Here is a 55171-nt window from a genome sequence, read left to right on the forward strand (position 1 = left end):
TACGAGCGCACCTTCTTCCGCCCGGTATTCGATGCCTGACTGAACCTTAATTGCCGAGTTACGCGCCATGTCCCAGCTAGCCCACTTGCAGTTAATGGCCCGCTATAACGCGTGGATGAATGACAAGCTCTACGAGGCTGCCGGCCAGCTGTCGCCGCAGGCGCTGAGTGAGGATCGCGGGGCGTTTTTCCCGTCGATCCTCGCCACGCTGAACCATATTGCGGTGGCCGATATCATCTGGCTTAAGCGCTTTGCCGAGCACCCGGCCTGCGCTGACTTGCGCGAAGCGATCAGCGATCTGCAACGGCCAGTCGCACTGGATCAGCTGTTATTTGACACCTTCGCGCCGCTGCATGCTTTGCGCGGCCGACTGGATGGGCAAATCAGCGATTGGGCGGCGACGTTGACCGAGGCGGACCTGGAATATGTGCTGGCCTACGGCAATATGAAGGGCGTGCCGGCGCAGCGCCCGTACGCCAGCCTGATGCTGCATTTCTTCAATCATCAGACTCATCATCGCGGCCAGGCCAGCACCTTGCTGCACCAGGCCGGGCAGGATATCGGCGTGACCGATTTACTGTCGCTAATCGCCGACGTTGAGCCGCGCTGACACCCGCAACCAGCGGACAGGACGTCACACCATGGCTTTTAACCAAACAGAACGCCTCAGCCTGCTCGCCATCAAGGGCGTTGGCCCTACCGTGATCAAACGCTTCGAGGAGCTTGGTATCGACTCCCTGGCGCAGCTGGCAACCTACCGGGCCGAGGATATCGCCGAGATGGTTGCCGCCATGCTCGGCAGTACCTGCTGGAAAAACAGCCCACAGGCCAAGGCGGCGCTGAATGCGGCCATCGCCCGGGCCAAAGACAGCCAATGAAGCCGCTGGCCCTGCTGCTGGTTTATCTCCCGCGCATCGCCTTTCGCCGGGCGGCGCAGGCGCAGCTGGGTGCTTGTTTGCCAGCGGCCACGACGGCAGCGGTATGGGCCAGAACCCTGAACGTGCACAGCGAATTACAACGCACGCGTGTGCACCATTCGCCGGGGGTAAATCTGCTGCTGCGTTATATGCAGTGGGATTACGCGCTGTACCGCGCCCTGCAGGAGCACGGCAAAACACCACAACAGGCCGGCAAATGGATTGAGCAGATCAACTGGCATATCTTCGCCCCGGCCAGCGCCCTGGCGTTCAAGCTGTCGCGCCTGCGCAGCAACCGCTTGCAGACGCGCGTCCAGTGGCTGCTCGATGCGCTGTTCAGCCTGGTGTTTACCCATCCTTTCCGCCGCACAAAACTGCCCGCCACCGCTGGCGTGGCCTTTGATGTGCAGGTGTGTCCGCTGGCCAGTTACCTGCGCGAGCAGGGGGCGCCGGAGCTGACCCACTTTGCCGCGTGCAGCCTTGATTACCGCATGGCCAGCGATTGGGGCGTGACGCTGCAGCGCACGCAAACCCTCGCAGGTGGTGCGGCGTACTGCGATTTCCGCTTTAGCGTGCCGCCCGTTCGGCTGATTGCTCGCGAAGGCGCACGCGTCGATAAAACCACCGCCGGTCAGCCTGAAAACTAGCGCCGTCGGCACTCGCGCAGCGGCATGCCCCTGACCGACAGGTCATCTCTGGAACGTCATGTTTGATTGATCGTTCAACAATAACCGGCCTAGACTGCGCGCATTCCGGGGACGCCCCCATCGATGGAGAAGCAGATGCCCAAGGTCGGAATGCAACCGATCCGCCGCTCGCAATTGATCGCGGCCACTCTCGAAGCGGTTGATCAGGTCGGCATGGGTGATGCCAGCATCGCCTATATCGCGCGGATCGCCGGGGTCTCCAACGGCATCATCAGCCACTATTTCCGCGACAAGAACGGCTTACTCGACGCCACCATGCGCCACCTGATGCAGGCGCTCAGCGATGCCGTGCGCGAACGTCGCGCCAGCTTGCCGCCAGACCAGCCGCGCGAACACCTGCGGGCAATGATTGAAGGCAACTTCGACGACAGCCAGGTCAACGGTCCGGCGATGAAAACCTGGCTGGCGTTCTGGGCCACCAGCATGCACCAGCCGGCGCTGCGGCGTTTGCAGCGGGTCAACGATCTCCGTCTGTACTCCAACCTGTGCGGGCAGTTCAGCCGCGTGTTGCCGCAGGAGCAGGCGCGCAGCGCAGCCCGTGGCCTGGCGGCCTTGATCGATGGTTTGTGGCTACGCGGGGCGCTGTCCGGCGAAGGCTTCGACACCCGCCAGGCGATTGCAATCGCCTACGAATACCTCGATCTGCAATTGGCCAAGGCGCAGTAAACCTCGCACACCTTCCACCGAGGCGATGGCTGAGTGGAGTGCCGTAGGAATGCTCAGCTTTTGTAGGAGCGGGCTTGCCCGCGATCTCTTGCTGACTCAAAAGCATCGCGGGCAAGCCCGCTCCTACAGATCTCGTAGAGCCCCAATACCGCCACCGACACGCTCCGCGTGTCGTGTTTGGCTGCGCCCTGTCGTTTTTATTAATTGATCGTTCAATTAAGATAATTTAGCCTTGCGTCTATATTGTCTACACCGACGACCTGCACCAGGCGGCTCGCGTCGCCCACCGCACACGAGGAACGCGCCATGCCCCGCTTCGACGAACAGCAGCTCTATATTGGTGGTCGCCCTGTAACGGCCAGCAGCGGCGAGACCTTCGACAGCATCAACCCGGCCACCGGGGAAGTGCTCGCCCGCGTGCAGCGCGCCAGCAAGGCTGATGTGGAACTGGCAGTGGCTAGCGCCACCGAGGGCCAGAAGGTGTGGGCGGCGATGACCGCCATGCAACGTTCGCGCATCCTGCGCAAGGCCGTGGACATCCTGCGTGAGCGCAACGATGAGCTGGCCGAGCTGGAAACCCTCGACACCGGCAAGCCTTTGAGCGAAACCCGTTACGTCGATATCGTCACCGGCGCCGACGTGCTGGAGTACTACGCCGGCTTGATTCCGGCCATCGAAGGCGAGCAGATCCCGCTGCGCGAAACCAGTTTCGTCTACACCCGCCGCGAGCCGCTGGGTGTGGTCGCAGGCATTGGCGCATGGAACTACCCGATTCAGATCGCCCTGTGGAAGTCGGCCCCGGCCCTGGCTGCCGGCAACGCGATGATCTTCAAACCGAGTGAAGTGACGTCCTTGAGCACGCTGAAGCTCGCCGAAATCTTCACTGCTGCGGGCTTGCCGGATGGCGTATTCAACGTACTGACCGGCAGCGGCCGTGAAGTCGGCCAGTGGCTGACCGAGCATCCGGGCATCGAGAAGATTTCCTTCACCGGCGGCACCGTGACCGGCAAGAAGGTGATGGCCAGCGCCTCCAGCTCGTCGCTCAAGGAAGTGACCATGGAGCTGGGCGGCAAGTCGCCGCTGATCATCTTCGAAGACGCCGACCTCGACCGCGCGGCCGACATTGCCGTGATGGCCAACTTCTACAGTTCCGGTCAGGTCTGCACCAACGGCACGCGGGTGTTTGTACCGCGCATGCTGCAAGCGCGCTTCGAGGCCAAGGTGGCTGAGCGAGTCAAACGCATCCGCCTCGGCGATCCGCTGAATGACAGCACCAACTTCGGCCCGCTGGTCAGCGCGGCGCATATGGACAGCGTGCTCGGCTATATCGAAACCGGCCGCAAGGAAGGCGCGCGCCTGCTGATCGGCGGCAACCGCGTAACCGAAGGCGACTACGCCAAGGGCGCCTATGTTGCGCCGACGGTATTCACCGACTGTAACGACGGCATGACCATCGTGCGTGAGGAAATCTTCGGCCCGGTGATGAGCATTCTGGTGTACGACACGGAAGAAGAAGTGATCCGCCGCGCCAACGCCACCGAGTACGGCCTGGCCGCCGGCGTGGTGACCCGCGACCTGAACCGCGCGCACCGGGTGATCCATAAGCTGGAAGCCGGCATCTGCTGGATCAACACCTGGGGCGAGTCGCCGGCGGAAATGCCAGTCGGCGGCTACAAGCAATCCGGCGTCGGCCGCGAAAACGGTTTGACCACCCTGGCGCACTACACGCGAATCAAATCGGTACAGCTGGAAATGGGCGACTACGCCTCGGTTTTCTGATCATCAAAACCTTCGTAGGAGCGGGCCATGCCCGCGAAACGCTACCGCGGGCATAGCCCGCTCCTACAGGTTCTTGCCGCCCCGTAGCCCGGATGCAATCCGGGAACAGTCACCGCATTTTCCCCGGAGTGCATCCGGGCTACAGGAGCTTTTATGCCCCAAGAATTCGACTACATCATCATCGGCGCGGGCTCGGCCGGTAACGTACTGGCCACCCGCCTGACCGAGGACGCAGACGTCAGCGTACTGCTGCTCGAAGCTGGCGGCCCGGATTACCGCCTGGATTTCCGTACCCAGATGCCCGCCGCCCTGGCCTTCCCACTGCAAGGCCGGCGCTACAACTGGGCCTACCTGACCGAACCCGAGCCGCATATGAACAACCGCCGCATGGAATGCGGGCGCGGCAAAGGCCTGGGCGGTTCGTCCCTGATCAACGGCATGTGCTACATCCGTGGTAACGCCATGGATTACGACGGCTGGGCCGAGGAAAAAGGCCTGGAAGACTGGAGCTATCTGGATTGCCTGCCGTATTTCCGCAAAGCGGAAACCCGTGACATCGGCGCCAATGCCTACCACGGCGGCGATGGTCCCGTGTCAGTAACCACCCCTAAAAACGGCAATAACCCACTGTTCCACGCCATGGTCGAAGCCGGCGTGCAAGCTGGTTACCCGCGCACCGACGACCTCAACGGCTACCAGCAGGAAGGCTTCGGCCCGATGGACCGCACCGTCACGCCCAAGGGCCGCCGTTCCAGCACCGCGCGCGGTTATCTCGACCAGGCCCGCGAACGGCCAAACCTGACCATCGTTACCCACGCCCTGACTGATCGCATTCTGTTTAGCGGCAAGCGCGCCACTGGTGTGGCCTACTTGCAAGGCGACAACGACACGCCAATCACCGTCAACGCGCGCCGCGAAGTGCTGCTGTGTGGCGGCGCGATTGCCTCGCCGCAAATCCTGCAACGCTCCGGCGTCGGCCCAGCAGCGCTGCTGCGCGAGTTGGACATCCCCGTGGTGCATGACCTGCCCGGTGTTGGCCAGAACCTGCAGGATCACCTCGAGGTATACCTGCAATACGCCTGCAAGCAGCCGGTGTCGCTGTACCCGGCGCTGCAATGGTGGAACCAGCCGATGATCGGCGCCAACTGGCTGTTCCTCGGCAAGGGCATCGGTGCCAGCAATCAGTTCGAAGCCGGCGGTTTTATCCGCTCCAGCGCGGACTTCGCGTGGCCGAATATCCAGTATCACTTCCTGCCGGTGGCGATTAATTACAACGGCAGCAACGCGGTGAAGGAGCACGGCTTCCAGGCGCACATGGGCTCCATGCGCTCACCGAGCCGTGGCCGCATTCAGGTCAAATCCAAGGACCCGCGCCAGCACCCGAGCATCCTCTTCAATTACATGGCCCACGAGCAGGACTGGCGCGAGTTCCGCGACGGCATCCGCATCACCCGTGAAATCATGGCGCAATCGGCGCTGGACCCGTATCGCGGTCGCGAGCTGAGCCCTGGCATCGAATTGCAAAGCGATGCCGAACTGGACGCGTTTATCCGCGAACATGCGGAGACGGCCTACCACCCGTCGTGTTCCTGCAAGATGGGCGAAGACGACATGGCGGTGGTCGACGGCCAGGGCCGGGTGCATGGCGTTAAAGGCCTGCGGGTGGTGGATGCGTCGATCATGCCGCTGATTGTCACCGGCAATCTGAACGCGCCGACCATCATGATGGCCGAGAAGATTGCCGACAAAATCCGTGGCCGCGCCCCGCTGCCACGCAGCAGCGCGCCGTATTTCGTCGCCGGCAACGCGGCGGTGCGCGGCACGGCGCAGCGCTCCGCCTAAGCCTTCGCGCTGTACCCAGACGCCGCAGCGGCTTCGCCTCTGCGGCGTTTCTTTTATAGAGCCTGCGCGGCGTGACGTATCGCCCATACCGCCGGCCTTTAGCCCAGCGAAACCACACGCTGCTTGAAGCTGCAGGCGAAGGGCGTCGATAATGTGCAGTTTTCAACCAGCGCCATTGTGCGCCGCCGCCCCAACGGCCGACCGAGCAGACCATGAAAGACAGCATTCGCCACCTGATCCAGCAAGCCCTGACCCGCCTCACCGCCGACGGCGTGCTGCCTGAAGGCCTGAGCCCGGCCATTCAGGTGGAGAACACCAAAGACAAAACCCACGGTGATTTCGCAAGCAACATCGCCATGATGCTGGCCAAGCCAGCCGGCATGAAGCCGCGCGACCTGGCCGAGAAGCTGATTGCGGCACTGCCTAGCGATGCCGACATCAGTAAGGTCGAGATCGCCGGCCCGGGTTTTCTCAACTTCTACCAAAACACCGAAGCCCTGGCCGGGCGACTGGATGCCCTGCTGGCCGATGCCAAGCTTGGCGTACGCAAAAATGGCCCAGCGCAGCGCGTGGTAGTCGACCTGTCGGCCCCCAACCTGGCCAAAGAGATGCACGTGGGCCACTTGCGCTCAACCATCATCGGTGACGGCGTGGCGCGGGTGCTGGAATTCCTCGGTGACGAAGTAATCCGGCAGAACCACGTCGGCGACTGGGGCACCCAGTTCGGCATGCTGCTGGCTTATATGCAGGAAAACCCAGAGGCTGCCGAAAGCGAGCTGGCCGATCTGGAAGGCTTCTACCGCGCGGCGAAGAAGCGCTTCGACGACTCTGCCGAGTTCGCCGAACGTGCCCGCGAGCTGGTGGTACAGTTGCAAGCCGGCGATGCCGAATGCCTGCGCCTGTGGCACCGCTTCAACGATATCTCCCTGAGCCACTGCCAGGCGTTGTATGACCGCCTCGGCGTGAAGCTGAGCATGGCCGACGTCAAGGGCGAGAGCGCCTACAACGACGACCTGGCCAACGTAGTCGCTGACCTCAAGGCCAAAGGCCTGCTCAGCGAGAGCGATGGCGCCCAGTGCGTGTTCATGGAGCAGTTCAAGAACGCCGAAGATAACCCGCTGCCGCTGATCGTGCAGAAAGCTGGTGGCGGCTACCTGTATGCCACCACCGACCTGGCCGCTACCCGCTACCGCGCCAACGTGCTCAAGGCCGACCGCGCGCTGTACTTCGTCGATCAGCGCCAAGCTCTGCACTTCCAGATGGTCTTCACCGCCGCGCGCTTGGCCGGCTTCGTCCCCGCCAGCATGCAGCTGGAACACATGGGTTTCGGCACCATGAACGGCGCCGATGGCCGCCCGTTCAAGACCCGCGACGGCGGTACGGTAAAGCTGGTCGACCTGCTCGATGAAGCCGAAGAACGTGCCTACACCCTGGTAAAAGGCAAAAACCCCGAGCTGGACGAAGCCGAACTGCGGCAGATCGCCCGCGCGGTGGGCATAGGCGCCGTGAAATATGCCGACCTGTCCAAGCACCGCACCAGTGACTACCGCTTCAACTTCGAGCTGATGCTGAGTTTCGAGGGCAACACCGCGCCTTACCTGCTGTACGCCTACACCCGCGTGGCCAGCGTGTTCCGTAAGCTGGGCAAGGGCTTCGAAGAGATCGGCGGCCAGCTCAACCTGCAGGCCGCTCATGAAATCGAACTGGCCGGCAAGCTCGCGCAGTTCAACGAAGTGCTCGCCAGCGTCGCGGACAAGGGCGAACCGCACCTGCTCTGCGCCTATTTGTATGACCTGGCCGGGTTGTTCTCCAGTTTCTACGAAAACTGTCCGATCCTCTCCGCCGAGGAAGAAGCTGTGCGTAACAGCCGCCTGCGCTTAGCCGCACTGACCGCACGCACGCTCAAGCAAGGCCTTGAGCTGCTCGGCCTGGAAACCCTGGAGCGTATGTAAGTGGCGGCGAAGAAGAAGCCCGCCGCCAAACGCGGCGCCAGCCGTTACCAGGCACCCGCGAAAAAGCCGGTGCCGGGTTGGTTCTGGCTGGTCTGCGGCCTGGTGATCGGCGGCTTTATGGTATTTCTGTTCAGCCTCGAACCGGGTCGCGATGAAATCAAACGCACCAAGGTCGAACAGGCGCGAGCCGCTCAGGCCAGCAAGGCTGCGGCCGCCAAGCCCGCGACCAACGAGCCGACCAAGCCCAAGTACGACTTCTATACCCTGCTGCCGGAATCAGAAGTGATCCTGCCGCAGCAAGGCATCGAGCCCGTCGCACCACCTGCGCAAAAGCCGGTCACCCCGGAAGAAGCGGCGAAGATTGATGCCGCCCGCGCCGAAGCTGCACTAAACGGCCAGGTACCGCCACCGCCGCCAGTGGTTGCCAAGGGGCCAATCAGCTCGCAGTTCTTCCTCCAGGCCGGCTCGTTCCGCCGCAAGGACGACGCCGACGGCCTGCGTGCGCAGATCATCCTGCTCGGGCAGAGCGTGCAGGTGGAATCCGGTACCGTGCGCGAGGAAACCTGGCACCGCGTACTGGTCGGCCCATTCGCCACCCGCGAACAGCTCGGTCAGGCGCAGAAATCTCTGGCCGCCAGCGGCTTTAGCAATCTGTTGTTACAGCAGCGCCAGGCGCAATAAACCCCGGACTTTCAGGCCCTGTGGCGCGCCCTGACGACTATTTGTCGGACAGCATGCACTACAGGGCTTGAAGCAGGGCGCCGCTGCCCCCACTTCACTCAGCATTGGGCACTTTCGCCCCGCTGCGTGGAGACTCTCCCCTTGACCACCATCGTTTCAGTGCGCCGCAACGGCAAAGTCGTCATGGGCGGCGACGGCCAGGTGTCCCTCGGCAATACCGTGATGAAAGGCAACGCGAAAAAAGTGCGCCGCCTGTACCACGGCCAAGTGCTGGCTGGCTTCGCCGGTGCCACCGCCGACGCCTTTACCCTGTTCGAACGCTTTGAAGGCCAGCTTGAAAAGCATCAAGGCCATCTGGTGCGCGCCGCCGTCGAGCTGGCCAAAGACTGGCGCACTGATCGCTCGCTAAGCCGCCTGGAAGCCATGCTGGCCGTGGCCAACAAAGACGCATCGTTGATCATCACCGGCAACGGCGACGTAGTTGAGCCCGAGCACGGCCTGATCGCCATGGGTTCCGGCGGCGGCTTCGCCCAGGCTGCGGCCATGGCCCTGCTGCAGAAAACTGATTTGAGCGCCCGTGAAATCACCGAAACCGCGTTGAACATTGCCGGCTCTATCTGTGTCTTCACTAACCAAACCCTGACTATCGAAGAAGAAGACTGCGCCGAGTAAGCGCGCCTTCTTCTGGAGTAAACACGCATGTCCATGACGCCCCGCGAGATCGTTCACGAACTCAACCGCCATATCATCGGTCAGGACGACGCCAAGCGCGCCGTGGCCATCGCCCTGCGCAACCGCTGGCGGCGCATGCAGCTGCCACTTGAGCTGCGCGCCGAAGTGACGCCGAAGAACATCCTGATGATCGGCCCCACTGGTGTTGGCAAGACTGAAATTGCCCGCCGCCTGGCCAAGCTGGCCAATGCGCCGTTTATCAAGGTGGAAGCGACCAAGTTCACCGAGGTCGGCTATGTCGGCCGCGATGTCGAGTCGATCATCCGTGACCTCGCCGATGCTGCAATCAAGATGCTGCGCGAGCAGGAGATGATCAAGGTTCGCCATCGCGCCGAAGACGCCGCCGAAGAGCGCATCCTCGATGCCCTGCTGCCACCGGCTCGCACCGGTTTCAGCGAAGAAGCCGCACCGGGCAGCGATTCCAATACCCGCCAGCTATTCCGCAAGCGCCTGCGCGAGGGTCAGCTGGACGACAAGGACATCGAGATCGAAGTGGCCGACGCCCCGGCCGGCATCGAAATCATGACCCCGCCGGGCATGGAGGAGATGACCAACCAGCTGCAGAGCCTGTTTTCCAACATGGGCAAGGGCAAGAAGAAAAGCCGCAAGCTCAAGGTCAAGGAAGCCCTGAAAATGGTGCGCGATGAAGAAGCCGCGCGCCTGGTCAACGAGGAAGAACTCAAGGCCCAGGCCCTGGAAGCCGTGGAACAGAATGGCATCGTGTTTATCGATGAAATCGACAAGGTGGCCAAGCGCGGTAACACCGGCGGCGCCGACGTGTCCCGCGAAGGCGTGCAGCGCGACCTGCTGCCGCTGATCGAAGGCTGCACGGTGAACACCAAGCTGGGCATGGTGAAAACCGACCACATTCTATTTATCGCCTCTGGTGCATTCCACCTGAGCAAGCCGAGCGACCTGGTCCCCGAGCTGCAAGGCCGCCTGCCGATTCGCGTCGAGTTGAAAGCCCTGACCCCGCAGGACTTCGAGCGCATCCTCACCGAGCCACACGCCTCGCTCACCGAGCAATACGCGGCACTGCTCAACACCGAGGGCCTGGGCATCCAGTTCGTTGCCGAAGGCATCAAGCGCATCGCCGAGATTGCCTATCAGGTCAACGAGAAGACCGAGAACATCGGCGCGCGCCGCCTGCACACCCTGCTCGAACGCCTGCTCGAGGAAGTCTCCTTCAGCGCTGGCGACCTGGCCGGCCAGCAGAATGGCACGCCGATCGTGATCGACGCCGCCTACGTCAACAGCCACCTCGGCGAGCTGGCGCAGGATGAAGATCTGTCGCGCTATATTCTGTAACTCGCCATACCTAGCCCGGATGTTATCCGGGCTACAGGGCAACTCAGGAAGCGAGCATGCGCATCCCCACCGCGATAAAACTGCACAAAGCCTCGAAAACCCTGGAGCTGCACTACGGGGCAGACGAGCACTACACCCTGCCCGCCGAGTTCCTCCGCGTGCATTCGCCGTCGGCGGAAGTGCAGGGTCACGGCAAACCGATCCTGCAAACCGGCAAACTCGGCGTTGGTCTGAGCAAAATTGAACCCGCTGGCAATTACGCGCTGAAATTGACCTTCGATGACGGCCACGACAGCGGCCTGTTCACCTGGGATTACCTCGAACAACTCTCCTTGCGTCAGAGCGAACTGTGGAGCGATTACCTTGCCACCCTCGCCGCCGCCGGCAAGTCCCGCGACCCCAGCGAAAGCGTGGTCAAACTGATGCTCTGAAGCCCAAGACGACATGCCGTTAGGAATTGACTCAGGCATGTCAGCTATTTCCTCACTCCCGCGCGACCAGGCGACAACCTGCCGCAGCGCAGCAGCCTGTCTAGCCCGTTGATCCTGGCCAGTTAGAGCGCATTTTCTAATCCTTCCCTGCATACTCATCGCGCATTCGGCCTGGATCGCGGCCGGCTTGCACAAATTCTCAAACTCGGGTAACCAAGTAGTTGGAAGTTTCTCGCGCCAGGCAGCCCCTGCGACGAGGAAGATTGCGGAGCGATCCGCCCTTGGTAATCCGAGCAATACCTGGCACTTAGCCCTGTGTCGCCGAGCACAGTCGTCCGCCGGTATTTCGTCTCAGGACAATGGAGCGTTGTAGATGACAGATAAGAATAATGATGACCTGAAACACCAGGCCTCCGAGAATACCTTGGGCCTTAACCCGGTGATCGGCATCCGCGGTAAAGACCTGCTCAGCTCTGCGCGCATCGTGCTCAAGCAAGCCCTCAAGCAACCTCTGCACAGTGCCAAACACCTTGCCCACTTCAGCCTGGAGTTGAAGAACGTGATGCTCGGCCAATCCGACCTCACGCCCGCCGATGGCGACCGGCGCTTTGCCGATCCAGCCTGGAGCCAGAATCCGCTGTACCGCCGCTACCTGCAGACCTACCTGGCCTGGCGCAAGGAACTGCATGACTGGGTCGAGCACAGCAACCTGTCCGAACAGGATGCCAGCCGTGGCCACTTCGTGATCAACCTGATGACCGAAGCCATGGCCCCCAGCAATAGCATGGCCAACCCGGCCGCCGTTAAGCGCTTCTTCGAAACCGGCGGCAAGAGCCTGCTCGACGGCCTGTCGCACCTGGCCCAGGACATCGTCAACAACGGCGGCATGCCCAGCCAAGTCAATATGAACGCCTTCGAGGTCGGCAAAAGCCTGGCCACTACCGATGGCGCAGTAATTTTCCGCAACGACCTGCTCGAGCTGATCCAGTACAAGCCGATTACCGAGCAGGTGCAAGAACGCCCAATGCTGGTGGTGCCACCGCAGATCAATAAATTTTATGTATTCGACCTGTCGCCGGAAAAAAGCTTGGCGCGCTTCCTGTTGCGCAACGGTATCCAGACCTTCGTGGTGAGCTGGCGTAACCCGACCAAGGCGCACCGCGAGTGGGGCCTGTCGACCTACATCGAAGCACTGAAAGAAGCCATCGATGTAGTCAGCGCCGTCACCAACAGCAAAGACATCAACATGCTCGGCGCCTGCTCCGGCGGCCTCACCACTACCTCGCTGTTGGGCCATTACGCCGCGCTGGGTGAGAAGAAGGTGCATGCCCTGACCCTGCTGGTCAGTGTGTTGGACAATCGCCTGGAAACCGATGTGGCGCTGTTCGCCGACGAGAAAAGCCTGGAAATAGCCAAACGCCGTTCCTATCAGGCCGGTGTGTTGGAAGGCAGCGACATGGCCAAGGTGTTCGCCTGGATGCGCCCCAACGACCTTATCTGGAACTACTGGGTCAACAACTACCTGCTCGGCAACGAGCCGCCGGTGTTCGATATCCTCTACTGGAACAACGACACCACGCGCCTACCGGCCGCCCTGCATGGCGAATTCATCGACATGTTTACCTCCAACCCGCTGATTCGCCCAGGTGCGCTGGAAGTGTGCGGCACGCCGGTCGACCTCAAGCAGGTCACCAGCGACCTTTACTGCGTGGCCGGCACCACCGACCACATTACGCCGTGGGAGTCGTGCTACAAGTCGGCCAATCTGTTCGGCGGCAATGTCGAGTTCGTGCTGTCCAATAGCGGGCATATCCAGAGCATTCTCAACCCGCCGGGCAACCCGAAAGCACGCTACATGACCAACACCCAGATGCACGCGGACCCGAAAACCTGGCAAGCCAGCTCAACCAAGCACGCCGACTCCTGGTGGCTGCATTGGCAGGTCTGGCTTGGCGAGCGTTCCGGCGCGCAGAAAAAAGCACCGACCCAACTGGGCAACAAGAAATACCCGGCCGGCGAAGCAGCCCCCGGCACCTACGTTCACGAACGTTGATCAACTGCGCATTGCGCAACACTGCCCGCGGCACTGGAAGTGTCGCTCGCCCACCTACTCGTTTGAGCGGGTGAGGCGAACCAGGCTTTGCCCTGGTGTTTCTGGAAAAGACCCGGAGGGTCTGATCCAGCGTTTTAATTGATAGGGCTTTTGCGCATGTCGCTACCTTTCGTATTCCGTACCATCGAACTGGACGGCCAGACCATCCGTACCGCGGTTCGCCCCGGCAACGGCGAGATGACTCCACTGCTGATTTTCAACGGCATTGGGGCCAACCTGGAACTGGTGATGCCATTCGTTCGTGCCCTCGACCCCGGCCTGGAAGTCATCGCATTTGACGTTCCTGGCGTTGGCGGCTCCTCCACGCCCAGCACGCCGTATCGATTTCCCGGCCTGGCCAAACTCGCCGCACGCATGCTCGACTATCTCGACTACGGTCAGGTCAATGCGATTGGCGTGTCCTGGGGCGGCGCCCTGGCGCAGCAGTTCGCCCACGACTACCCGGAACGCTGCAAGAAGCTGATCCTCGCAGCCACCTCGGCCGGCGCGGTGATGGTTCCTGGCAAACCCAAGGTGCTCTGGTGCATGGCCAGTCCACGGCGCTATGTGCAGCCGTCCTACGGCGTGCAGATTGCCCCGGAAATCTATGGCGGCGCCTTCCGCCGCGACCCGAAGCTGGCCCTGGCGCATGCCAGTAAAGTCCGTTCGGGCGGCAAGATGGGCTATTACTGGCAGCTGTTCGCCGGCCTCGGCTGGACCAGCATCCACTGGCTGCACAAAATTCGCCAACCGACGCTGGTGATGGCTGGCGACGATGATCCGTTGATTCCGCTGGTGAACATGCGCCTGCTGGCCTGGCGTATCCCCAACTCGGAACTGCACGTGATCGATGATGGTCACCTGTTCCTGGTAACCCGCGCCGAAGCCGTAGCGCCGATCATCATGAAATTCCTCGAAGAAGAACGTCAGCGCGCGATCATGCATCCGCAGCCCGCGCCTGCTCGCACTCTTGGCTAAGCGCACCGTGGTTGGGCGCGCACCGAAACACCCTGCACTGAGGCTGTGCCTGCACCTCAGTGCTTGACCCACTTACGGGCACGTTGTATTACCTGAGAATTGGCGCGCGGTAGTCTGGAATGCACCTTGCGCGCGCATTGGTATAAGCCTTGCTGCTTATTGAAGTCTCATGGCTTGACGACGGAGTGTTGCCCAATGCGAGACCAACCAACCAAACGCGCCCTGCCTGTACGTAGCAGCGTGATGAACGCCCAGAATGCAGTGGTCGGCCTACGCGGCCGTGATCTGCTCTCCACCCTACGCGGCCTGGCCCTGCAAGGGATCAAGCAACCCATTCACAGCGCCCGGCATGTCGCTGCCCTCGGCGGCCAACTGGGCCGCGTACTGATGGGCGACAAGCCGTTCAAGGTCAACCCGCAAGACCCGCGCTTCGCCGATCCGACCTGGCGCGACAACCCGATCTACAGCCGCAGTCTGCAAGCCTACCTGGCCTGCCAGAAGCAGCTGAACAGCTGGATCGACGAGAGCAGCCTGGACGCCGATGACCGCGCCCGTGCGCGGTTTGTTGCCACCCTGCTGGGCGACGCTCTGGCCCCAAGCAATACCCTGCTCAACCCTCAGGTGATCAAGGAGCTGTTCAACAGTGGAGGCAGCAGCCTGCTCAAGGGCGTGTCCCACCTATTCGATGACCTGGTGAACAACGACGGCATGCCCAGCCAGGTCAGCAAACACGCCTTCGAGGTCGGCCGTAACCTGGCCACCACCAGCGGCGCTGTGGTGTTTCGCAGTGAGCTGCTGGAGCTGATCCAGTACAAGCCGATGAGCGAAAAGCAGTACGCCAAACCGTTATTGATCGTGCCGCCGCAAATCAACAAGTTCTATATCTTCGACCTCTCCAGCGAGAAGAGCTTCGTCCAGTACGCGCTGAAGAACGGCCTGCAAACCTTTGTCATCAGCTGGCGCAACCCCGATCCGCGACACCGCGAATGGGGCCTGTCGAGCTATGTGGAAGCATTAGAAACTGCCATAGACGCCTGCCGTGAAATCACCGGCAGCAAGGACGTCAACCTGCTCGGCGCCTGCGCCGGCGGCCTGACCATCGCCGCGCTACAAGGCCACCTACAGGCCAAACGCCAGCTGCGCAAAGTGGCCAGCGCCACCTATATGGTCAGCCTGCTGGACAGCCAGATCGACAGCCCGGCCATGCTGTTCGCCGACGAACTGACCCTGGAAGCAGCCAAGCGCCGCTCCTATCAGCAAGGCGTGCTGGATGGCCGCGACATGGCACGGGTGTTTGCCTGGATGCGCCCGAATGATCTGATCTGGAATTACTGGATCAACAACTACCTGCTCGGCAAACAGCCCCCAGCCTTCGATATTCTCTACTGGAACAACGACAACACTCGCCTGCCCGCGGCCCTGCATGGCGACCTGATCGACTTCTTCAAGCACAACCCGCTGACCCACCCACGCGGGCTGGAAGTCTGCGGCACCCCAGTCGATCTGCAGAAGGTCACGGTGGACAGCTTCAGCGTTGCCGGGATCAACGACCACATCACACCCTGGGATGCGGTGTACCGCTCAACCCTGCTGCTCGGTGGTGACCGGCGGTTTATCCTGTCCAACAGCGGGCATATTCAGAGCATCCTCAACCCGCCGGGCAACCCAAAATCCAACTACCTGGAAAATCCAAAACTCACCGGCGACCCACGTGCCTGGTACCACGACGCTGAGCACGTACAAGGCAGCTGGTGGCCGGTGTGGCTGAACTGGATGCAGGAGCGCTCGGGCGAGCAGAAGGACACCCTGATGGCGCTGGGCAACCAGAACTACCCAGCCATGGAAGCCGCACCCGGCACCTATGTGCATGTACGCTAAACGCTAAGCCATACGTGATCAGACTGGCCGCAAGCCATTGCGGCCAGGTATCGTCAACCTTCCCGCGGCCAGAATAAGAAGACCGGATGAAAACCCGCGACAGAATCCTTGAATGTGCCCTGCTGCTGTTCAACCAGAAGGGCGAACCGAATGTCTCCACCCTGGAAATCGCCAACGAACTGGGCATCAGCCCGGGCAATCTGTACTACCACTTCCACGGCAAGGAACCGCTAATCCTAGGGCTGTTCGAGCGTTTCCAGGCGGAGCTGGCGCCGCTGCTGGCGCCGCCCGAAGACGTGCAGCTGGATGTGGAAGACTACTGGCTGTTCCTGCACCTGATCGTCGAACGCCTGGCTCACTACCGCTTCCTGTTCCAGGACCTGTCCAACCTGACCAGCCGCCTGCCAAAACTGGAGCGCGGCATGCGTCACTGGCTCAACACCCTGAAACGCGCGCTGGCCGAATTGCTTGCCCAATTGCAACTTGATGGCCAGCTGCAAAGCGATACCCAGTCACTAGGCCAGCTGGTAGAGCAAATCACCCTGACCCTACTGTTTTCGCTGGACTACCAACGCATCATCGGCCGCGAGGGCGAGAGTCGCTTGGTGGTGTATCAGGTGATGATGCTGGTGGCCCCACACCTGGCCGAAGAGTCACGCTATGCCGCCGAACACCTGGCACAGCGCTACCTGGAAGATTAACCCACACGCCTAAACGCAAACGCCCGGCACTAGGCCGGGCGTTTGCGTTTACTGCTGCGCGTCTTACGACTGGGTAGCAGGTGTCACGGGTGCAGCAGGTGCGGCGACCGGAGCAGGCGCAGCGACCACCGGAGCAGCCGGCTTGGCTGCTACTGGCTTGGCTGGTGCCGGCTTGGCGGCAGCTTTGACTGCCGGTTTAGCGGCAGGCTTGGCTGCTGGCTTGGCAGCAGGTTTAGCTGCTGCTTTGGCAACCGGCTTGGCGGCAGGTTTAGCAGCTGGCTTAGCTGCAGCCTTGGCTACCGGTTTAGCGGCAGGCTTGGCAGCAGGTTTAGCGGCAGGTTTGGCAGCAACCTTTTTGACAGCAGGCTTGACCGACTTGACCGAAACGCCGGTCAGTTGCTCGATCTGCTTGGTCAGGCTTTCAACTTTGGCGTTGAGCGCTTTCACTTCATTGCGGCTCGGTACACCGAGGCGCGAAATGGCATTGTTCAGACGCTTGTCGAAGGCTTCTTCCAGCTCGCCCCACTTGCCAATAGCCTTGTCTTTGACTTCATCGACTTTCGACTTGGCAGTGTCCACCTTCGAACCCACAGTGGTCTTCACTGCGCCAACTTGCTTGTCGACTTCGGTCTTGGCTTGCTTCTCAGCTTTTTCGCCATCCTTGACCAGCGTGTCGAACAGCTTGTTGCCGTCCTTGCTGACCTTGGAGTAGGCACCCAAACCAGCCAACCAGATTTGACGCGAGTATTTTTCTACTTCGCCGATCCAGGAAGTGGTTTGCTTTTCGGTTTTCTTTTTGACAGCCATCCTGCTCTCCTTACTTGGTACGCGCGACGTGCTCGAGCAACGCGCTCAGCTCATCCAGCTTAGCAGAGAGTGCTTCAACATCCTGCTTGGACGGGATACCAATGCGGTTCAGTGCGCTGGCTACACGGTTATCGAAGGCTTTCTCGATCTTGTCGATCTGCACTTCAAACTTGCCTTTCACGCTGCTGACATTGCTGGTGACAGTGCTCTTAACGCTGTCGATCTGGCTGTTGGCTGCTTCAACTTGTTCGTTGACCAGTTTTTTGCCTTGTTTTTCAACGCCTTCGCCGCTCTTCACGAGTTCTTTGAAGTACTCGGAACCTTCCTGACCGGCTTTGGCGTAAGCGCCCAGACCTGCCAGCCAGATTTTGCGGGCGTAAACTTTTGCGTCGCTCAGGACGCTGCTGGTTTCTTCAACGACGGCTTTCTTTTTAACGGCAACTTTCGACATGGTGCACCTCACTCTAAGTGTTTCGAGGAAACGCCCACGGAATGCAGGCTTAGGAGCACGGTATCGATGAAAATTAGAAACCGCATACTAAGCGTAAGAAAAAACTGCCTGGAGCAGTTTTTAACGTCGCGCAGCGACGGCCCGCAGGGTGGTCGCCAGGGATGGCAGACCATCAGAAATTGCCGAGAGCCGTTTTTAATGTTGCGCAGCAACGGCCCGAAGGGTGGCTGCCAGAGATGGTAGGCCATCAGAAATTGCCAAGGGCAATGTTAAACAGCACCTCAAGCCTGCAGATTCTTGTCCAGTACCTCTTCAATCTCACGCTTGATGCTGCTGCTCATCGCCGACAACAACAGCCCCAGACTGAGCTGCACGCGCACGCTGTGCTCATGCACTTCAATACGCCCATCCGCACCGCTGCGCTTGAACTCCAGGTTGTCGCCGTTCCAGCGATAACGCACGTCGTACTCGCGCGCCAGACGCTCGGCCAATTGCTCGGCTTTTTCCCGGGCGGCTTCGCGCCCCAGGGAGTGGGGACGTTCGATGGTGATCTTGGCCATGGCATTTCTCCTCGCCAGTTAACTGCGACCTTAAGTCGCTGCGACTATAGCAAGGCTACAGGCCGCAAGCTGCAAGCAACTCCCGCATTCAGTAGGCCGCACAACTTTGTTGTTTGCCGCGCAAGGCCCAAACCCAGCGGGGCTTTTTGGGTTTAGAATGGCCGCCACTTTAGATGCAGCCTCTGTGTTTTAGGAAAGGCCACGATGAACGATCCGCGCAAGAGCAGCGACAGCGAACCCACCACGCACTTTGGTTTCCAGAGCGTGCCGGAAAGCCAGAAGGCGGAGAAAGTCGCCGAAGTGTTCCACTCCGTGGCGGCCAAGTACGACCTGATGAACGACGTGCTGTCCGGCGGTATGCACCGCCTGTGGAAGCGCTTCACCATCGAACTGTCTGGCGTGCGCAGCGGTAACCGGGTGCTGGATATCGCCGGCGGCACGGGCGACCTGACCCGCAAGTTCTCCAGCCTGGTCGGCCCGACCGGCGAAGTGGTGCTGGCCGACATCAACGAATCGATGCTGCGCGTCGGCCGTGATCGCCTGCTCGACAAGGGCGTGGCCGGCAACGTCAGCTTCGTTCAGGCCGATGCGGAAAAGCTGCCATTCCCGGACAACCATTTCGATGTGGTCACCATCGCCTTCGGTCTGCGCAACGTGACGCATAAGGAAGACGCCATCCGTTCGATGCTACGCGTTCTCAAGCCCGGCGGCCGCCTGCTGATATTGGAGTTCTCCAAACCGTCCAGCCCGTTGCTGTCGAAGTTCTACGACGCTTACTCGTTCAAGTTCATGCCGCTGGCCGGCAAGCTGATCACCAACGACGCCGAGAGCTACCGCTACCTGGCCGAGTCGATCCGTATGCACCCGGATCAGGACACCCTCAAGGCGATGATGGTTGAAGCCGGCTTCGAGCGTGTGACCTTCCACAACATGACCGGCGGCATCGTCGCCTTGCACCGCGGCATCAAGCCCTGATGATCCTCACCGGGCTACTGGCCGGGGTCGAACTCGGCCTCAATCGCGTCTTGGCCATGGACAGCACCGCGCTGCCACGCTTGGCGCGCTTGAGCGGCCGGGTGATTGCCGTCGAATGCGCCGCACCCAATCTGCAGCTGTTTATATTGCCCAGCGCCAGCGGTCTGCAATTGGCCGCGCAGTGGGCAGGCGAAGCGGACTGCCACCTGCGTGCACCCGCCGCCAGCCTGCTGCGCTTGGCCACCAGTAAGGACAAGACCAGCATCCTGCATAGCCCGGACGTCAGTCTGGATGGCGACAGCGCCGCCCTGCTGGAGCTGGCCGGAATCCTTCAGGACCTTGAACTGGACTGGGAGTACGAACTGTCGCGCTGGCTCGGCCCGGTCGGTAGCCAGTTGCTCGGCGGCCATTTGCGCAGCCGCGTCAGCTGGACCAGCCAGACCCTCGACAGCTTGCGCTTGAACCTGGCCGATTACCTCAGCGAAGAATCCCGCAGCCTGGTCGGCCAGCGCGAAGCCGATGCGCGCTTCGCCGAACTGGACCACCTTAAGCTGTCCCTCGACCGACTCGACGCGCGCATCGAGCGCTTCGCCCAACGCCATAAGCCCATCGCATGAAGCTGCTTGCCGTTCGTCGCCTGTTACGTATCCAGCGCGTAGTCATCCGCTACCAGCTGGACGACCTGTTATTTGCCCTGCCGCTGCCCTTATGGGCTCGCGTGCTGCGCTATGTGTTGCCCTGGCGCTGGCTGCCACGCCGCGACCTGTTGCTGTCGCGCGGTGCACGCCTGCGCCTGGCGCTGGAGGAACTGGGGCCGATCTTTATCAAGTTCGGCCAACTGCTTTCCACCCGCCGCGACCTGTTGCCAACCGATATCGCCGATGAGCTGGCCAAGTTGCAAGACCAGGTGCCGCCCTTCGACCCCGCGCAATCGCAGGCGTTGATCGAATCCCAGCTAGGGGCCAAGGTCAGCGAAGTGTTTGCCCGCTTCGATGCGCAGCCACTGGCTTCGGCGTCCGTCGCTCAGGTGCATGCCGCTCAGCTGAAAAGCGGCGAAGATGTGGTGGTTAAAGTCATCCGCCCCGGCCTGAAACCGGTGATCGAGCAGGATATTGCCTGGCTATTTCTACTGGCCAAAATAGCCGAGAAATCATCCGCCGATGCGCGCCGCCTGCGTCCGGTGGAAGTGGTCAGCGACTACGAAAAGACCATCTACGACGAACTCGACCTGCTGCGCGAGGCTGCCAACGCCAGCCAGCTGCGGCGCAACTTTGAAGGCTCGCCGCTGCTCTATGTGCCGCAGGTGTACTGGGACTATTGCCGGCCGAAAGTGCTGGTGATGGAGCGCATCTACGGTATTCAGGTCACCGACCTGGAAACCCTGGCCGATCAGCGCACCGATATGAAACTGCTGGCCGAACGCGGCGTGGAGATTTTCTTCACCCAGGTATTCCGCGACAGTTTCTTCCATGCCGACATGCACCCCGGCAACATCTTCGTCAGCACGCGCACACCGTGGAACCCGCAATACATCGCGATCGACTGCGGCATCATCGGCAGCCTCACCGCTGAAGATCAGGACTACCTGGCGCGCAACCTGATTGCCTTCTTCAAGCGCGATTACCGTCGTGTGGCGCAGTTGCATATTGACTCTGGCTGGGTGCCGGCAGAAACCAAGATCAATGATTTCGAGGCGGCGATCCGCACGGTGTGCGAGCCGATTTTCGAGAAGCCGCTGAAGGACATCTCCTTTGGCCAGGTGCTGCTGCGCCTGTTCCAAACCGCGCGACGCTTCAATATGGAAGTGCAGCCGCAGCTGGTGCTGCTGCAAAAAACCCTGCTGAATATCGAAGGCCTGGGCCGTCAGCTCTACCCCGACCTGGACCTGTGGAGCACCGCCCAGCCGTTTCTCGAGCGCTGGATGCGTGAGCGCATCAGCCCGCTGCAGCTGCTACGCAACCTGCAACTGCAGGCCGAGCAAGTCCCGCACCTGTCGCAGATTGCCCGTGAAACCCTGGAGCGTCTCAACCAGCAACCGGCCAACCGCCAGCAACAGCCTGCACCGAGCCGCCAATGGCCGGTTCGTTTGCTCGGCGCAGCACTGATCGGCGGTGCCGCCAGCCAGGGCCTGCTGCTGAGCCTGGTGGCCTGGCCGAGCTGGCTGATGCTCGCCGGCGGCCTCTATCTGGTACTGCGCCGATAGCCACACCGGGTGCGCACTGGCACACTAGCTTTCTGAATCAGACAGCCCGAAATGGGCGGAACTTGCAATGACTGACTGGCTCGACGAAATCAACTGGAACGCGGACGGCCTGGTGCCGGCCATCGCCCAGGACCACAAGACCGGCCGCGTGTTGATGATGGCCTGGATGAACCGTGAAGCCCTGGCCCTGACCGCCACCGAGCAGCGCGCCATCTACTGGTCACGCTCGCGTGGCAAGCTGTGGCGCAAGGGCGAGGAATCCGGCCATGTGCAAAAGCTGCACGAACTGCGTCTGGACTGCGATGCTGACGTGATCATCCTGATGGTCGAGCAACTGGGCGGCATCGCCTGCCACACCGGCCGCGAAAGCTGCTTCTACCGGGTGTACGACAACGCCGAGTGGAAAACCGTCGACGCGGTGCTAAAAGACCCGCACGCCATCTATGCCGCAGGACACAACCATGAGTGACACGGCCATGACCGACACCCTCAGCCGCCTGGCCGACGTGCTGGAGTCGCGCAAAGGCGCGGCAGCTGACAGTTCGTATGTCGCCAGCCTGTACCACAAGGGCCTGAACAAGATTCTGGAAAAGGTCGGTGAAGAGTCGGTGGAAACCATCCTCGCCGCCAAGGACGCTGCCGTCAGCGGTGACTGCAGCGATGTAATTTATGAAACCGCCGACCTGTGGTTCCACAGCCTGGTCATGCTCGCCGCTCTTGGCCAGCATCCTCAGGCGGTACTGGACGAACTGGACCGGCGTTTCGGCTTGTCCGGGCATGCGGAAAAAGCCTCGCGCCCGCAAAACTGATCAACCTCTTACTACGGAGTACGCGTTATGGGATTCGGTGGCATTAGCATCTGGCAACTGGTGATCATCCTGTTGATCGTGGTCATGCTGTTCGGCACCAAGCGCCTTAAAGGCCTGGGCTCCGATCTCGGTGATGCGATCAAGGGCTTCAAAAAATCCATGGGCAGCGAAGAAGAAAAGCCGGCCGTGGAAGAGCCCAAGGGCCAGACCATCGATGCCCAAGCGCGCAAGGTCGAAGAACCGGCGAAAAAAGACTAAGCCATGTTCGATATCGGCTTTACCGAGTTGCTGCTGATCGCCGTGGTAGCCCTGGTAGTCCTAGGGCCTGATCGCCTGCCCGGTGCGGTACGCACAGCCGGTTTGTGGATCGGTCGGATCAAGCGCAGCTTCAGTGCGATCAAGGCTGAGGTTGAGCGTGAGATTGGCGCGGATGAAATTCGCCGTCAGCTGCATAACGAGCAGATCCTCGAGCTTGAGCGGGAAATGAACGCGATGAAGCAAAACCTCAACGCACCGCTCAGCACCCTCACTGAACCCAGCCCTGCCGCGCCCCCCGCAGCAGAGTCGGCTACCACCACTGATAGCAGCACCCGCCAGGATAAAAGCCCGCAGCCATGAGCCAACGACCGGACAGCGATCAGGAAATGCCCCTGGTCTCCCACCTGACCGAACTGCGCACACGCCTGCTACGTATTGTGGCGGCGGTCTTCGCGATGTTTGCCGGGCTGTTCTATTTCTCCCAGGACATCTACGCGCTGGTCGCCGCGCCGTTGCGCGCCTACCTACCGGAAGGCGCGACCATGATCGCCACTGGGGTGGCCTCGCCGTTTCTAACGCCGTTCAAGCTGACGCTGATGGTCGCGCTGTTTCTGGCGATTCCGATCATCCTGCATCAGATCTGGGGCTTTATCGCACCGGGGCTGTACAAGCACGAGAAGCGCATCGCCGTACCGCTGCTGATCTCCAGCATTCTGCTGTTCTACGCGGGCATGGCCTTCGCCTACTTCGTGGTATTCCCGATCATGTTCGGCTTCTTCGCCAGCGTGACCCCGGAAGGCGTGGAGATGATGACCGATATCGGTCAGTACCTAGATTTCGTCCTGACCCTGTTCTTTGCCTTCGGCGTAGCGTTCGAGATCCCGATTGCCACCTTTCTGCTGATCTGGATCGGTGTTGTTGATGTCGCCACCCTGCGTAAAAGCCGACCCTATGTAGTTGTGGGCTGCTTTGTCGTCGGCATGGTGTTGACCCCGCCGGATGTGTTCTCGCAGACCCTGCTGGCATTGCCCATGTGGCTGCTGTTTGAAGCCGGTCTGCTGTGCGGCAGCCTGGTCAAGCGCCGCGCCGATGAGGAAGCAGCGGCTGAAGCCGACAGCGACAGCGCCTCCAACGATCAGCCGCCCGCCGCACAACCGTGAATCTGCTGCTCCTCGAAGACGGCGACTTTATCGCCGCTGACCGCGTGCTGCTAAGCGGCCGCCGCCTCAAGCATCTGCATGAAGTGCACCGCGCCGAAGCTGGCGACAGCCTGCGCGTTGGCCGGCTGAATGGCGCAATGGGCAGCGGCCAGTTACTGCGCCTGGATGCCGAGCAGGCCGAGCTTGCCGTGCAACTCGACCAAGCGCCGCCTGAAAAACTGCCACTGACCCTGCTGCTCGCCTTGCCCCGGCCGAAGATGCTGCGGCGCGTGCTGCAAACCGTCAGCAGCATGGGCGTACCTCGGCTGATTCTACTGAACAGCTACCGGGTAGAGAAAAGCTTCTGGCAGACGCCCTTCCTCGAACCGGCGGCGATTCGCGAACAGCTGATCCTCGGCCTGGAACAGGCCCGCGATACCGTATTGCCGGAAGTCATTATCGAGAAACGCTTCAAGCCCTTTGTCGAAGACCAGCTGCCCAGCATCGCCGCCGGCACCATGGGCCTGGTCGGCCATCCTGGCGACTACCCGGCCTGCCCACGTGCCGTCGAACAGGCCGTCACATTGGCCATCGGGCCGGAAGGCGGCTGGATTCCCTATGAAGTGGACAAGCTGCAGGAAGCTGGCCTGCAGCCGGTGCAACTGGGCGCGCGGATTCTACGAGTCGAGACGGCGGTTACCGCCTTGCTGGCGCGACTGTTCTAAGCGAACACCGACTCCGTAGGAGCGGGCCATGCCCGCGAGTGGTGGTATCGGGGAAATCGCTCGCACGCATGGCGGGCTCCTACAGGTTCTCTCCAGCCTCAAGAACGTGCCAATGCGCCGGCAGTAGCTGGCCCTTGAGCGCAAGCGCTTCCTCCAGCTGCACATCCCTCGGCACCAGCGGCTCACCGCAATCCGAGCACACCAGCACGCCATGCATCGGCTGCCCGCAGCCCCTATGAATATGCCGAATCGGTGCGCCTTCCGCGCCGCTCATATGCTGGTCGCCCCAATGCACCAGCGCCATGATGGCCGGGTACAGATCACGGCCCTTGGCGCTCAGGCAATATTCCTCACGCAAGGGCCGCTGCTGATAGGCCACCTTGTCCAGCACACCAGCCTCCACCAGCTTTTTCAGGCGTTCGGCCAGCACGTGGCGGGTAATCCCCAGGCGTTTCTCGAACTCGTCGAAACGGCGGATACCAAGAAAACTTTCGCGCAGCACCAGCAGCGTCCAACGGTTACCCACCACCGACAGGGTGCGGGCCAGGGAGCAGGGTTGTTGCTCAAGTTCTTCCCAACGCATAAACCAGTCTCCAACAGCGATGGCTCACCATAGCTTGACAGGTTCCAAAATGGAACCGACTATCAGGCCAGGTTCCAAAATAGAACTGTTGGAGATTGTAATGACCGAACGCAAGGCAATTCTGGTAGTAGGCGCTGGTGATGCCACCGGCGGCGCCATCGCCAAACGCTTCGCCCGCGAGGGCTATGTCGCCTGCGTGGCACGGCGCAATGCCGACAAGCTCGGTACGCTGGTGGCGGATATCGAAGCAGCCGGTGGTACTGCCCGCGCCTTTGGCTGCGATGCGCGAGTCGAAGGGCAGGTGATCGAGCTGTTTACCACCATCGAACGCGAAGTCGGCCCGCTGCATGCCGTGGTGTTCAACATCGGCGCCAATGTGCAGTTCTCCATCACTGAAACCACTGAGCGGGTGTATCGCAAAGTCTGGGAAATGGCCGCCCTGGCTGGCTTCCTCACCGGTCGTGAAGCCGCCAAGGTGATGCTGCCGCGCGGCCAAGGCACGATTATCTTTACCGGTGCCACCGCCTCCTTGCGCGGCCGAGCGAATTTCTCCGCGTTTGCCAGCGCCAAGTTCGCCCTACGCGCCCTGGCCCAAAGCATGGCCCGCGAACTCGGCCCCCAGGGCATCCATGTCGCCCACCCGATCATCGACGGCGCTATCGATACCGCGTTTATCCGCGACACCTTTCCTCAGCTCTATCAGCTCAAGGAACAGGATGGCATTCTCAATCCTGAGCATATCGCCGAGACCTACTGGCAAATCCATTGCCAACCGCGCGATTGTTGGGTGCATGAGCTGGATCTGCGGCCCTGGTCTGAGACGTTCTAGCCGCAGCTGCGCTCGCCCAACAACAAGACCTCCCGAAGGAGCATGCAATGAGCAAAACCCTAGAGTTCTTTTTTGATTTCGGTAGCCCAGCCAGCTACCTAGCCTGGACTCAGTTGCCGCGTATTGCCGACAAGGCCGGCGCGCAGATCGTCTGGCGACCGATGCTGCTTGGCGGCGTATTCAAGGCCACCGGTAACCAGTCGCCGGTCATGATTCCGAGCAAGGGCGCCTGGATGCTCAAGGACCTGGCGCGTTTCGCCAGTCACTACGGTGTGCCGATGGCCTTTAGTCCGAGTTTCCCGATCAACACCCTGACGCTGATGCGCGGCGCAGCCGGTTACCAGGGCAGCGAGCGCTTCGAGCACTATCTAAAAACCATCTTCGAAGCGCTGTGGATGCAACAGAAAGACCTCGGCAAGCCCGAAGTAGTCGCCGAAGTGCTGAGCGCAGCAGGCTTCGAGCCCGCCGAGTTCGAGCGCCTGGTCAGCGACGAAGCAGTCAAGGAACGGCTCAAGGCCACCACCGAAGAGGCGATCAAACGCGGCGTATTTGGCGCGCCGACCTTCTTTATTGGCAGCGAGATGCACTTCGGTCAGGATCGCCTGGACTTCGTCGCCGAAGCCCTAGCGCGCTAGCAGGTCGTATTCAGCGGCCTGCTAGCTCTCCAGCAGAAAGGTCACCGGCCCGTCATTGACCAGATGCACCTGCATGTCGGCACCGAACTGGCCGGTGGCGACCTGCGGGTGTTTGGCTCGGGCCTGGGCTACTAGCAGGTCGAACAGTTCAGCCCCCAGCGCCGGCGGCGCAGCACTGGAGAAACTTGGGCGTAGACCGCTCTTGGTATCGGCGGCCAGGGTGAATTGCGAGACCAGCAGCAGGCCGCCACCACTATCACTGAGCGACAGGTTCATTTTGCCGGCCGTATCGCTGAAAACGCGGTAATTGAGCAGTTTGTGCAGGATTTTCTCGACGCTGGCCGGAGTGTCCTGCGGCTCAACACCGACCAGCGTCAGCAGGCCCTGATCAATCGCACCGACCACTTCGCCGTCTACTTCTACTCGGGCGCCACGCACCCGCTGAATCAGTGCCTTCATGCTTCGTCCGGCGCCAGGTTGAGCAAGCGATGCGCCAACTCATCAGCGGCGCGCACCAGCGCATCGGTAATCCCGGTTTCCGCTGCCGAATGGCCGGCATCGCGAATGATCTGCAGCTCACTGTTCGGCCAGGCCTGGTGCAGTGCCCAAGCGTTGTCCAGAGGGCAGATCACGTCATAACGGCCGTGCACGATAACCCCCGGCAGATGGGCGATCTTCGGCATATCACGCAGCAGCTGATCGGGTTCGAGGAAGGCATTGTTGACGAAGTAATGGCATTCGATACGGGCAATCGACAGCGCGCGGTGGGCGTCACTGAAACGGTCGACCACCTGCGGATTAGGGCGCAGGGTGGCGGTGCGGCCTTCCCAGGTCGACCAGGCCTTGGCTGCATGCATCTGGGCGATCTGGTCGGGCCCAGTCAGGCGTTTGTAGAAGGCCTGTACCAAATTATCCTGCTCATTCGCCGGTATGGGCGCTAGGTAATCTTCCCAATAATCGGGGAACATACGACTGGCGCCGGCCTGATAGAACCAGCTGATCTCCTGCGGGCGGCAAAGAAAGATGCCGCGCAAGATGAGGCCATGCACACGCTGCGGATGGGTCTGGGCGTAGGCCAGCGCCAAGGTCGAACCCCAGGAGCCGCCGAACAGCACCCACTTATCGATGCCGAGGTGCTCGCGGATCTGCTCCATATCGGCGATCAGCGCCTGAGTGGTGTTGTTTTCCAGGCTCGCGTGCGGGGTGGAACGGCCGCAACCACGCTGATCGAAAGTGATAATGCGATACAGGTTGGGGTCGAAATAGCGCCGGCTAGCAGCGTCGCACCCGGCACCCGGCCCGCCATGGATGAACACCACAGGCAAGCCATCCGGCGAACCGCTTTCGTCGACATACAGCACGTGCGGCGCCTGCACCGCCAGCTCATGACGGGCGTAGGGTTTAATCTCCGGATACAAGGTCTGCATAGCATGCTCCTGACTTGACCTGAATAATGCGTGGCGTAACGTTGACAGCCTTGCGCAGGACAACTGCAGACGCAACCGCTTGACGCTCTGCCGGGCATCATAACCATGAAAAAGGAGTTCAGCATGCCAACACGGATATTTGCCTTAGCTTTCCTAATGTTTTGCACCCTACTCACAGGTTGCGGCGCCAAGGACGATCCGCAGGCAGCGCTGGAAGCAGCCGTGCAACAACTGCAGGACAACCTGGAAGCGAAGAACACCAGCGCGGTACTCGACCAGCTGCACCCGCAGTTCTCGGCCCAGGGCGAGTTCGACCGTGAGTGGGCGCAGCGCACCATGTTGCTGCTGTTTATGCGCCACAAGAACGTCGAAGTGCTGGCCCTGAGCAAAGCCAGCTACGTCCACGAAACCTATCGCGAGAAAGGCTTTACCGAGGCCCAGGTTGCCTTGGTCGGCGCCGAAAGCCTGATCCCGGATAGCGCCCGTCATTTCCTTGTGGAAATGGAGTGGTGGCTGGAGGGTGATGAATGGAAGCTGGCGCGCCTGAAGTGGCAATGACGGCCCAGCTACTGATTAAAACAGCCAGGGGATAAACATCTTGCTGCGCTGCATATAGTCGCGATACGCCTCGCCAAACTGCTGCAGACACTCGGCTTCGTCGCGCTTGGCGGTCAGCCAGAGTGTCAGGCTGGCCAGCAGCGCCAGCGCCAGACTCAAGCCATTGGGTTGCTTGCAGGCCACGCCCCAAGCCAGCAATAGCAGCGAGGCGTACAGCGGATGGCGGATCAGGCGAAAGATGCCGCTGGTTACCAGTTGCGAGGTGCGTTCGAAGGCGAACAGCTCGGCATCCGTACGCTGCCCGTCGGGGCGACCCATACGTCGCAGCTGATAGAGGCCGGCAAACAGCAGCAGCAAGGATGCAAACAGCAGCGCCCAGGACAGACGCTGATGCAGGGCAAAGCGGTCGACAAACCAGACCGGCCCGTTCAGCACCAGCAAAACCAGAATCGCCTCCCAGGCGAAGAACCGGTAAAAGCCGTGAGACTGCGGCCGTAGCAGTACCCGCCAGGACAGCGCCAGCAGCAGCAGTGTACCCAGCGCAAAAGCCAACCCCTGCAACCACACCATAAAGCCGTCTCCTACTCTGTCCGTTAGCCCGTCAAGGCCAGGCGCTGCGTGACCTGCAGCCCCTCTGTTACACTGCCGGCCTCTTTGCCTCGGCCGCCTGCAATGGATCGCACTCAACTGCACAGCCTGCTGCCCCACCAAGGCCCAGCCCTCTGGCTGGATGCCCTGTTGGCGCATGACAGCCTGAGTATCCAGGGTCTGAGTGCCTGGCGCTTTCTCGAGACCTTTGGGGCCAATGCCTCACCCTGCCTGCTGTTCGAAGCAGCCGCTCAGTTGTGCGCCGCGCATGGTGCCTTATACGGCGATGCCAGTGCCATTGAAATGGCCCTGGTCGGCAAGCTCTCGCAACTGCAGCTACACCATGAACCGACGCAGCGCAGCGGCGCATTGCAGGTCAGCGCCCAGCAAGAGGCGCTAAGCCCGGCCGGCGCGCTGTATGCCTTCAGCATCCACAATGACGAGCAGCTACTGCTCGACGGCAAACTGCTGCTGGTGTTGATCCATGCTTGAACTTCGCCACGTCACGCACAGCTACCCAGGCGCAAGCCGCGCCGCGCTGCAGGGTATCGACCTGCAGCTACAGGCCGGCGAATGCCTCGGCCTACTCGGCAGTAACGGCGCCGGCAAGACCACCCTGCTATCGCTACTCAGTGGCGTGCTCACGCTGCAACAGGGTGAGCTGCACTGGGAAGGCCAGCCAAGGCTCGGCCTGGTACCGCAGCAGCTGGCCTTCTATGCCGGGCTCAAGGTGGGCGAGAACCTCGAATTATTTGCCGACCTGTATCGCTTGCGCGGCGCCGAACGCCGTCAGCGCCTGCAGCAGTGCATCGATATCTGCGCCTTGGGAGACAAGCTGACGCGGCGCAGCGAGCAACTCTCCGGCGGCGAACAACGGCGCTTGAACTTCGCTATCGGCCTGCTGCAACCCGCTGATCTCTATTTATTCGATGAAGCTACCGTGGGCGTCGACGCCGCGAGTCGCCAACAGCTGCTGGCTGCCGTGGAGCAGCTGACAGTCGATGGTAAGGCGGTGATCTACACCAGCCACTATCTGGAAGAAGTCGAGCGGGTCGCCCAGCGCATTCTGCTGCTGCACGAAGGTCAGGTACGCCTGGATCTGAACAAACGTCAGTTGCTCGGTGACGACCACGGCCTGCTGCTGGAATGGCCGGACGCCATACCGACAGGCCTTAACGAACTGCTCGCGAGCCTGCAACTGACGGCCGAAGTGCTACCCAAGGGCCTACGTATCGCATCCCTGAATGGCCAACAGCTGCTGGCGATCACCGAATTTGTTGCTGCGCAGGATGGCCTGCCCAACCTGCTGCGCTTCGGCCGCCCGTCCCTCGAGCAGTTCTACCTGCGCCTGAACGGGGGTCGGCTATGAGGCTCTGGGCGCTTGTGCGCAAAGAAGTGCTGCTGCTGCTGCGCGACCCGCATGCGTTGGCCGTGCTGTTTATTATGCCGACGCTGTTTCTGCTACTGATGGCCGGGGCCATGTCCAGCTATATGCAGGACAAGCCACCTGCGCTACGCCTGCTTATCGACGCACCACAGGGCGACGCCAGCCAGTTCTTCCGCGACGCCCTGCAGGCGCAACTGCCCGACAGCCAACTGTTGGACGACAGCAGCGAAAGCCTGGCCCGCGTGCAGCTGCCCGCAGACTTCGCCGATACCCTGCTGGACAGCCCACATCAGGGCCCGAGCCTGAGCTTCCCGGCGCAGTTCGACAAGCTGTCGCGCCAGCGTCTGCACAGCGCCGTGAGCATTGCCCTGGCGCAAAGCCGACTGCTGGCCTACCTGGAAGACAGCGGCGTGGTCGATGCCGAGTTAAGCCGTGCCGCGCGCCTGCAGCTGGTGCAACAACGCACCCAGAGCCAGATTGACGAGCAGGAACAACTGGCCAGCGGCGACCTGAGCGGCCGCGCCAATGCCACCCAACTGAGCGTGCCGGCCTGGCTGATCTTCGGCATGTTCTTCGTCGTGCTACCCATGGCCGGTGGCTTCCAGCGTGAGCAGCAGAGCGGCACCTTGCTGCGCCTGCGCTGTCTGGGCCTGAACCTCGGCACCCTGGTGCTGAGCAAGCTGCTGCCGTACCTGGCGATCAACCTGCTGCAGTTCATTCTGCTGCTGGGTATCGGCGTCTATGGCCTGCCGCTGCTTGGTCTACCCGCCCTGAGTTTGCCCGGTAGCGCCGCGGCCTATCCGCTGCTCGCGCTGAGTATCGCCCTGGCCACCTGCAGCCTCGGCCTGTTGCTGGCCGCCCTGGCGCGTAGCAGTGAACAGGCGCTGCTCCTTGGCGGCGGCATCAACATCCTGCTGGCCGCGATTGGCGGAATCATGGTGCCGAAAAGCGTAATGCCGGCGGCCATGGCCCAACTGGCGGAAATATCCCCAATGAGCTGGGCGCTGGACGCCTTTCTCACCCTGCTGGTGGGCCATGGCTCACTGGCCGACATCGCCCCCTACTGCGCGCGCCTGCTGCTGTTTGCAGTGCTGTGTAGTATGGCCGGGCTGCTTCTGTTCACCCGACGAGTACAGCGCACGCAATGGACCACTCACTACTAGAACAACAACTCAAACAACTGCTGATCCGCGAGTGCGACAAGGAAGACGATATCGACTGGCAGAGCATCAGCGACGACGAACCATTGTTCGGCGCGAAAAGCCGCATCGCCATGGACAGCCTCGACGCCCTGCAAGTCTCCCTGGCGCTGCAACAGCACTACGGCGTACGCATTGAAGGTGCCAAGGATGGTCGACGCATCCTTGGCAGCATCGCCAGCATTGCCGCCTATATCAGGCAGCAGCAGTGACCCCGGTGTACCTGCAACGCGCTGCCCTACACTGCGCTCTGGGTGATGACCTGCTGAGTGCCGCCCAGACCCTGCAAAGCGCCCAACCGCCTAAGGGCGAAGCCTTTGTGCTGCATGAAGTGCATGAACCGCGCAATTATCTATATGCCGCAAAAACCGGCGAAAACCTGAGTGAGCGCCTGGATCGCCTGCTGGGCGAAAACCTCGGCTCTAACCTCCAGTCACTCGACGACTGCCTGCTGATCATCGCCAGCACCAGCCTGGATATCAGCGAGCTGGAGGCCATAACCCGTCGACAGCAGGGCTTTCGCCCGGACGACTCGACGTCCCTCGACCTGCTTGCCAATCAGCTGCGCCAACGCTGGGGCTTTGCCGCCGCGTTTACCTTGAACACCGCCTGCACCAGTGCCGCCAACGGCCTGCTCTATGGCGCCCGGCTTATCAACGCCGGCCAGTACGCCCGCACCCTAGTGCTGAGCTTCGAAACGCCCAGCGCTATCGCCATGCAGGGTTTCGGTGCACTGATGCTGACCAGCCCCAGCGGCGAGTACCGCCCCTTTCACCCCGAACGCGACGGCCTGATCCTCGGTGAGGCCTATGCTGCCACCCTGCTCACCCGTGAGCCAGGTGACGCGCCATTGGGCCGCCTGCTCGGCGGCTTTAGCGCCTGCGACACCAGCAGCCTGACTACCACCCGCGAGGATGGCAGTCACATCCACTGGGTGATGCAACAGGCGCTAAATAGCGCCGGCTGCGCGGCTGCGCAGATCGACCTGGTGAAACTGCACGGCACCGCCACCAGCGCCAACGATGAAGCCGAAAGCAACGGCATGCGTCTGCTGTACGGCGAGCGCATGCCGGCCCTGAGCCTGCTCAAACCCTGGCTCGGGCATACCCTGGGCGCCTGTGGCCTGAGCGAAAGCCTGCTATTGCTCAAGGCCCTGCAACTGGGGCCGCTACCCGGCGTTAGCTACGCCGGCGAAGCCCTGCTGCCCTTTAGTGCAGAAGCGCAGAGCCTGACGGCCGACAGCCTGCTGCTGGCCAACTTTTTTGGCTTTGGCGGCAATAACGCCAGCCTGGTTCTGCAAGGCTGCACGGCGGGAGAAACAACATGCCAGTGATTGCCGCCAGCGAGATCCACGGCCTGGCCGCCACCAGCGATAAAGAGCTGAAAGCGGCCCTGGGCCAGTGGCTGGACAGCCCGCCAAGGCGTATCGACCGGCTCATTCTGCAATGCCTGCTGGCCGCCGCACCGCTGAAAAGCCAGGTACGCAACAACTGCGGCCTGTACCTGGCCTCGGCGCATCCGGCCCGCGCCACCATGGGCGCGCTGCTGGAGGCGGTGTGCGTGCAGCACAAACAGCCCAAGCCCTTCGAGTTCGTGAACAGCGTAAGCAACGCCGCCGGCTTTCATATCGCCCAGCAACTGGGTATCGACGGGCCGAATCTGTTTATCGGCGCAGGGGAGCGAACCTGGGCGCAGTTGCAGGCCATGGCCAATCTGGATTTGCAGGATGGCCTGATTGAGCAGGCGCTATTGCTGGTTTGCGATGAGCGCGGAGATTTCTGTGTGCAAGCGCTGCTGTTGGAGGGCGCGATAACCGGCGCCTATGCCAACAGCTTTAGCGAACTGAGCGCAGGCGCCGAGGTACAGCGAATCAAGCTGTAGGGTGGATGACACTGTTTTCATCCACCGGGGGCGTTGATCGGTGGATCGATAAAGCGCGATCCACCCTACGCCGCTACTTGCGCTTGCTCCAGGCCGCCAGTTCTTTCATCAAGCCGCGCTCTTGCAAAGCGATGCTGCGCAGGCTGTCGGCGATGGGCGCGAAGTTCGGCGTCTCGCCTTTGTTGCGGCTGGCGCGCACGCAGGCCGAGGCAAACTGGCGCCAATTGTCGCCGATGGCGGTCAGCTGCGCCGAGGCTTCCTGCAGGGTGCTGTCGCCAAGCTTCTCGCCGGCCTCCTGCAGAAAGCTCGCATACATAAAGCGGAAACCCGCGCCGCCGGTGCCTATTTCTTCCTGCATGCGCACGATATGGGTCAGGTACAGGCGGTTGTATTTGCTCTGCGCCGGATCGAGCTTGTCGATCTGCTTGGCCAAATGCTGAATGCCGCGAATACCGATCCACGGCAGTGGCATGCCGTCGAGGATACGCGTGGTAGAGAGCACACTCTGGCGGATCAGCTTGTTCCAGTCCTGCTCCAGCGGCACATCATCTAGCCAGTACATCAGGCCCTTGGCGGCCAGTGCACCTTTGGCGAAGCGCGCCTTCTGCAAGTCTTCGACGGCGCAGCGCACCGGCTCTTCAAACACCGGATCGCTGATCAGGTACTCATTACCCTCGCGACCATAGGCCAGCAGGTTGTGCGCATTGAAGTGAAAGCGCATCTCCGGCGGGAAGTACGGCAACCAGAACACCGAACTCTGCAGCCCGGCCAAGCGGCCGCTGTCCAAGGCCGTATCCAGCTCGCGACGGCCTTGCTCGGGGTTACCGAAGGTGCGTGTATGCAGGCGCGCGCCGAGGCGCTTGCTGAGGGTCTTGATCAGGTGCTTGGGCGGCATGCGGTAGGCAATCAGCGGCATACCGCTGAGTTTGACGATCGGCAGGTAGGCAAATGCCAGGCCCGACGCCAGGCCGAAGGCCATCGGCTCGCTCATCGGCAAGCCTGCATGGGTCAACAGACTGGCCATCACCCCGCTTTCGCAGTGGGCGCTCTGTTGATGCTGAAAACTGCTCATGCCATGCCCTTCTGATAAGAGATCAATTGCTCAACGGGCAGGTCGAACGCCTCCGCGTAACGCGCCAGAATGGCCGCCGACAATTTCTGGTAAATAGCCGGGCGAAAATGCCGGCGAATACGCCATTGCCACAGCCCGGTAATCTGCGCCAACGCCGGCTCATCCAGGCGATAGCGGTACATCAGGCACTTCAGCGGCGACAGCTCACCACGCTGCCAGCCCGCTTCGGCCTCGGCTTCCTGCTCCTGCAGTTCAGCTACGGCGAGCTGGGTAGCAAAGGCTTCCGGCTCCCAGCCATCACTCTGCGCGCCCTGGTAATGGCCACTGGCATCCACGGCATAAACCAACTTGCAGTGGCCGCCGTAAGTGGAGCTGTGATCCTGGGGAACCTCATTGAGCTTCATGTGTTGTCACCGTCCTGGCCAACCACTGTCAGATGCATAAAGGCGCTAGAGAAACGCCCACTTTCCGGCACATAGCAAAGCAAGCGCTGGCCGCTGCGCAGGCTACCGGCATTGAACAACTCATCCAACATGATAAAGATCGACGCGGCGCCGGTATTACCCTTGCTGGTCAGGTTGGTAAACCAGCGTTCCTGCGGAATCGCCAGGCCCGCATTGACCAGGCCTACGGACAGCCGCTCGCGGAAGAACTCGGAGGAATAGTGCGGGAGGAAATAATCGATCGCATCGGCATGCAGCTCGCGCCGCGCCATGATGCGTTTGAGGGTTTCTTCGACGGTGTATTTGACGATGTTGTCGTTGAGCAGTTTGACGTCCTGCTTGATCGCCATCAGCGAGCGGCGGTTGCGCTCGGCACCTTCATAACGGCTCCAGCCCTGCAGCTGGCCATCGACCATTTCCGCCCCGGCGTACATGCACGGCGGCATCTGGTCGGCGAAGGAAAAAATGTCGATCCAGTCGATACGCAGGCTCAAGCCCGTGCGATTCGGCTGGCCTTGCAGCAGCACGGCACCGGCACCATCGGAGAGCATCCAGCGCAGAAAATCCTTCTCGAAGGCAATTTCAGGGTGGGTTTCCAGCTCGTCGAGGCGGCTCTCGTACTCGGCGTTGAAGTTGCTCGCCTGCATCAAGGTCGAGGCCACTTCCGAGCCACAGGCCACGGCGTTGCGGCTTTCGCCACTGGCCACGCTCATCCAGGCGTATTTCAACGCGGTCATACCGCACATACAGATACCCGCGGTAGAAACCACTTCGCACGGCGGATTGCCCAGCTCGCCCTGCACCATCACCGCATGGCCAGGCATGACCTGATCCGGCGAGGCGCTGCTAGCCACCAGACAATCGAGATCCTCCAGTTGGAAATCACCGCCCAATAGACCGCGTATCGCTGCCGCGCTGACCTGGGCATTGTTCATGCTCGGCGCGCCGGTCTGCGGGTCGATCACATAGTGACGCTGCTGAATGCCATTGCTGCGCAGGATCAGCTTGCGCGCACGCGACGGTTTACCGCCGACCAGGCCCAGGCGCGCCTCCATCTGCTCGTTGTCGACCGGAGCATGGGGCAGGAAGGCACTGATTCGGTTAATAAATACAGGTTGTACCACGGGACTTCCTCGGGTCACTTCACTCGCCAGACGGGCCGGCAAAGTAAGCCTTCTCACGCTGGGTGCGTTGTTTTAATAGCGGCGCCAACAGCTTTTTAAGCAAGGCACTGAGCGGCACCACGGTGACGATCAGGCACAACAGAAACACGATATACACCACCAGCCCTGCGCCACGCCGACGGCTCTGCTGCGGGCCTAAAGCAGCCAGCAAGCGGCTCCATAACTGGAAGCTGCGGTTGCCGACTTTCTCGCTGGCGATCAGCTTTTCATCAATTCGCACTGCACCAAGACCAGTCAACATCGGTTGCTCAATCGGCTGATCATCTGCAGTCAACCGCTGCGCTATAGCGGTGCCGAAACGACTGGCCGCAACGATTTCCACCTCGGCGATACCTGCGCGCGGCACCCATCCATAGGGCTTCTGCCGCCCGGTAAATAGCCACAAAGGCGTCGCCAGAAAGCTCGCCGCAGTACCGCAGGCGTCGGTCAGGGCGATATTGTCCACCAGCCGCGCGCCCAGTTCAGTGAGCCGCTTCTTGACCTTTTCCTGGGCCATCAGCCACATATTGCGGCAGCCAATCAGCGTAAGCACCGGCGTGCCCTTGAGCAGCTGCGCCGCCTCTGGGGAGGCTAGGAAAGCAGTCATTGGCTGCGATGGCGAGAGGAACCACACCTGATACGCCAGAATCACCAAGTCATAGCGCTTGCTCGCATCCACCGCCAACGGCAGCAGCGGCTGCGGGCGCATCAATACGGTTTCAGGAAAAATCCGGAAAAAACCGAGAAAAGGCCAGGGAAACGGGTAAGGTTGCGCAGGCTGCAGTTGAAGAAAATCCAACTGAATATCGCTGCATTGCTGTAAAGGCTCGCATACCGACTGCGCCAACCTGTCTAGCTGGCCAGTTTGCGAAAAATGAACGATCAAGACCTGACGCATCGCCAGCCACTTCCTGCGAAATGCCCGGATTATGCCACAGAGAATTCTTCAAACCGTAAAGAAGGCCGGCTATCAGACTGGCCTTTTGCTGCTACTGGTCGGCTCATCGGCCCAGGCCGGTGACATCCTGGTCACAATAGACGGCATACAAGCCGCAGGAACCGTGCATGCGGCACTGGTGAGCGGCGAGCTGAAGCGCTGGCCCGAACAACCACTGCGCCAGCAACAGAGTGACGATGGCCAGCTGCGCCTGATCGATCTAGCGCCCGGACGCTATGCCATTCAGCTGTACCAAGACAGCAATGGCAATGGCCAGCTTGATCAGGGCCGACGCGGCATCCCGCTTGAGCCGGTGGGCTTTTCCGCCAACCCGCAACTGCTCAATGGCAAGCCCGCACCGCGTGACAGTCAATTCGAGCACAGTACGGCGGACACTCAACTGCACATCCGCCTGCAGAGCCCGAAAGCCAAAAAATAAGCCGCAGCTAGCGCTGCAGAGCCATCTCAGCAGCCGTGCGGCGCCAGATCAGCTCACGGGTGTCATAACCACGGCTGCGCGCTTCCTCAAGTAGCGTCGCAAGGTATTTCGCGCTGGCATCCTGATCACGTGTCAGCAACCAGAGGTACTTGCGATTGGGATGCCCAACCAGCGCGGCCTGGTAGCCATCATCCAGATACAGCACCCAGTATTCGCCCTTGGTCAGCCCTGGCAGCAGGCTGCTGGCCCAGTTATCGAAACGCACCCAGAGTTTATTGATCTTGCCCGGCACCTGCGCCACCGCCTGACCCTGTACCTGCTGCATATCGCCATCGTATGTGCGGCAGCGATTGGTCACGCCGATAGTGCCGCCTTCCTGCAGCTCATAAAGCGCCTCGGACTGCGCGCAATTGCGCTGAAAGAACATCGGCAAACGTGCCTGCTCGTACCAGAGGCCTTGATAACGCGTTAGATCGACCTGTTCGACAGTCCTCGGCGGCACCACGCCCGTGCCGGAGTTGGCGCAGCCCACCAGCAGCGCCGCTGCGGCCAACGCCGCCAGCAGGCGCATCACTTCAAACCCTTGCCGGAAAACATCATGACCTTGTCACCGGCGTATTGAACGCTGATAAAGCGCTGCTCATCGCCCCAGGTACAGCTGGACATGCCCAGCGCGCCGGCGCACTCGCCTGGCTTGCCTAGCAGGCTCTCTACCTCATCCTTAGCCATACCCGGCTTGAGCTGGGCGTAATTATCCTGATTGACCTTGTTGCAGGCAGCCAGCAGCAGGCAACCAGCGAGTAATGCGACGACACGCAGAGACATGGGGAAACTCCTGAGGAAAGAACCAAGACCAGCTTGGCATAGCAATACCGAGCTTGCCTGCTTGGATGCTAGAAGCGCGAGCCAGGTTCCAGCAGAAAGGCAGATTCCTCAGCGCTGGAAACGCGCCCGAGTATCTGATTGCGATGGGAAAAGCGGCCAAAGCGCGCGATTACCTGCTGATGGCGCACGGCATAATCCAGATAGCCGGCAAACAGGTCGCGTTCGGCGACTATGGCCTGCTCGCGCAACACCTGAAACAGCTGCACGGCCTGATCCTGTAGCGCCAGATCTTCGGCGTGCTCCAACACCAGATAGGTAAATACGCGCTGGATTGGCGGCAGCTGCTGATCCCAGCCCTGAGCCAGCCCATGCAGGGCCAAGGGTCGAGCCAGCAGATCACCAGCAAAAGCGCGTGGGGTATCGCGAAAGATCATCCGTGGCAGCTGATCGAGTAATAGCAGCGTCGCCAGCCAGCCTTCAGGCTCGCCTTGCCAGTCATGTAACTGACCAGCCAGGGCTTGCTCGACCAGCGCGCCAAACTGCTCGCGCGCCTGCTCATCCTGGCTGTCCTGCTTGCCGAACCACAGCGCGGTACGACTGGCAGCCACCTCGGCAGCCGTCACGCCAGTGCCGCAGCCGGCCGCACCAAACCACCAATCGAGTAACGGCTGCCAGGGCGCGTTCATCGGTTACTCGCGGTGATAGGCGCTGATGCGCAGCACTTCTTCCTTGGAACCGAGGAAGACGGCGACGCGCTGGTGCAGGGAGGTCGGCTGAATATCGAGAATGCGCTGGGTACCGTTGGTGGCCACACCGCCGGCCTGTTCGATGATCATCGACATTGGGTTGGCCTCGTACATCAGGCGAAGCTTGCCCGGCTTTTCTGGCTCGCGGCTGTCGCGCGGGTACATAAACACGCCGCCACGGGTCAGGATGCGATGCACGTCAGCAACCATCGCAGCCACCCAGCGCATGTTGTAGTTCTTGCCCAGCGGTCCTTCCTCGCCAGCCAGCAACTCGCTGACATAACGCTGCACCGGTGCTTCCCAGTGGCGCTGATTGGACATGTTAATGGCGAATTCTTTGGTCGATTCCGGCACTTTGATGTTGTCGTGAGTCAGCACGAAGCTGCCCAGCTCGCGGTCCAGGGTGAAGCCTTTGACGCCATCACCCAGGGTCAGCATCAGCATGGTTTGTGGGCCGTAGATCGCGTAGCCGGCAGCCACCTGCTCGGTACCTGGCTGCAGGAAAGCGTCCTCACCCAGATCGCCTTCATCGCCATTGCGATCCGGGCAACGCAGCACCGAGAAGATGGTGCCAACCGAAACGTTGACATCGATATTGCTGGAGCCATCCAGTGGGTCAAATACCAACAGGTAGGCACCTTTCGGGTACTTGCCGGGAATCTGGTAGGCATTGTCCATTTCTTCGGACGCCATACCAGCCAGGTGACCGCCCCATTCGTTGGCTTCCAGCAGAATTTCGTTGGAAATCACGTCGAGCTTCTTCTGCACCTCGCCCTGCACGTTCTCGGTGCCCATGCTGCCCAATACGCCGCCCAGCGCGCCCTTGGATACCTGATGACTGATTTCCTTGCAGGCCCGAGCGACCACTTCAATAAGGAAACGCAGATCGGCCGGGGTGTTGTTGCAACGAGTCTGCTCGATCAGGTAGCGGCTGAGGGTAACGCGGGACATGGATGGCTCCGGAGGGAATGAAATCGCGCGCAGTTTACCCCTTTAGCGGGGAAAGCGCCTTAGCACTGGATAGAAGGGCCTTACGGGAAAATACACAACCGATCAAAACCCACCCAAAGGATCGCGAGCTAGCGGCATGCAAGGCAGAAACAGGTAAGGAAGCGGACTGGGCTCGCACCCGAGCCTGTTTCTAACGCAGCAGGACCAACGCGCAGCAGCCTTTGCTGGGCCATCAGGCCAGGCTGCAGACCCTGTTACGCCCGGCATGCTTGGCCTTATAGAGCGCAGCATCAGCCACTTGTAGCAGCTCATCAAGCACCAGCCCCTGCTCAGGCCACAATGCCAGGCCAGCAGACAGGGTCACATATCGCGCGCCGCCACGGGTCGGTAGCGGGTGCGCGGCCAAATCGCGACAGATGGTTTCCATCCGCGCGCGCGCCTCATGGGCGTCGGCGCGTGGCAGGATCAACAGGAACTCTTCGCCGCCAATACGGAATACTGCATCCGAGCTGCGCAGATTCTCCAACAGATGCTGAGCCACGCCCTTAAGCACGTCGTCACCTTCGAGGTGACCATGCTCGTCGTTGAGCAGTTTGAAATGATCCAGATCGATTAGCGCCAAGGAAATCGGCGTACGTTCGCGCTGCGCCAAGGCCAATTCACGAGAAAAGAATTCGTCCAGATAACGCCGGTTGTACAGCCCAGTCAGCGGGTCACACAGCGCCTGTTCCTGCAGTTGCTCATGCAGAGTGGTGATGGTACGCAGGCGCTCCTCGCTCAGGGCCAGGGCTTCGGCCAGCTTCAATTCGCTGAGGTGGCGCTGGGTGACATCACGCAGGTAGAGCATCTGCCCGAGCACCAAGGTGCCGCGATGGGTTACCCGCTCGATGGCGCGGATACGCACTTCAAAATAACGCGCCGAATTGGCCAGGGTCAGCAGGCGATCATGATCGCCCTGTACCTGCTGGCTCAACAGCTGCTGCAAATCTGCACCCAAGATCGGCCAGTCTGCCAGCTGCCTGCCCTGCCAGCCACTGCGCAGACCGGCCAGTTTCAGCGCGGCAGGGTTCGCCTCGATCACCCGTAACTGCGCATCGACCACCAATACCGGGTCGAGCAGCGCATCCAGCAACAAATGGCGGGCTACCGGCAGCAGGTCGAACAGGCGCACACCGACGATCAGCCAGGCAAATGCCACCAAGGTAAAGGCAAAACTGAAGGGGGTAGGGTCGAAGCCGAACAGCATCCAGCCGAATACCACGTAGCTGATATTGGCGATCCAGGGCACTGCGGTGACGAAGACAAACGCCAGGTAGTGTCGCCGATGCACGCCATAACTGACGATTGCCGCACGCAGCACCACGCCCATGCAGAAGGTCATAAACAGGTAGACGTAAGCGGCGGCGGCGTAGAACAGCGGCCCGTGCTGATAACGAATTGGCGCGCCCGGCTCAGCGCTCAGTGGCGCCGTACCCGCGCCGTAAAATAAGCCATGCCAGGGGTTGCTCAAGGCCATCAGCCAGATCAACACCGGCACCACGGCCAACCCCAGGGTACTGCGCAGTGGCAGCGGTTGGCGCACGCTATTGACGTATTGCCATAGGAAGATTGCCCAGAAAGTCGGTACTACAAGAATCCCTGGCCAAGCCATGGTGGCCCAGAACACCTTGCACTGCGCACCTTGCGTGGCCATTTCCAGGCTGGCGGCGATCAACCACCAGAGGCTCGCCAGGTGCAGCACGATAAAACTCTCACGCCCGGGGAAATAACGTTGCTGCGTAACCCAGCGGGCCAACAACAGTACGCCGACACACACCAGGCCGGTCAAAATAACCGGGGCACTCAACGCCCAGCCGGAATCACCGCAGACATTCATCGGTAGGACACTGCCAAGGAAAACGGCTGTGGATGCTTGCCAAACTGGCCGGGCAATCGCACAAAAACCGCCCAAAAACGGGGCGCAGTAGAAATACGCAAGGGCCTTCCTGACCTCAAACGCCAATCAATTGAAGATGCCAACCATACTGCAAAAATCGTTAGGCAGCTGGGCTTTATTTCTGTTAGCGGAGTCTATTCAGCGCTCGGCCGGCGCAACAGGCTGACCGCCATCAGCGCCAGCAAGCCTACCCCAAGCAGCAGCACCAGCCACAAGCCCCAACGCTTCCAATCGCTCTCGCCAGCTGCTGCCTGTTCTTGCTGTGCCAGGTTCTCCGCCTGCAACTGCGCTTCGGCTGTGCCCAGTTGCTGTAGGCGCTGCGGCTGATAGCCAGGAATCAAGGTCGACAACGGCAGGGCTGCCGACTCAACCCCCGCTCGCCCCAATGCCAGCCGATAAGGCGGGCTGCCGCGCTGGAGAAACACCAGCTGAGTGGCGCGTACCGCAACCTTGATCTGCGGGGGCTCGACGCCCAGGCCACCGCCCCGTTCATCAACCTGTAGACGCAGCTGCTGCATCGCCCAACCCGGCAACGGCAGTTCGTCTTGACGGATTTCCACGCCATTCTCCGGCAGCCGATAGAGCAGGCCCTGAGACAATGATTGCCAAGGGCCCTTGGCTTCGCTGCGACCGCTAACACGGATCGGCGCCAGGCTATTGGCTTGACTGAGCTCGACGTGCAGGCGCTCAAGCGGCAAGGCCAGCGGCAATTGCCACTGATACTGGCCATCTGGGCCGCGCGTCGCCGCCAGCGGCTGCGACCACACCAGTGGCGCCGGCATGCTGTCACTGCGTTGGCTGCGCAAGCTAGCCGCCGTCAATTGCGGCGCTTGCTGTGGACTTTGCCAAAGCAGGCGCAGGTAGCGCGCCTTGCTGCCCGGCAGCTCGACTTGGCGCTGCTCAACACGCTCGCCATCGAATGATAGGCGCGCCAACTGCCCACTACCCCAGGATCGCCAGGCTTGCAGGTCATCACTGGCCTCAATGCTGAAGCGCTGAAAACCGTCCTGGCCGCCGCTCCAGTCCAGCTGCAGGCGCACCAGCGGCTCTTGCAGCGCACTGGCATCCAGCAGCCAGCCACGCAACACAGACGGCTTGTCGGCTGCACTCGGCTCATCGAGCAGCTCGATCAAGGTGCCGCTGGTACTGCGCTGCACCCGCAGGCTAGGCGTGGCGCTGCTGTCACCCTGCTCGGCATACAGCGGAAACCACTTCACCGCCTGTTCCTGCTGACTGTCGCGCGACTCGCCCTGCCCCGCTACCAGCGCGTAGGCCAGGGCCTGGCCTTCCGCGTTAAACACCCGCAGGTCACGTAAATCGCCATAACGCGCGGCGAAATGCAGCGCCATCGGCACATCCAGGCGGTACCAGGGGCCGTTCCCGCTAAGGCTTAGCGGCAGCTGCACGGCATAGTCAGCGGGCTGCTCCTGCGCCAGGGCTGGCGCACTGCACAACAGACCAAGCAGCGCAGCGCTGCCCACTGCGTGAATCAAACGACTGATCATGCTTGCTCCTGCGGTTGTTCCGCATCCACCTTGCGTGCTGGCAAGGGGGCGAAATAACCCACCACCAGCAGCAATACACCCACACCAATAAACGACACGATGCGCTCCAGGCCACCGCGATTACCCAACTCGACGAAGAACAGCTTGGCCACTACCAGGGCGATCAACGCCGCGCCGATCAGCCACAGCTCACGCCGTCCATGCCGGTTGCCGAATACCATCAGTGGCAGGGCGATCAGCGTCCAGACAATCGACAGGCCGGCCTGCATCAGCATCGAATCGAGCAGCGCATCCAGCTGATAAGACACGCCACCCCAGTGGTGGGCCGTGCGCATGACCATCGCCGTCAGCAGGGCGAATAGCGAAGCACCCGCCACGGCCTGGGTCAGCCACTGGCTGCGTACGCCATCCACGCCCAGCTCGGCCAGGCCCATGCGCGCCCAGGCGAACACTGCACCAAGGGCAAACAGCAGGCCCAGCTCCAGCGGATTGAGCAGCGGCAAATAGGCCAGCGGTTCAGCGTCGCCGGCACTGACCACGTTGGCCAGCCAGAACCAGCCCAGCATCAGCAGCGCCAATGGTGCCGCCGCCAGCAAGCGGTATTCCCGCGGATAAGCCGCCAAAGGCCATGCCCAGCGACGTGGCAGCGCCATCAGCCACAGGTAGGCACTTGGCAGCAGTGCCCAACCCAGCCAGCGCCAGGCGTTGTAATGCTCCGACAGGGCCAGCAGCAGGTAGCGCAACTCCAGCGCCAGCACGCCCAACAGCAACCAGCAGCCGAGCACATGGGCGGCGCTCAACGCGCCCGCCGGCAACTGCGCGGCCAAGCGCCGTAGCGCCCAGAAGTGCACGGCAAACAGTAGCGCCCAGGCCAGCCAGCCGAACTGCGCGGCCGGGTGATACTCCAAGTGCCAGGTATGCAGCAGTACCACGCCAGCCAGCGGCGTCAGCAGGCAGCACAGCAGCGCCAGTTCGGCCCAGCGCGTGCGTCGGGCGAGGAACGCGGCCAGAGCCACACTGGCCGCCAGCACCGCCAGCAGGGCACTGCTCTGCCATTGCGGCGCGACAAAGCGCAGCACTTCGCTACTCAGCGCCAGCGCCCACCAGGCCGCGCCCCATACCAGCAGCAATTGCGCCAAACCAAGCAAACTGAAATTGCCCAGAGCGCTGGGTGCATCGCGACGCGCCAGCTGTTGCAAGCGCCAGGCACCGACCAAAGCGGCCACGCCCAGTACCAGCGGCGTCCAGAAATCCATATGAGCCAGCGGCCGAATCCCCTCGGCAGACAGCTGGCCGAACAGCAGCGGGCTGACAGCGAGGAACACCAGCCCCGCCAGTACCTGCAACAACAGTCCGAAGACAAAACTGGCGCGCTGCTGCAGGTGTAGACTGAGCCAGATAATAAGCAACCCGCTGCCGCCCCATACCGCGCTGGCTGTAGCCCAGGGCAGGACAAACAGCACCGCCAGATTGAGGAACACCAGACCGACCAGCAGCACCACCGACAGGCCACGCAATAGGCGACGATCGGTGCCGACCCGCGGATCACGCGCCGCCAGCAGCATGCCGGCGATCAGGCCAAAGCCGATCAGCGAGGAGGTCAGCAAGCCCTGCCAGCCGGCGGAAAATCCGCCCATGCCGGTGGCCGCATTGCCGGCCATGTCCAGCATAAATACCAGGCCGCCGAGCAACTGCACGGCAAAGGCGCTGAAAAGGAAGCTGCGTGCCTGTAGACGCAAGCCCAGCCACAACGTCAGCAGACCGGCCAGCGCCCAGCTGATCGCCGTACCCTGCGCGGCAAACAGCAGTGGTGCAATCAGATAAAGGAAGGCCAGTCCGGCGCAGGCCAACACCGGCAAACCGCGCACCTCCCAGCTGCTGGCTTGTTCCGTGTTCTGCCGCAGCTGCCAGTAGCTGAACAGCAAGGCCACGCCGAGCATCAGCGCACCCAGCGGCGCGCCGTCCAGCAGCGTTTGCTCACCAGCGCGCAAGCCGATGGCAAACGCCAGCGCCGCGCCAAACTGCAGCAGCAAGGCAAACGCTCGCGCCAAACCGCGCTGTTGGCGCAGGCCGAGCCAGAAGATGCCCGCGCCTTCAACCGCCCAGGCGGCCGAGGTCCAGCGCGCATCCAACCCCAGGGGAATCGCCAGGCTGCCGAATACCACACCGAGGGCCAGGCAGGTTTCCACCAGCAGTGCCGCGCGATCACCGGTGCGACCGACCAGCAACCGCGCCAGCACTAAGTAGAACAGCCCCAACGCCAGGGCGCTGAAGGCTGCGGCAAACTCGATGTGCTGCACCAATGCGAACTGCAGGCCAAAACCCACCAGCGGCGGACCGAACAGCACGGTGGCATCGATATAGTCGCCCTTGCGCGCAGCCCAGCGCAGCAGTTCATCGCGATCTTCGGGCGCATCCAGGGCTTCGCGCAGTTTGCGCCGGGCAAACAGCAGGCCGATCGCCACATACATCAGGAAGAACAGAATCAGGAACGGCTCGGTGCTCCACAGCAGTTCCGGCGTATAGGAGCGAATACCCCAGGCGAAACCGATGCCGAAGGTGCCGACAAAGCCGATCAGATTGAGCAGCCGCCAGGCCTTGAACCAGGCGATGGCAAAGATGCCGGCATTGAGCAGGGCAAAATAGCTGAACAGCGCCACATGGTTGCCGCTGCCTGTACTGGTCAGGATCGGCGCTGCAAAACCGCCCAGGGCCGCCGCGGCTGCCAGACCCAGGGCATCCTGCTTGATCGCCAGAATTGCCGAAAACACCGTGACCAGCACCAGCAGGCCCAACGCTACGCCAGGGTCCAATAAAGGATGCAGACGCATGGCCGCGAACACCGTCAGGTACAGCACCGCAACCCCAGCGCCCTGCAGCATCAATGCATAGTTGGGGTTACGCAGACGCAGCCACCAGCCCAATCCCAGCAAGGCCACCGCACTGGCGGCGACACTGGCGTAACGCAACTCCACCGGCACCACCACGCCCTCGGTGGCGTACCGCAGCAAAAAGGCCAGGCCGAGAAACAACAGCACCACACCGACACGCAACACCGTGTTGCCACCTAGCAACCAGTTCTTGGCCGCTGCAAAGCCCCGCTCAAGCAAGGTGGGCTGACGCGGCTCAGCAGGCGTCCAGGGTTTAGCGGGCGGCGGTTTGATCGCAGCGGCGGGCTCGGCCGCAGCCTGCATTGGCGCGACAGACTCAGTCGCAGGTTCGGGCAGGACAAAATCCAGGGTCCAGTCCAACTCAGGCTCGGCCGCCTGGGCAGTGACAATCGCCTCAGGCTCGGTTTCGGCAACGGCACTGAACGACTCCGCCACTGGCGGTGCGTCAGGGGCTGGCGTGGCGCCCTGCTCCAATTTGAGCAAGCGCTCGTACAGCGCCGCAGTGCCCTGCTCGAAGCGCTGAGAAAAGGCCTTGAGCTGAGCCGTTAGCGCAGCATTCTCGCGCTCCAGCCCATGCAGTTTGAGCGCCTGACCAAGGCCCAGGCCCATCAGCCCACCCAGTAGCGAAGCAGTCAGCGTCTCATCCGCCAAGGCTCCGAGCACCAACCCGACAAGCATGAAGATCCATTGCATGCAGCGCGTTCCTATTCAGCTAAACCCGAACATCCTGTTGCCCGGTACTCGGCGCAAACTGCGCAGCAGTATAGGAGCCTGACCGGTGCATACCCAGAGAGACGTATGCCGCACGCATCACAGCACAGTAAGAAATTGGCCGGGTTACAACCGCACAAAATATGACCAGCCGGCAGATAGTCATTCACAAACGCTGTAAGGCCGCGATCATCGCGCGCCGCACACCTGACGCCAGCCCCGATGAAAAACAACCTGATTGCCGCCGCCGAACTCGACCGCCTGGAAACCTGGGCCAAATACACCGCAGACATGTGCCACAGCTGTATGTCCAGCTGCTGCACGCTGCCAGTCGAAGCGCGGCTGAATGACCTGATCCGTATCGGTGTGGTTGATGAGTTCGAACGCAGCGAGCCGCTGAAGAACATCGCCAAGCGCCTGCAGAAAGACGGCATCGTCGAACGTTTCCATCAGAAGTCGGGCATCTTTACCCTGACCCGCATGAGCAATAACGACTGCTACTACCTCGATCGTAAAACCCGCCTGTGCACCATCTACGAAAAGCGCCCTGATACCTGCCGCAACCATCCGAAGATCGGCCCTCGCCCTGGTTATTGCGCGTACAAGCCAAAGAGCTAAGCCCTCCAGCCTTATACCTCGCGGGCGGCAACGACTGTTGACGCCCCAGCCCCGCACGCCTCAACCCCTTCCCGCTTGACCACCCCGCCAAACTTTATGCAGCGCAGCTGCGTGCGAAGTGCACAACTTACGCACAAAGCAAACGCGCAATGAACTATAGCCGTGCATAAGCAGTGTTATTTTTATGGCGCCATAAATATAACACCGATATTGACAACTATTTTTTGGCGCCTTAAAAACATCAAACTATAAGTTGTTGTTTTTAAACACAAAAATAAATCATGAAGTTGCATATAAAAAATAACGACACATTGGTTCATGTTTTGCTTGAAGAGCACAAACAGCCAACTTAGTATCCGCGCCAGTTCACTTATCGCCGCTCCTTAATCGCGCTTAGTCATGATTAAGAAACTTTCACGGCGTACAAATGAATATGGAAGTTGGCAACGCTTTAAGCCGACTGTTGATTAATTGAGAGAGGGATCTATGAGAATCAGTATTTTCGGATTGGGCTACGTGGGCGCTGTCTGTGCCGGTTGTTTGTCGGCGCGCGGACATGAAGTCATCGGGGTCGATGTATCACAACCGAAGATCGACCTGATCAATCAAGGCAAATCTCCTATTGTTGAACCTGGCCTTGCCGAGCTGCTCGAAGCTGGCGTCAAGTCAGGCCTGCTACGCGGCACGACGGACGTAGGCGCTGCAGTGTTGGCCAGTGAGCTGTCCTTTATCGCCGTAGGTACGCCAAGCAAACGCAATGGCGATCTCGACCTCGGCTATATGGAGTCCGTGTGCAAACAGATCGGCGAAGCGCTGCGCAACAAGCAGGACCGCCATACCGTCGTTGTACGCAGCACCGTCCTGCCGGGCACCGTCAACAATGTAGTCATCCCGCTGATCGAAGCAGCGTCCGGTAAAAAGGCTGGCATCGACTTTGGTGTGGCCACCAACCCTGAATTTCTCCGCGAAAGCACTGCGATCAAAGACTACGACTTCCCGGCCATGACCGTTATCGGTGAACTTGACGAGCAGTCCGGTGACCTGCTGCAAGAGCTCTATAGCGAGCTGGATGCACCGATCATCCGCAAGTCGATCGAAGTCGCGGAAATGATCAAGTACACCTGCAACGTCTGGCATGCGACCAAGGTCAGCTTCGCCAACGAGATCGGCAACATCGCCAAGGCATGCGGCGTAGATGGCCGTGAAGTGATGGATGTGGTGTGTCAGGACCACAAACTCAATCTGTCGCGCTATTACCTACGCCCAGGCTACGCATTTGGCGGTTCCTGCCTACCCAAGGACGTCCGCGCCCTGACTTACCGCGCAGGTCAGATGGATGTCGAACACCCGCTATTAGCGGCCATCATGCCGAGCAACCGTGCACAGGTGCAGCGCGCCTATGACATGGTTTCCAGTTACGACAAACGCAAAATCGGCTTGCTCGGTTTGAGCTTCAAGGCTGGCACCGATGACCTGCGTGAAAGCCCGCTGGTTGAGCTAGCCGAGATGCTGATCGGCAAGGGCTACGAGCTGCGGATTTTCGACAGCAACGTCGAATACGCCAGGGTATTCGGGGCGAACAAGGAATACATCGAGTCGAAGATCCCCCACGTGTCGTCGCTGCTGTGCAAGGAGCTTGATGAGGTGGTATCGGCATCCGACGTGCTGATCATCGGCAACGGCGATGCACGTTTCGCTGACGTGCTGCAGAACATCGGTGACGACAAACAGATCGTCGACCTGGTCGGTTTTATGGAACACACCACCAGCGCAAACAAGGAAGGCATCTGCTGGTAAGCCAACAACCAACAACATTAAAGGCGGCACCGTTACAGGTGTCGCCAGCTCGACTGCGGCGCATTGCCAATGCTACTGCCTTCACGATCTGAATCGATGTTTACAAGGAGTGACAACATGATTCCTCTGATTTTATCCGGCGGCAGCGGATCCCGGCTCTGGCCGCTCTCGCGCAAACTGTACCCAAAGCAGTTCCTGGCCCTGACCGGCAGTGCCACGATGTTTCAGCAAACGCTCAAGCGCCTGGCACTTGAAGGCATGGGCAAGCCCATCGTGGTGTGCAATGAAGAGCATCGTTTCATTGTCAGCGAGCAACTTGCAGCCATCGACTGCAAGGCACAGAGCATTCTGCTTGAGCCTTTCGGTCGTAACACTGCGCCAGCCGTGGCGATTGCCGCGATGCACCTGATCGCCGAAGGCCGTGACGAGTTGCTACTGGTATTGCCCGCCGACCACGTGATTGAAGACCTGCAAGTGTTCCATACGGCACTCGGCGTTGCCCGCAAAGCGGCGGAGCAAGGCGAGATGGTGCTGTTTGGCGTACCGGCTGAGCGTGCAGAAACAGGCTATGGCTACATCAAGACCGGCGGCGCAAAAAGCGCGCTGTCTGCCGGTGTTCTAAAGGTTGAGCAGTTTGTCGAAAAACCTGATCTCGCAACCGCCAGCAGGTTTGTCGCACAGGGCGACTACTTCTGGAACAGCGGCATGTTCTTGTTCCGCTGCAGCCGTTATCTGGAAGAACTGCAACGCCATGACCCTGACATCTACGACACCTGCCAACTGGCCCTGAGTCGCAGCAAGGCTGACTTGGAGTTCATTCGTATCGACCCAGGCTCTTTTGAATGCTGCCCGGATAACTCCATCGACTACGCCGTGATGGAAAAGACCGATCGCGCTTGTGTCGTGCCGCTCGCCGCCGGCTGGAACGATGTCGGTTCTTGGTCAGCGTTGTGGGACGTGCAAGACAAGGACAGCAACGGCAACAGTCATGCTGGCGATGTAGTGATGCATGACAGTCACAACTGCCTGGTGCACAGCCAGAGCAAACTGGTGACCCTGGTTGGTCTGGATGACATGGTGGTGGTGGAAACCAAGGACGCCGTGATGGTTGCGCACAAGGATCGCGTGCAAGACGTCAAACAGCTGGTCAACACCCTGACCGCCCAGGGCCGCACGGAAGCGCAGGATCACTGCCAGGTCTATCGCCCGTGGGGTAGCTATGACTCCATCGACAACGGCAATCGTTTTCAGGTCAAACGCATCGTCGTCAAACCGGGCGCCAGCCTCTCGCTACAGAAGCATCACCACCGAGCCGAGCACTGGATTGTGGTATCCGGGACGGCGCGTGTGACCTGCGACGAGAAGTCGTTTCTGCTCTGGGAAAACCAGTCGACCTACATCCCCATCGCCGCCATTCATCGCTTATCCAACCCCGGCAAGATTCCTCTGGAAATCATCGAGGTGCAGTCGGGCAGCTACCTGGGTGAGGACGACATTGAGCGCTTCGAAGACGTCTACGGCCGCACAGACACCACGGTCAACTAATCAAGGCCCTGTTCCGGGGCCGCATGGCACAACGCCTCGCGGTAGAGAACGGCTTCAATGGAGGAAGCATGACGCATGCTTAGGTTTTTTGTAGAGGCAGTGAAGTGGGTCGAGACTTCGCCAGCGCTCGGCAAGCTGTGCGGTTGGGCCTGCCTGATCGCATTGATCGCACTCGCCTCTGAGATGATCGACCCGAGCTACCTGGACCCGTCGCATCAGAAATTTATCTTTCTGATCGGCGCTCTGGGCATGTGGCGCTACGGCAATGCGGCGATTCACTACACCCGCGGCATGTATTTCCTGCACTGGCGCTTCCCGCGTATGCGCAAAGCGGTAGAGCGCATGGGCGCTGCGGCGTTGCCCGAACATATGTTCATGGTCGTCACCAGTTTCCGCATTCCGACGCACACCACCTATAAGGTCTATCAGTCGGTGTTTCAGGAAGTTCAGCGTCTGCAAGTGCCGTGCACGGTCATTGCTTCGATCGTGGAGAAAGGCGATGAGAACTTCATCAAGGACATCATGCGCCAGGAAGTGCGCGAGCGTGATGACATCAAGCTGATCATCGTGCGGGCCCGCGGCACCGGCAAACGTGACGGCCTAGCCCATGCCTTCCGCGCCCTGTCGCGGCAAATGCCCCTGGAAAATGCGGTCGTCGGCGTGGTCGACGGCGACACCATGATGCTACCGGGCTGTGTCGAGCGCGCAGTGACCATGTTTGCCTACCTGCCTAGCGTCGGCGGCCTTACCACCAATGAGTTCTGCGAGGTGGAAGGCAGCAAGCTGATGCAAGAGTGGCACACCATGCGCTTCGTCCAGCGGCACATCAACATGTGCTCAATGGCGCTATCTAAACGCGTTTTGACCATGACTGGGCGCTTGTCATTTTTCCGTGCCAGTGTGATGACCGATCCCGAATTCATCAAAGATGTAGAAGCCGACTTTCTCGATCACTGGCGCCTGGGGCGCTTCCAGTTCCTTACCGGCGATGACAAATCCTCCTGGTTCAGCCTGATGCGTTCGGGCTGGGACACCTTCTATGTGCCCGACAGCCACACCCTGACAGTCGAGCATCCGCCAGACAGCAGCTTCCTGCGCGCGACACGCCAACTGATGTACCGCTGGTATGGCAACTCGCTGCGGCAGAACTTCCGCATTACCAAATTACTGGGCCTCGACCGCCTGGGCCTGTTCACCATGTACGTGCTGTACGACCAGCGGGTGTCCATGTGGACCTGCCTGATGGGATTAAGCGCATCAATCGTGGCCGGCCTGCTGTTCGGTATCCAGTACCTGCTGCTGTACCTGTTCTGGGTGTTGCTGTCGCGCACCCTGGTGACCCTGCTGTTCTTCTTCAGCAAGCACCCGGTGGACCCGATTTATCCCTTCGTTCTGTATTACAACCAGATCGTAGGCTCGGTGATGAAGGTTTACACCATGTTCCACATGGACCGGCAGAGCTGGACCCGGCAAAAAACCACACTCAGCAACGGCAGCGTCAGTTTCGATGCAGCCCTTAACCGATGGACTTCGAAGGCGATGCTGCTGTCCTCCATCGCCATTTTCTTCGGGGTCATTTCGGTCCTGCTTGATCTCACGCAACCTTAAGTAAAGGCGCGAATGCTATGAGTAGCACCACTGTCTTACCTGCAAATGTTGTTCACGAAGCAATTGATGAACGTCAGTTCGTGCGCACCAAGATACCGGCCCGCATCACCCTCGAAGGCAATGGCCTGAAAGGTTTGGAATGTGAAATACAGGATATTTCCTTGGGTGGCATGGGCCTGTTAATTGAGCAGCCTATGAAGCTCGGCAGCCTGTTCACCGCATCGATCAGGCTGAAGCTGAACAAGATCGACCTGAACATCGACACCAAGGTGAAGATCGTTTCACAACGCGGCCAGGAAGTCGGAGCTGAATTCGTCGAGTTGGATCGGCAGAAGCGCGACATTCTGCGCTACATCATTTCGGCCTATATGTCCGGCGAGATCGCCGACATCAACGGCCTGTTCAACGTGATGCAGCGCGAAAACTACATCAAGGAACGCAAGACCAAGCATGCCAGCGCACGCACGCCTGGCGACCGGGTGAAAGCGGCACTGGGCACCCTGCTGTTCCTCAGCGCGGGCCTGGCGGCTCTTAGCCTGATTCTCTACAAGAGCTATCTGCTGTTCTTCCATATGCCTGCAGCACAAGCCGTGGTCAGCGCCAATGCTTACATCGTGAGCATGCCGGAGAACGGCAACCTCAAATACCTGATTAACGCCGAGCAAACCAGCGTTACCACCGGCCAACCGCTGGCCAGCGTGTCGACCCAATTGGCCAGCAGCCTGACCAGTCCGGCCGATGTCGCCGCACTGGCCGACCTGAGCGCGCCAGATATGGCGGCTCTGCTCGGTCGCATCACGGTGGAAACCGTGATCGCCAGCCCGTGCGACTGCACCCTGTATTTCCCCAAGCCGCGTATGGATGGCTTTGCCTACAAACAGGAACCACTGGTGCACCTGCTGCCGCAGGATCAGCCGCTGCATATCAAGGCCAGCGTGCCCTTCGAGAAGATGGACAAGCTGGAGCGCGTGCGCTCGGTTGAACTGCGTGTACTGGGTAGCCATGACACCATCGCAGGGGAAATCGTGGCCAGCCACCTGGACGAAGCCAACCAGATGGTCGAACTGACCATCAAGACGGAAAGCGAGCTGCCACGCAGTGCCTACCAGCTGCCTGCCGCTGTCGACTTCGGGCTCGGCTTGCCCCTGCGCTGGATATTCTGAGGTTGCCCATGCAGGTCAGATCCCTCATTTGCACCGTTGCCTTGACGCTGTCGCTTAGCGGCGGCGCGCAGGCAGCACGCAGCCTTGAGCAGGTTCGCTATGCGCTGTTCCAGGACAGCCAGGCGCAGGTCGAAGAAGACCTGCGCCACCTGGCAGAGCGTGGTGATCTGGGCGCCACGCGCTTGCTTGGTGAGGTGCTGATCGGCCGTAGCCCGAGTAATGCTGCGCAAGCCATCACGCTATTCAAGCAGGCATTTGCCGACGGCCGGGGCGACATCGGCGCGCTGACCCCACTGGCACGTCTAGTGGACTACAAACCACGCTTGCGCGAGGCCAACCGGGCGTATATCCGCCAAGCGCTCGAGCGCTTCGCCACAGGCCGTGACTTCATTGCTGTCGATACGCGCCTTGAAGTGTTCCTGGTTTACCCCGAGCTGTTTCAACAGGCAGAAGTTGCACGGCTAATCGAACTCTATGAGCGCGCCTGCCTGATCTACTGCCACGCCCCGCTGTATCGGGCGGTTGCGGCGGTGCATAAAGGTGATCGGGCGGATGCTGATAAATGGTTCCAGCTGGCCGTTGAAAGCGACACCCGTGCGGTCTATCGCTATTACGAGTTCCTCGGTGAAGAACGCAATTCACTCTTTCGCGCGTTCGCCACCCAGCTGACTCCGCGTATGCAGGCATTGCCGGTTGATCTGGTGCACCGCATTGGCCAGCAACTGACCAACGTGCGCAACTCCGAAATCAGCGCCTACAACAACAGCCGCCCACAGACACGTGCACAGACGCCAGAGGAAGGGAAAGCCCGCGACCTCAAGGCACAGGCACACGCCAGCCTGGTCGAACAACTCGACCGCGAAGTGCTGCAGTGGCTGGACAATGCCATTGAGCGCGACTTTGGCCCGGCCATGCTGAGCAAAGCTGGCTTCCTGATGACCGCTCCGGACCGCTACGGCCCAGAGCCGGTCGAGGCCCTGATACAGCGCCTCGAACAACGCCAGGGTGAGAATCTGACCCTGAGCATGGCCGAGCGCGAACAACCCATCACACCGCAGCGCATAAAAGCATTGCGCGCCAGCTTCCACCTGGTGCTGTGGCGCACGCTCGACCCGCTGCTGAGCCAGCGCCTAATCGCGGAGC

59 protein-coding genes (2 of these 59 running past the window's edge) are annotated in these 55171 nt (G+C 60.9%); 41 read left to right on the plus strand and 18 right to left on the minus strand.

Features of this window, described 5'->3' with window-relative positions; translation table 11 throughout:
* The 16 genes from ACIGEK_RS00770 to ACIGEK_RS00845 form a co-directional block, all read left to right on the plus strand.
* Positions 1 to 39: the 3' end of an NIPSNAP family protein gene (locus ACIGEK_RS00770; RefSeq protein ID WP_305592764.1), read on the plus strand. 270 nt of this gene lie to the left of the window's left edge; 39 of the gene's 309 nt are visible here — the last part of the coding sequence; its start codon lies beyond the left edge, outside the window; it ends in the stop codon at positions 37 to 39.
* A gap of 28 nt (positions 40 to 67) precedes the next feature.
* On the plus strand, positions 68 to 610 hold the full coding sequence (locus ACIGEK_RS00775; protein WP_397491507.1) for a DinB family protein: 543 nt from the start codon (positions 68 to 70) through the stop codon (positions 608 to 610).
* Between the two features lie 31 nt (positions 611 to 641).
* A complete protein-coding gene (locus ACIGEK_RS00780) occupies positions 642 to 878 on the plus strand; it encodes a helix-hairpin-helix domain-containing protein (RefSeq protein ID WP_397491508.1) in 237 nt (78 codons plus the stop codon).
* Positions 875 to 1564 (plus strand): L-2-amino-thiazoline-4-carboxylic acid hydrolase, encoded by a 690-nt coding sequence (locus ACIGEK_RS00785; protein WP_397491509.1) that lies wholly within the window; start codon positions 875 to 877, stop codon positions 1562 to 1564. The genes ACIGEK_RS00780 and ACIGEK_RS00785 overlap by 4 nt, the downstream gene beginning before the upstream one ends.
* A gap of 135 nt (positions 1565 to 1699) precedes the next feature.
* A complete protein-coding gene (betI, locus tag ACIGEK_RS00790) occupies positions 1700 to 2290 on the plus strand; it encodes a transcriptional regulator BetI (protein ID WP_394237400.1) in 591 nt (196 codons plus the stop codon).
* A 306-nt stretch (positions 2291 to 2596) separates the two neighbouring features.
* A complete protein-coding gene (gene betB / locus ACIGEK_RS00795; RefSeq protein ID WP_397491510.1) occupies positions 2597 to 4069 on the plus strand; it encodes a betaine-aldehyde dehydrogenase in 1473 nt (490 codons plus the stop codon).
* 153 nt (positions 4070 to 4222) lie between these two features.
* The gene (gene betA, locus ACIGEK_RS00800) at positions 4223 to 5911 is read left to right on the plus strand and encodes a choline dehydrogenase (RefSeq protein ID WP_397491511.1); all 1689 of its coding nucleotides are present in this window, start codon (positions 4223 to 4225) and stop codon (positions 5909 to 5911) included.
* Positions 5912 to 6123: 212 nt separating this feature from the next.
* A complete protein-coding gene (argS, locus tag ACIGEK_RS00805; RefSeq protein WP_397491512.1) occupies positions 6124 to 7863 on the plus strand; it encodes an arginine--tRNA ligase in 1740 nt (579 codons plus the stop codon).
* Positions 7864 to 8544 (plus strand): SPOR domain-containing protein, encoded by a 681-nt coding sequence (locus ACIGEK_RS00810; protein WP_397491513.1) that lies wholly within the window; start codon positions 7864 to 7866, stop codon positions 8542 to 8544.
* Positions 8545 to 8685: 141 nt separating this feature from the next.
* A complete protein-coding gene (hslV, locus tag ACIGEK_RS00815; protein WP_090254921.1) occupies positions 8686 to 9216 on the plus strand; it encodes an ATP-dependent protease subunit HslV in 531 nt (176 codons plus the stop codon).
* 27 nt (positions 9217 to 9243) lie between these two features.
* On the plus strand, positions 9244 to 10584 hold the full coding sequence (hslU, locus tag ACIGEK_RS00820; RefSeq protein ID WP_397491514.1) for an HslU--HslV peptidase ATPase subunit: 1341 nt from the start codon (positions 9244 to 9246) through the stop codon (positions 10582 to 10584).
* Positions 10585 to 10640: 56 nt separating this feature from the next.
* A complete protein-coding gene (locus ACIGEK_RS00825; RefSeq protein WP_275962243.1) occupies positions 10641 to 11015 on the plus strand; it encodes a DUF971 domain-containing protein in 375 nt (124 codons plus the stop codon).
* Positions 11016 to 11388: 373 nt separating this feature from the next.
* Positions 11389 to 13068 (plus strand): class II poly(R)-hydroxyalkanoic acid synthase, encoded by a 1680-nt coding sequence (gene phaC, locus ACIGEK_RS00830; RefSeq protein WP_397491515.1) that lies wholly within the window; start codon positions 11389 to 11391, stop codon positions 13066 to 13068.
* A 156-nt stretch (positions 13069 to 13224) separates the two neighbouring features.
* On the plus strand, positions 13225 to 14085 hold the full coding sequence (gene phaZ / locus ACIGEK_RS00835) for a poly(3-hydroxyalkanoate) depolymerase (protein WP_090254912.1): 861 nt from the start codon (positions 13225 to 13227) through the stop codon (positions 14083 to 14085).
* A 195-nt stretch (positions 14086 to 14280) separates the two neighbouring features.
* Complete coding sequence (gene phaC / locus ACIGEK_RS00840; RefSeq protein WP_397491516.1) at positions 14281 to 15963, plus strand: class II poly(R)-hydroxyalkanoic acid synthase; 1683 nt, start codon at positions 14281 to 14283, stop codon at positions 15961 to 15963.
* Positions 15964 to 16049: 86 nt separating this feature from the next.
* On the plus strand, positions 16050 to 16664 hold the full coding sequence (locus tag ACIGEK_RS00845) for a TetR/AcrR family transcriptional regulator (RefSeq protein WP_397491517.1): 615 nt from the start codon (positions 16050 to 16052) through the stop codon (positions 16662 to 16664).
* Positions 16665 to 16727: 63 nt separating this feature from the next.
* On the opposite strand, the gene ACIGEK_RS00850 is transcribed toward ACIGEK_RS00845, so the two are convergent.
* The 3 genes from ACIGEK_RS00850 to ACIGEK_RS00860 form a co-directional block, all read right to left on the minus strand.
* Positions 16728 to 17471 carry a phasin family protein gene (locus ACIGEK_RS00850; RefSeq protein WP_397491518.1) on the minus strand — a complete coding sequence of 248 codons (744 nt, stop codon included), beginning with the start codon at positions 17469 to 17471 and terminating at the stop codon, positions 16728 to 16730.
* A 10-nt stretch (positions 17472 to 17481) separates the two neighbouring features.
* The gene (locus ACIGEK_RS00855) at positions 17482 to 17922 is read right to left on the minus strand and encodes a phasin family protein (protein ID WP_339411730.1); all 441 of its coding nucleotides are present in this window, start codon (positions 17920 to 17922) and stop codon (positions 17482 to 17484) included.
* 281 nt (positions 17923 to 18203) lie between these two features.
* Positions 18204 to 18482 carry a polyhydroxyalkanoic acid system family protein gene (locus ACIGEK_RS00860; protein ID WP_339411729.1) on the minus strand — a complete coding sequence of 93 codons (279 nt, stop codon included), beginning with the start codon at positions 18480 to 18482 and terminating at the stop codon, positions 18204 to 18206.
* A gap of 204 nt (positions 18483 to 18686) precedes the next feature.
* On the opposite strand from ACIGEK_RS00860, the gene ubiE reads away from it, so the two are divergent.
* The 9 genes from ubiE to ACIGEK_RS00905 all read left to right on the plus strand — a co-directional run bounded on the left by ubiE (position 18687) and on the right by ACIGEK_RS00905 (position 24591).
* Positions 18687 to 19457 carry a bifunctional demethylmenaquinone methyltransferase/2-methoxy-6-polyprenyl-1,4-benzoquinol methylase UbiE gene (gene ubiE / locus ACIGEK_RS00865; protein ID WP_090254901.1) on the plus strand — a complete coding sequence of 257 codons (771 nt, stop codon included), beginning with the start codon at positions 18687 to 18689 and terminating at the stop codon, positions 19455 to 19457.
* Positions 19457 to 20074 (plus strand): SCP2 domain-containing protein, encoded by a 618-nt coding sequence (locus tag ACIGEK_RS00870; RefSeq protein ID WP_397491519.1) that lies wholly within the window; start codon positions 19457 to 19459, stop codon positions 20072 to 20074. Before ubiE ends, ACIGEK_RS00870 begins: the two co-directional genes overlap by 1 nt.
* Positions 20071 to 21660, plus strand: a complete 1590-nt coding sequence (gene ubiB, locus ACIGEK_RS00875) for a ubiquinone biosynthesis regulatory protein kinase UbiB (protein WP_397491520.1) — start codon at positions 20071 to 20073, stop codon at positions 21658 to 21660. The genes ACIGEK_RS00870 and ubiB overlap by 4 nt, the downstream gene beginning before the upstream one ends.
* 67 nt (positions 21661 to 21727) lie before the next feature.
* Positions 21728 to 22129, plus strand: a complete 402-nt coding sequence (gene hisI, locus ACIGEK_RS00880) for a phosphoribosyl-AMP cyclohydrolase (RefSeq protein WP_397491521.1) — start codon at positions 21728 to 21730, stop codon at positions 22127 to 22129.
* Between the two features lie 7 nt (positions 22130 to 22136).
* Positions 22137 to 22469: a phosphoribosyl-ATP diphosphatase gene (locus ACIGEK_RS00885; protein WP_304867976.1), complete on the plus strand. Its 333-nt coding sequence runs from the start codon at positions 22137 to 22139 to the stop codon at positions 22467 to 22469.
* Between the two features lie 27 nt (positions 22470 to 22496).
* A complete protein-coding gene (gene tatA / locus ACIGEK_RS00890) occupies positions 22497 to 22727 on the plus strand; it encodes a twin-arginine translocase TatA/TatE family subunit (protein ID WP_339411722.1) in 231 nt (76 codons plus the stop codon).
* 3 nt (positions 22728 to 22730) lie between these two features.
* Positions 22731 to 23087, plus strand: coding sequence for a Sec-independent protein translocase protein TatB (gene tatB, locus ACIGEK_RS00895; protein WP_397491522.1), 357 nt, complete (start codon positions 22731 to 22733; stop codon positions 23085 to 23087).
* A complete protein-coding gene (gene tatC / locus ACIGEK_RS00900) occupies positions 23084 to 23887 on the plus strand; it encodes a twin-arginine translocase subunit TatC (protein ID WP_397491523.1) in 804 nt (267 codons plus the stop codon). The genes tatB and tatC overlap by 4 nt, the downstream gene beginning before the upstream one ends.
* Positions 23884 to 24591, plus strand: a complete 708-nt coding sequence (locus tag ACIGEK_RS00905; protein WP_397491524.1) for a 16S rRNA (uracil(1498)-N(3))-methyltransferase — start codon at positions 23884 to 23886, stop codon at positions 24589 to 24591. Before tatC ends, ACIGEK_RS00905 begins: the two co-directional genes overlap by 4 nt.
* Before the next feature lie 79 nt (positions 24592 to 24670).
* Here ACIGEK_RS00905 and ACIGEK_RS00910 read toward each other — a convergent pair whose 3' ends face one another.
* A complete protein-coding gene (locus ACIGEK_RS00910) occupies positions 24671 to 25174 on the minus strand; it encodes a winged helix-turn-helix transcriptional regulator (RefSeq protein ID WP_397491525.1) in 504 nt (167 codons plus the stop codon).
* A gap of 100 nt (positions 25175 to 25274) precedes the next feature.
* On the opposite strand from ACIGEK_RS00910, the gene ACIGEK_RS00915 reads away from it, so the two are divergent.
* Positions 25275 to 26003 carry an SDR family oxidoreductase gene (locus ACIGEK_RS00915; RefSeq protein WP_397491526.1) on the plus strand — a complete coding sequence of 243 codons (729 nt, stop codon included), beginning with the start codon at positions 25275 to 25277 and terminating at the stop codon, positions 26001 to 26003.
* Positions 26004 to 26050: 47 nt separating this feature from the next.
* Entirely contained in the window at positions 26051 to 26638 is a 588-nt protein-coding gene (locus tag ACIGEK_RS00920) for a 2-hydroxychromene-2-carboxylate isomerase (RefSeq protein ID WP_397491527.1), read from the plus strand.
* A 21-nt stretch (positions 26639 to 26659) separates the two neighbouring features.
* Here ACIGEK_RS00920 and dtd read toward each other — a convergent pair whose 3' ends face one another.
* Together dtd and pip are read right to left on the minus strand one after the other, a co-directional pair.
* A complete protein-coding gene (gene dtd / locus ACIGEK_RS00925; RefSeq protein WP_397491528.1) occupies positions 26660 to 27097 on the minus strand; it encodes a D-aminoacyl-tRNA deacylase in 438 nt (145 codons plus the stop codon).
* Positions 27094 to 28065: a prolyl aminopeptidase gene (gene pip, locus ACIGEK_RS00930; RefSeq protein WP_397491529.1), complete on the minus strand. Its 972-nt coding sequence runs from the start codon at positions 28063 to 28065 to the stop codon at positions 27094 to 27096. Before pip ends, dtd begins: the two co-directional genes overlap by 4 nt.
* A 123-nt stretch (positions 28066 to 28188) precedes the next feature.
* Here pip and ACIGEK_RS00935 point away from each other — a divergent pair, with 123 nt between their 5' ends.
* Positions 28189 to 28623, plus strand: coding sequence for a hypothetical protein (locus ACIGEK_RS00935; protein WP_397491530.1), 435 nt, complete (start codon positions 28189 to 28191; stop codon positions 28621 to 28623).
* 15 nt (positions 28624 to 28638) lie between these two features.
* Here ACIGEK_RS00935 and ACIGEK_RS00940 read toward each other — a convergent pair whose 3' ends face one another.
* Positions 28639 to 29193, minus strand: a complete 555-nt coding sequence (locus ACIGEK_RS00940; RefSeq protein ID WP_397491531.1) for a methyltransferase family protein — start codon at positions 29191 to 29193, stop codon at positions 28639 to 28641.
* A 102-nt stretch (positions 29194 to 29295) separates the two neighbouring features.
* Between ACIGEK_RS00940 and ACIGEK_RS00945 the strand changes: the two genes are divergently transcribed.
* The 6 genes from ACIGEK_RS00945 to ACIGEK_RS00970 are packed head-to-tail and all read left to right on the plus strand — an operon-like array spanning position 29296 to position 33678.
* The gene (locus ACIGEK_RS00945; protein ID WP_397491532.1) at positions 29296 to 29703 is read left to right on the plus strand and encodes a beta-hydroxyacyl-ACP dehydratase; all 408 of its coding nucleotides are present in this window, start codon (positions 29296 to 29298) and stop codon (positions 29701 to 29703) included.
* Positions 29696 to 30580, plus strand: a complete 885-nt coding sequence (locus ACIGEK_RS00950; protein WP_397491533.1) for an ABC transporter ATP-binding protein — start codon at positions 29696 to 29698, stop codon at positions 30578 to 30580. The genes ACIGEK_RS00945 and ACIGEK_RS00950 overlap by 8 nt, the downstream gene beginning before the upstream one ends.
* Positions 30577 to 31761, plus strand: a complete 1185-nt coding sequence (locus ACIGEK_RS00955; protein WP_397491534.1) for an ABC transporter permease — start codon at positions 30577 to 30579, stop codon at positions 31759 to 31761. Before ACIGEK_RS00950 ends, ACIGEK_RS00955 begins: the two co-directional genes overlap by 4 nt.
* Entirely contained in the window at positions 31743 to 32009 is a 267-nt protein-coding gene (locus ACIGEK_RS00960; protein WP_233685417.1) for an acyl carrier protein, read from the plus strand. Before ACIGEK_RS00955 ends, ACIGEK_RS00960 begins: the two co-directional genes overlap by 19 nt.
* Entirely contained in the window at positions 32006 to 33130 is a 1125-nt protein-coding gene (locus tag ACIGEK_RS00965) for a beta-ketoacyl synthase N-terminal-like domain-containing protein (RefSeq protein ID WP_397491535.1), read from the plus strand. The genes ACIGEK_RS00960 and ACIGEK_RS00965 overlap by 4 nt, the downstream gene beginning before the upstream one ends.
* On the plus strand, positions 33121 to 33678 hold the full coding sequence (locus ACIGEK_RS00970) for a hypothetical protein (RefSeq protein WP_397491536.1): 558 nt from the start codon (positions 33121 to 33123) through the stop codon (positions 33676 to 33678). Before ACIGEK_RS00965 ends, ACIGEK_RS00970 begins: the two co-directional genes overlap by 10 nt.
* A gap of 73 nt (positions 33679 to 33751) precedes the next feature.
* Here ACIGEK_RS00970 and ACIGEK_RS00975 read toward each other — a convergent pair whose 3' ends face one another.
* From ACIGEK_RS00975 to ACIGEK_RS00990, 4 genes are read right to left on the minus strand one after another with little or no spacing between them, the layout of a single operon-like run.
* Positions 33752 to 34750, minus strand: coding sequence for a BtrH N-terminal domain-containing protein (locus ACIGEK_RS00975; RefSeq protein ID WP_397491537.1), 999 nt, complete (start codon positions 34748 to 34750; stop codon positions 33752 to 33754).
* Positions 34747 to 35154: a hypothetical protein gene (locus ACIGEK_RS00980; RefSeq protein WP_397491538.1), complete on the minus strand. Its 408-nt coding sequence runs from the start codon at positions 35152 to 35154 to the stop codon at positions 34747 to 34749. The genes ACIGEK_RS00975 and ACIGEK_RS00980 overlap by 4 nt, the downstream gene beginning before the upstream one ends.
* On the minus strand, positions 35151 to 36317 hold the full coding sequence (locus ACIGEK_RS00985; protein ID WP_397491539.1) for a beta-ketoacyl-ACP synthase III: 1167 nt from the start codon (positions 36315 to 36317) through the stop codon (positions 35151 to 35153). The genes ACIGEK_RS00980 and ACIGEK_RS00985 overlap by 4 nt, the downstream gene beginning before the upstream one ends.
* A gap of 19 nt (positions 36318 to 36336) precedes the next feature.
* Positions 36337 to 37065, minus strand: a complete 729-nt coding sequence (locus tag ACIGEK_RS00990) for a dialkylrecorsinol condensing enzyme (RefSeq protein WP_397491540.1) — start codon at positions 37063 to 37065, stop codon at positions 36337 to 36339.
* A gap of 220 nt (positions 37066 to 37285) precedes the next feature.
* On the opposite strand from ACIGEK_RS00990, the gene ACIGEK_RS00995 reads away from it, so the two are divergent.
* Positions 37286 to 37732, plus strand: a complete 447-nt coding sequence (locus ACIGEK_RS00995) for a DUF2141 domain-containing protein (protein WP_397491541.1) — start codon at positions 37286 to 37288, stop codon at positions 37730 to 37732.
* 7 nt (positions 37733 to 37739) lie between these two features.
* Here the strand turns inward: ACIGEK_RS00995 and ACIGEK_RS01000 are convergent, their stop codons facing one another.
* The 7 genes from ACIGEK_RS01000 to ACIGEK_RS01030 all read right to left on the minus strand — a co-directional run bounded on the left by ACIGEK_RS01000 (position 37740) and on the right by ACIGEK_RS01030 (position 47279).
* On the minus strand, positions 37740 to 38303 hold the full coding sequence (locus ACIGEK_RS01000; protein ID WP_397491542.1) for a lipocalin family protein: 564 nt from the start codon (positions 38301 to 38303) through the stop codon (positions 37740 to 37742).
* Positions 38303 to 38557: an outer membrane protein assembly factor BamE gene (bamE, locus tag ACIGEK_RS01005; RefSeq protein ID WP_397491543.1), complete on the minus strand. Its 255-nt coding sequence runs from the start codon at positions 38555 to 38557 to the stop codon at positions 38303 to 38305. Before bamE ends, ACIGEK_RS01000 begins: the two co-directional genes overlap by 1 nt.
* A gap of 68 nt (positions 38558 to 38625) precedes the next feature.
* The gene (locus tag ACIGEK_RS01010) at positions 38626 to 39243 is read right to left on the minus strand and encodes a DUF924 family protein (protein ID WP_397491544.1); all 618 of its coding nucleotides are present in this window, start codon (positions 39241 to 39243) and stop codon (positions 38626 to 38628) included.
* A gap of 3 nt (positions 39244 to 39246) precedes the next feature.
* On the minus strand, positions 39247 to 40254 hold the full coding sequence (locus ACIGEK_RS01015) for a class 1 fructose-bisphosphatase (RefSeq protein WP_339411685.1): 1008 nt from the start codon (positions 40252 to 40254) through the stop codon (positions 39247 to 39249).
* Positions 40255 to 40486: 232 nt separating this feature from the next.
* The gene (locus tag ACIGEK_RS01020; RefSeq protein ID WP_397491545.1) at positions 40487 to 42130 is read right to left on the minus strand and encodes a histidine kinase N-terminal 7TM domain-containing protein; all 1644 of its coding nucleotides are present in this window, start codon (positions 42128 to 42130) and stop codon (positions 40487 to 40489) included.
* 194 nt (positions 42131 to 42324) lie between these two features.
* The gene (locus ACIGEK_RS01025; RefSeq protein ID WP_397491546.1) at positions 42325 to 43695 is read right to left on the minus strand and encodes a DUF3999 domain-containing protein; all 1371 of its coding nucleotides are present in this window, start codon (positions 43693 to 43695) and stop codon (positions 42325 to 42327) included.
* The gene (locus ACIGEK_RS01030; protein ID WP_397491547.1) at positions 43692 to 47279 is read right to left on the minus strand and encodes a DUF2339 domain-containing protein; all 3588 of its coding nucleotides are present in this window, start codon (positions 47277 to 47279) and stop codon (positions 43692 to 43694) included. The genes ACIGEK_RS01025 and ACIGEK_RS01030 overlap by 4 nt, the downstream gene beginning before the upstream one ends.
* Positions 47280 to 47519: 240 nt before the next feature.
* On the opposite strand from ACIGEK_RS01030, the gene ACIGEK_RS01035 reads away from it, so the two are divergent.
* From ACIGEK_RS01035 to ACIGEK_RS01060, 6 genes are all read left to right on the plus strand, one after another.
* A complete protein-coding gene (locus ACIGEK_RS01035; protein ID WP_090254835.1) occupies positions 47520 to 47915 on the plus strand; it encodes a YkgJ family cysteine cluster protein in 396 nt (131 codons plus the stop codon).
* Between the two features lie 486 nt (positions 47916 to 48401).
* Positions 48402 to 49712, plus strand: a complete 1311-nt coding sequence (locus tag ACIGEK_RS01040; protein WP_397491548.1) for a nucleotide sugar dehydrogenase — start codon at positions 48402 to 48404, stop codon at positions 49710 to 49712.
* A gap of 117 nt (positions 49713 to 49829) precedes the next feature.
* A complete protein-coding gene (locus ACIGEK_RS01045; protein ID WP_397491549.1) occupies positions 49830 to 51257 on the plus strand; it encodes a mannose-1-phosphate guanylyltransferase/mannose-6-phosphate isomerase in 1428 nt (475 codons plus the stop codon).
* Positions 51258 to 51332: 75 nt separating this feature from the next.
* A complete protein-coding gene (locus tag ACIGEK_RS01050) occupies positions 51333 to 52865 on the plus strand; it encodes a glycosyltransferase (protein ID WP_397491550.1) in 1533 nt (510 codons plus the stop codon).
* Positions 52866 to 52882: 17 nt separating this feature from the next.
* Positions 52883 to 54028 (plus strand): PilZ domain-containing protein, encoded by a 1146-nt coding sequence (locus ACIGEK_RS01055; RefSeq protein ID WP_397491551.1) that lies wholly within the window; start codon positions 52883 to 52885, stop codon positions 54026 to 54028.
* 8 nt (positions 54029 to 54036) lie between these two features.
* Positions 54037 to 55171: the 5' portion of a sel1 repeat family protein gene (locus tag ACIGEK_RS01060; RefSeq protein WP_397491552.1), read on the plus strand. It continues 341 nt past the right edge of the window; only the first 1135 of its 1476 coding nucleotides appear in the window; it begins with the start codon at positions 54037 to 54039; the stop codon falls past the right edge of the window.

It is taken from the genome of Pseudomonas sp. NPDC079086 (assembly GCF_044542155.1).
Lineage (GTDB): Bacteria > Pseudomonadota > Gammaproteobacteria > Pseudomonadales > Pseudomonadaceae > Aquipseudomonas.

Excerpts from the sequence above, each read along its gene's own strand:
- ACIGEK_RS00775 (WP_397491507.1), top strand. The coding sequence starts at position 68 with ATGTCCCAGCTAGCCCACTTGCAGTTAATGGCCCGCTATAACGCGTGG.
- ACIGEK_RS00780 (WP_397491508.1), top strand. The coding sequence starts at position 642 with ATGGCTTTTAACCAAACAGAACGCCTCAGCCTGCTCGCCATCAAGGGC.
- ACIGEK_RS00785 (WP_397491509.1), top strand. The coding sequence starts at position 875 with ATGAAGCCGCTGGCCCTGCTGCTGGTTTATCTCCCGCGCATCGCCTTT.
- betI (WP_394237400.1), top strand. The coding sequence starts at position 1,700 with ATGCCCAAGGTCGGAATGCAACCGATCCGCCGCTCGCAATTGATCGCG.
- betB (WP_397491510.1), top strand. The coding sequence starts at position 2,597 with ATGCCCCGCTTCGACGAACAGCAGCTCTATATTGGTGGTCGCCCTGTA.
- betA (WP_397491511.1), top strand. The coding sequence starts at position 4,223 with ATGCCCCAAGAATTCGACTACATCATCATCGGCGCGGGCTCGGCCGGT.
- argS (WP_397491512.1), top strand. The coding sequence starts at position 6,124 with ATGAAAGACAGCATTCGCCACCTGATCCAGCAAGCCCTGACCCGCCTC.
- hslU (WP_397491514.1), top strand. The coding sequence starts at position 9,244 with ATGTCCATGACGCCCCGCGAGATCGTTCACGAACTCAACCGCCATATC.
- ACIGEK_RS00825 (WP_275962243.1), top strand. The coding sequence starts at position 10,641 with ATGCGCATCCCCACCGCGATAAAACTGCACAAAGCCTCGAAAACCCTG.
- phaC (WP_397491515.1), top strand. The coding sequence starts at position 11,389 with ATGACAGATAAGAATAATGATGACCTGAAACACCAGGCCTCCGAGAAT.
- phaZ (WP_090254912.1), top strand. The coding sequence starts at position 13,225 with ATGTCGCTACCTTTCGTATTCCGTACCATCGAACTGGACGGCCAGACC.
- phaC (WP_397491516.1), top strand. The coding sequence starts at position 14,281 with ATGCGAGACCAACCAACCAAACGCGCCCTGCCTGTACGTAGCAGCGTG.
- ACIGEK_RS00845 (WP_397491517.1), top strand. The coding sequence starts at position 16,050 with ATGAAAACCCGCGACAGAATCCTTGAATGTGCCCTGCTGCTGTTCAAC.
- ACIGEK_RS00850 (WP_397491518.1), bottom strand. The coding sequence starts at position 17,471 with ATGGCTGTCAAAAAGAAAACCGAAAAGCAAACCACTTCCTGGATCGGC.
- ACIGEK_RS00855 (WP_339411730.1), bottom strand. The coding sequence starts at position 17,922 with ATGTCGAAAGTTGCCGTTAAAAAGAAAGCCGTCGTTGAAGAAACCAGC.
- ACIGEK_RS00860 (WP_339411729.1), bottom strand. The coding sequence starts at position 18,482 with ATGGCCAAGATCACCATCGAACGTCCCCACTCCCTGGGGCGCGAAGCC.
- ubiE (WP_090254901.1), top strand. The coding sequence starts at position 18,687 with ATGAACGATCCGCGCAAGAGCAGCGACAGCGAACCCACCACGCACTTT.
- ACIGEK_RS00870 (WP_397491519.1), top strand. The coding sequence starts at position 19,457 with ATGATCCTCACCGGGCTACTGGCCGGGGTCGAACTCGGCCTCAATCGC.
- ubiB (WP_397491520.1), top strand. The coding sequence starts at position 20,071 with ATGAAGCTGCTTGCCGTTCGTCGCCTGTTACGTATCCAGCGCGTAGTC.
- hisI (WP_397491521.1), top strand. The coding sequence starts at position 21,728 with ATGACTGACTGGCTCGACGAAATCAACTGGAACGCGGACGGCCTGGTG.
- ACIGEK_RS00885 (WP_304867976.1), top strand. The coding sequence starts at position 22,137 with ATGACCGACACCCTCAGCCGCCTGGCCGACGTGCTGGAGTCGCGCAAA.
- tatA (WP_339411722.1), top strand. The coding sequence starts at position 22,497 with ATGGGATTCGGTGGCATTAGCATCTGGCAACTGGTGATCATCCTGTTG.
- tatB (WP_397491522.1), top strand. The coding sequence starts at position 22,731 with ATGTTCGATATCGGCTTTACCGAGTTGCTGCTGATCGCCGTGGTAGCC.
- tatC (WP_397491523.1), top strand. The coding sequence starts at position 23,084 with ATGAGCCAACGACCGGACAGCGATCAGGAAATGCCCCTGGTCTCCCAC.
- ACIGEK_RS00910 (WP_397491525.1), bottom strand. The coding sequence starts at position 25,174 with ATGCGTTGGGAAGAACTTGAGCAACAACCCTGCTCCCTGGCCCGCACC.
- ACIGEK_RS00915 (WP_397491526.1), top strand. The coding sequence starts at position 25,275 with ATGACCGAACGCAAGGCAATTCTGGTAGTAGGCGCTGGTGATGCCACC.
- ACIGEK_RS00920 (WP_397491527.1), top strand. The coding sequence starts at position 26,051 with ATGAGCAAAACCCTAGAGTTCTTTTTTGATTTCGGTAGCCCAGCCAGC.
- dtd (WP_397491528.1), bottom strand. The coding sequence starts at position 27,097 with ATGAAGGCACTGATTCAGCGGGTGCGTGGCGCCCGAGTAGAAGTAGAC.
- pip (WP_397491529.1), bottom strand. The coding sequence starts at position 28,065 with ATGCAGACCTTGTATCCGGAGATTAAACCCTACGCCCGTCATGAGCTG.
- ACIGEK_RS00935 (WP_397491530.1), top strand. The coding sequence starts at position 28,189 with ATGCCAACACGGATATTTGCCTTAGCTTTCCTAATGTTTTGCACCCTA.
- ACIGEK_RS00940 (WP_397491531.1), bottom strand. The coding sequence starts at position 29,193 with ATGGTGTGGTTGCAGGGGTTGGCTTTTGCGCTGGGTACACTGCTGCTG.
- ACIGEK_RS00945 (WP_397491532.1), top strand. The coding sequence starts at position 29,296 with ATGGATCGCACTCAACTGCACAGCCTGCTGCCCCACCAAGGCCCAGCC.
- ACIGEK_RS00950 (WP_397491533.1), top strand. The coding sequence starts at position 29,696 with ATGCTTGAACTTCGCCACGTCACGCACAGCTACCCAGGCGCAAGCCGC.
- ACIGEK_RS00955 (WP_397491534.1), top strand. The coding sequence starts at position 30,577 with ATGAGGCTCTGGGCGCTTGTGCGCAAAGAAGTGCTGCTGCTGCTGCGC.
- ACIGEK_RS00960 (WP_233685417.1), top strand. The coding sequence starts at position 31,743 with ATGGACCACTCACTACTAGAACAACAACTCAAACAACTGCTGATCCGC.
- ACIGEK_RS00970 (WP_397491536.1), top strand. The coding sequence starts at position 33,121 with ATGCCAGTGATTGCCGCCAGCGAGATCCACGGCCTGGCCGCCACCAGC.
- ACIGEK_RS00975 (WP_397491537.1), bottom strand. The coding sequence starts at position 34,750 with ATGAGCAGTTTTCAGCATCAACAGAGCGCCCACTGCGAAAGCGGGGTG.
- ACIGEK_RS00980 (WP_397491538.1), bottom strand. The coding sequence starts at position 35,154 with ATGAAGCTCAATGAGGTTCCCCAGGATCACAGCTCCACTTACGGCGGC.
- ACIGEK_RS00990 (WP_397491540.1), bottom strand. The coding sequence starts at position 37,065 with ATGCGCCCGCAGCCGCTGCTGCCGTTGGCGGTGGATGCGAGCAAGCGC.
- ACIGEK_RS00995 (WP_397491541.1), top strand. The coding sequence starts at position 37,286 with ATGCCACAGAGAATTCTTCAAACCGTAAAGAAGGCCGGCTATCAGACT.
- ACIGEK_RS01000 (WP_397491542.1), bottom strand. The coding sequence starts at position 38,303 with ATGCGCCTGCTGGCGGCGTTGGCCGCAGCGGCGCTGCTGGTGGGCTGC.
- bamE (WP_397491543.1), bottom strand. The coding sequence starts at position 38,557 with ATGTCTCTGCGTGTCGTCGCATTACTCGCTGGTTGCCTGCTGCTGGCT.
- ACIGEK_RS01010 (WP_397491544.1), bottom strand. The coding sequence starts at position 39,243 with ATGAACGCGCCCTGGCAGCCGTTACTCGATTGGTGGTTTGGTGCGGCC.
- ACIGEK_RS01015 (WP_339411685.1), bottom strand. The coding sequence starts at position 40,254 with ATGTCCCGCGTTACCCTCAGCCGCTACCTGATCGAGCAGACTCGTTGC.
- ACIGEK_RS01020 (WP_397491545.1), bottom strand. The coding sequence starts at position 42,130 with ATGAATGTCTGCGGTGATTCCGGCTGGGCGTTGAGTGCCCCGGTTATT.
- ACIGEK_RS01025 (WP_397491546.1), bottom strand. The coding sequence starts at position 43,695 with ATGATCAGTCGTTTGATTCACGCAGTGGGCAGCGCTGCGCTGCTTGGT.
- ACIGEK_RS01030 (WP_397491547.1), bottom strand. The coding sequence starts at position 47,279 with ATGCAATGGATCTTCATGCTTGTCGGGTTGGTGCTCGGAGCCTTGGCG.
- ACIGEK_RS01035 (WP_090254835.1), top strand. The coding sequence starts at position 47,520 with ATGAAAAACAACCTGATTGCCGCCGCCGAACTCGACCGCCTGGAAACC.
- ACIGEK_RS01040 (WP_397491548.1), top strand. The coding sequence starts at position 48,402 with ATGAGAATCAGTATTTTCGGATTGGGCTACGTGGGCGCTGTCTGTGCC.
- ACIGEK_RS01045 (WP_397491549.1), top strand. The coding sequence starts at position 49,830 with ATGATTCCTCTGATTTTATCCGGCGGCAGCGGATCCCGGCTCTGGCCG.
- ACIGEK_RS01050 (WP_397491550.1), top strand. The coding sequence starts at position 51,333 with ATGCTTAGGTTTTTTGTAGAGGCAGTGAAGTGGGTCGAGACTTCGCCA.
- ACIGEK_RS01055 (WP_397491551.1), top strand. The coding sequence starts at position 52,883 with ATGAGTAGCACCACTGTCTTACCTGCAAATGTTGTTCACGAAGCAATT.